58 protein-coding genes and 1 pseudogene (2 of these 59 only partly in view) are annotated in these 56,329 nt (G+C 57.8%); 32 read left to right on the forward strand and 27 right to left on the reverse strand.

Annotated features, from left to right (window positions below; translation table 11 throughout):
• The 8 genes from AC6CWS_RS08365 to bolA all read right to left on the reverse strand — a co-directional run.
• Positions 1-238 carry the 5' portion of a helix-hairpin-helix domain-containing protein gene (locus AC6CWS_RS08365; RefSeq protein ID WP_023288616.1) on the reverse strand. It extends 131 nt beyond the left edge of the window, so only the first 238 of its 369 coding nucleotides appear in the window; the start codon lies at positions 236-238; its stop codon lies beyond the left edge, outside the window.
• 148 nt (positions 239-386) lie between these two features.
• Positions 387-2,261, reverse strand: coding sequence for a peptidylprolyl isomerase (ppiD, locus tag AC6CWS_RS08370; RefSeq protein WP_065882823.1), 1,875 nt, complete (start codon positions 2,259-2,261; stop codon positions 387-389).
• A 214-nt stretch (positions 2,262-2,475) separates the two neighbouring features.
• Positions 2,476-2,748 carry a nucleoid-associated protein HU-beta gene (gene hupB / locus AC6CWS_RS08375; RefSeq protein WP_002444653.1) on the reverse strand — a complete coding sequence of 91 codons (273 nt, stop codon included), beginning with the start codon at positions 2,746-2,748 and terminating at the stop codon, positions 2,476-2,478.
• Positions 2,749-2,957: 209 nt separating this feature from the next.
• A complete protein-coding gene (lon, locus tag AC6CWS_RS08380) occupies positions 2,958-5,312 on the reverse strand; it encodes an endopeptidase La (protein ID WP_023288614.1) in 2,355 nt (784 codons plus the stop codon).
• 183 nt (positions 5,313-5,495) lie between these two features.
• Positions 5,496-6,770 (reverse strand): ATP-dependent protease ATP-binding subunit ClpX, encoded by a 1,275-nt coding sequence (gene clpX, locus AC6CWS_RS08385; RefSeq protein WP_002891807.1) that lies wholly within the window; start codon positions 6,768-6,770, stop codon positions 5,496-5,498.
• Between the two features lie 249 nt (positions 6,771-7,019).
• Entirely contained in the window at positions 7,020-7,643 is a 624-nt protein-coding gene (gene clpP, locus AC6CWS_RS08390) for an ATP-dependent Clp endopeptidase proteolytic subunit ClpP (RefSeq protein WP_002891804.1), read from the reverse strand.
• A gap of 309 nt (positions 7,644-7,952) precedes the next feature.
• Positions 7,953-9,251: a trigger factor gene (gene tig, locus AC6CWS_RS08395; RefSeq protein ID WP_023288613.1), complete on the reverse strand. Its 1,299-nt coding sequence runs from the start codon at positions 9,249-9,251 to the stop codon at positions 7,953-7,955.
• A gap of 345 nt (positions 9,252-9,596) precedes the next feature.
• Entirely contained in the window at positions 9,597-9,914 is a 318-nt protein-coding gene (bolA, locus tag AC6CWS_RS08400; RefSeq protein WP_002891649.1) for a transcriptional regulator BolA, read from the reverse strand.
• Positions 9,915-10,216: 302 nt separating this feature from the next.
• Between bolA and AC6CWS_RS08405 the strand changes: the two genes are divergently transcribed.
• The 8 genes from AC6CWS_RS08405 (at position 10,217) to AC6CWS_RS08440 (ending at position 18,159) form a co-directional block, all read left to right on the forward strand.
• Positions 10,217-10,795, forward strand: coding sequence for a lipoprotein (locus tag AC6CWS_RS08405; RefSeq protein ID WP_004204800.1), 579 nt, complete (start codon positions 10,217-10,219; stop codon positions 10,793-10,795).
• 43 nt (positions 10,796-10,838) lie between these two features.
• Positions 10,839-12,314: a muropeptide MFS transporter AmpG gene (ampG, locus tag AC6CWS_RS08410; protein WP_065882824.1), complete on the forward strand. Its 1,476-nt coding sequence runs from the start codon at positions 10,839-10,841 to the stop codon at positions 12,312-12,314.
• A gap of 479 nt (positions 12,315-12,793) precedes the next feature.
• On the forward strand, positions 12,794-13,738 hold the full coding sequence (gene cyoA, locus AC6CWS_RS08415; protein ID WP_004204802.1) for a cytochrome o ubiquinol oxidase subunit II: 945 nt from the start codon (positions 12,794-12,796) through the stop codon (positions 13,736-13,738).
• 19 nt (positions 13,739-13,757) lie between these two features.
• The gene (gene cyoB, locus AC6CWS_RS08420; RefSeq protein ID WP_004204804.1) at positions 13,758-15,749 is read left to right on the forward strand and encodes a cytochrome o ubiquinol oxidase subunit I; all 1,992 of its coding nucleotides are present in this window, start codon (positions 13,758-13,760) and stop codon (positions 15,747-15,749) included.
• Complete coding sequence (locus tag AC6CWS_RS08425; protein WP_002891635.1) at positions 15,739-16,350, forward strand: cytochrome o ubiquinol oxidase subunit III; 612 nt, start codon at positions 15,739-15,741, stop codon at positions 16,348-16,350. Before cyoB ends, AC6CWS_RS08425 begins: the two co-directional genes overlap by 11 nt.
• Positions 16,350-16,679 (forward strand): cytochrome o ubiquinol oxidase subunit IV, encoded by a 330-nt coding sequence (locus AC6CWS_RS08430; RefSeq protein ID WP_002891634.1) that lies wholly within the window; start codon positions 16,350-16,352, stop codon positions 16,677-16,679. The genes AC6CWS_RS08425 and AC6CWS_RS08430 overlap by 1 nt, the downstream gene beginning before the upstream one ends.
• An 11-nt stretch (positions 16,680-16,690) precedes the next feature.
• Positions 16,691-17,578, forward strand: coding sequence for a heme o synthase (gene cyoE / locus AC6CWS_RS08435; protein WP_002891629.1), 888 nt, complete (start codon positions 16,691-16,693; stop codon positions 17,576-17,578).
• 248 nt (positions 17,579-17,826) lie between these two features.
• Positions 17,827-18,159: a hypothetical protein gene (locus tag AC6CWS_RS08440; protein WP_023288611.1), complete on the forward strand. Its 333-nt coding sequence runs from the start codon at positions 17,827-17,829 to the stop codon at positions 18,157-18,159.
• Between the two features lie 38 nt (positions 18,160-18,197).
• On the opposite strand, the gene AC6CWS_RS08445 is transcribed toward AC6CWS_RS08440, so the two are convergent.
• Positions 18,198-18,956, reverse strand: a complete 759-nt coding sequence (locus AC6CWS_RS08445) for an IclR family transcriptional regulator domain-containing protein (protein ID WP_065882825.1) — start codon at positions 18,954-18,956, stop codon at positions 18,198-18,200.
• Positions 18,957-19,108: 152 nt separating this feature from the next.
• Here AC6CWS_RS08445 and AC6CWS_RS08450 point away from each other — a divergent pair, with 152 nt between their 5' ends.
• The 8 genes from AC6CWS_RS08450 (at position 19,109) to AC6CWS_RS08485 (ending at position 28,910) form a co-directional block, all read left to right on the forward strand.
• Positions 19,109-19,930, forward strand: a complete 822-nt coding sequence (locus AC6CWS_RS08450; protein ID WP_044521259.1) for a shikimate dehydrogenase family protein — start codon at positions 19,109-19,111, stop codon at positions 19,928-19,930.
• Entirely contained in the window at positions 19,927-21,603 is a 1,677-nt protein-coding gene (locus AC6CWS_RS08455) for an FAD-dependent oxidoreductase (protein ID WP_065882826.1), read from the forward strand. The genes AC6CWS_RS08450 and AC6CWS_RS08455 overlap by 4 nt, the downstream gene beginning before the upstream one ends.
• A gap of 13 nt (positions 21,604-21,616) precedes the next feature.
• Positions 21,617-21,937: an NIPSNAP family protein gene (locus tag AC6CWS_RS08460; protein WP_004204812.1), complete on the forward strand. Its 321-nt coding sequence runs from the start codon at positions 21,617-21,619 to the stop codon at positions 21,935-21,937.
• 10 nt (positions 21,938-21,947) lie between these two features.
• Entirely contained in the window at positions 21,948-23,654 is a 1,707-nt protein-coding gene (locus AC6CWS_RS08465; RefSeq protein WP_065882827.1) for an FAD-dependent oxidoreductase, read from the forward strand.
• Between the two features lie 29 nt (positions 23,655-23,683).
• Positions 23,684-24,502, forward strand: a complete 819-nt coding sequence (locus AC6CWS_RS08470) for a sugar phosphate isomerase/epimerase family protein (RefSeq protein ID WP_065882828.1) — start codon at positions 23,684-23,686, stop codon at positions 24,500-24,502.
• A 10-nt stretch (positions 24,503-24,512) separates the two neighbouring features.
• Positions 24,513-25,874 (forward strand): MFS transporter, encoded by a 1,362-nt coding sequence (locus AC6CWS_RS08475; protein ID WP_017898923.1) that lies wholly within the window; start codon positions 24,513-24,515, stop codon positions 25,872-25,874.
• Positions 25,875-26,207: 333 nt separating this feature from the next.
• Positions 26,208-27,386 (forward strand): Gfo/Idh/MocA family protein, encoded by a 1,179-nt coding sequence (locus tag AC6CWS_RS08480; RefSeq protein WP_023288604.1) that lies wholly within the window; start codon positions 26,208-26,210, stop codon positions 27,384-27,386.
• A 159-nt stretch (positions 27,387-27,545) separates the two neighbouring features.
• Positions 27,546-28,910, forward strand: coding sequence for an MFS transporter (locus AC6CWS_RS08485; protein ID WP_023288603.1), 1,365 nt, complete (start codon positions 27,546-27,548; stop codon positions 28,908-28,910).
• Between the two features lie 43 nt (positions 28,911-28,953).
• Here AC6CWS_RS08485 and AC6CWS_RS08490 read toward each other — a convergent pair whose 3' ends face one another.
• Complete coding sequence (locus AC6CWS_RS08490; RefSeq protein WP_002891465.1) at positions 28,954-29,445, reverse strand: YajQ family cyclic di-GMP-binding protein; 492 nt, start codon at positions 29,443-29,445, stop codon at positions 28,954-28,956.
• A 218-nt stretch (positions 29,446-29,663) separates the two neighbouring features.
• Here AC6CWS_RS08490 and panE point away from each other — a divergent pair, with 218 nt between their 5' ends.
• Genes panE through AC6CWS_RS08505 form a run of 3 tightly spaced genes read left to right on the forward strand, consistent with a single transcriptional unit; the run spans position 29,664 to position 31,659 of the window.
• Positions 29,664-30,575 (forward strand): 2-dehydropantoate 2-reductase, encoded by a 912-nt coding sequence (gene panE, locus AC6CWS_RS08495; RefSeq protein WP_065882829.1) that lies wholly within the window; start codon positions 29,664-29,666, stop codon positions 30,573-30,575.
• Complete coding sequence (yajL, locus tag AC6CWS_RS08500) at positions 30,538-31,131, forward strand: protein deglycase YajL (RefSeq protein WP_023288601.1); 594 nt, start codon at positions 30,538-30,540, stop codon at positions 31,129-31,131. Before panE ends, yajL begins: the two co-directional genes overlap by 38 nt.
• A gap of 51 nt (positions 31,132-31,182) precedes the next feature.
• Complete coding sequence (locus AC6CWS_RS08505; protein WP_065882831.1) at positions 31,183-31,659, forward strand: SRPBCC family protein; 477 nt, start codon at positions 31,183-31,185, stop codon at positions 31,657-31,659.
• A gap of 66 nt (positions 31,660-31,725) precedes the next feature.
• On the opposite strand, the gene thiI is transcribed toward AC6CWS_RS08505, so the two are convergent.
• Positions 31,726-33,174 (reverse strand): tRNA uracil 4-sulfurtransferase ThiI, encoded by a 1,449-nt coding sequence (thiI, locus tag AC6CWS_RS08510; RefSeq protein WP_048334161.1) that lies wholly within the window; start codon positions 33,172-33,174, stop codon positions 31,726-31,728.
• A 181-nt stretch (positions 33,175-33,355) separates the two neighbouring features.
• Between thiI and xseB the strand changes: the two genes are divergently transcribed.
• The 4 genes from xseB to AC6CWS_RS08530 are packed head-to-tail and all read left to right on the forward strand — an operon-like array spanning position 33,356 to position 37,414.
• The gene (xseB, locus tag AC6CWS_RS08515; RefSeq protein ID WP_004204824.1) at positions 33,356-33,598 is read left to right on the forward strand and encodes an exodeoxyribonuclease VII small subunit; all 243 of its coding nucleotides are present in this window, start codon (positions 33,356-33,358) and stop codon (positions 33,596-33,598) included.
• Entirely contained in the window at positions 33,599-34,498 is a 900-nt protein-coding gene (ispA, locus tag AC6CWS_RS08520; protein WP_004204826.1) for a (2E,6E)-farnesyl diphosphate synthase, read from the forward strand.
• An 18-nt stretch (positions 34,499-34,516) separates the two neighbouring features.
• Positions 34,517-36,379, forward strand: a complete 1,863-nt coding sequence (gene dxs, locus AC6CWS_RS08525) for a 1-deoxy-D-xylulose-5-phosphate synthase (RefSeq protein WP_023288599.1) — start codon at positions 34,517-34,519, stop codon at positions 36,377-36,379.
• A gap of 60 nt (positions 36,380-36,439) precedes the next feature.
• Positions 36,440-37,414 (forward strand): aldo/keto reductase, encoded by a 975-nt coding sequence (locus AC6CWS_RS08530; RefSeq protein ID WP_023288598.1) that lies wholly within the window; start codon positions 36,440-36,442, stop codon positions 37,412-37,414.
• A 45-nt stretch (positions 37,415-37,459) separates the two neighbouring features.
• On the opposite strand, the gene pgpA is transcribed toward AC6CWS_RS08530, so the two are convergent.
• The 6 genes from pgpA to nrdR all read right to left on the reverse strand — a co-directional run bounded on the left by pgpA (position 37,460) and on the right by nrdR (position 41,552).
• Positions 37,460-37,963: a phosphatidylglycerophosphatase A gene (gene pgpA, locus AC6CWS_RS08535; RefSeq protein ID WP_004177266.1), complete on the reverse strand. Its 504-nt coding sequence runs from the start codon at positions 37,961-37,963 to the stop codon at positions 37,460-37,462.
• The gene (gene thiL, locus AC6CWS_RS08540) at positions 37,956-38,927 is read right to left on the reverse strand and encodes a thiamine-phosphate kinase (RefSeq protein ID WP_023288597.1); all 972 of its coding nucleotides are present in this window, start codon (positions 38,925-38,927) and stop codon (positions 37,956-37,958) included. The genes pgpA and thiL overlap by 8 nt, the downstream gene beginning before the upstream one ends.
• 71 nt (positions 38,928-38,998) lie before the next feature.
• Complete coding sequence (gene nusB / locus AC6CWS_RS08545) at positions 38,999-39,418, reverse strand: transcription antitermination factor NusB (protein ID WP_002891356.1); 420 nt, start codon at positions 39,416-39,418, stop codon at positions 38,999-39,001.
• Between the two features lie 19 nt (positions 39,419-39,437).
• Entirely contained in the window at positions 39,438-39,908 is a 471-nt protein-coding gene (gene ribH / locus AC6CWS_RS08550; RefSeq protein WP_001021161.1) for a 6,7-dimethyl-8-ribityllumazine synthase, read from the reverse strand.
• Positions 39,909-39,995: 87 nt separating this feature from the next.
• The gene (gene ribD, locus AC6CWS_RS08555; protein WP_065882832.1) at positions 39,996-41,099 is read right to left on the reverse strand and encodes a bifunctional diaminohydroxyphosphoribosylaminopyrimidine deaminase/5-amino-6-(5-phosphoribosylamino)uracil reductase RibD; all 1,104 of its coding nucleotides are present in this window, start codon (positions 41,097-41,099) and stop codon (positions 39,996-39,998) included.
• 3 nt (positions 41,100-41,102) lie between these two features.
• Positions 41,103-41,552 (reverse strand): transcriptional regulator NrdR, encoded by a 450-nt coding sequence (gene nrdR / locus AC6CWS_RS08560; protein ID WP_002890417.1) that lies wholly within the window; start codon positions 41,550-41,552, stop codon positions 41,103-41,105.
• Between the two features lie 147 nt (positions 41,553-41,699).
• On the opposite strand from nrdR, the gene AC6CWS_RS08565 reads away from it, so the two are divergent.
• A complete protein-coding gene (locus AC6CWS_RS08565; RefSeq protein ID WP_023288595.1) occupies positions 41,700-42,239 on the forward strand; it encodes a SadB/YajI family lipoprotein in 540 nt (179 codons plus the stop codon).
• Positions 42,240-42,539: 300 nt separating this feature from the next.
• Positions 42,540-43,424 carry a nucleoside-specific channel-forming protein Tsx gene (locus tag AC6CWS_RS08570; protein ID WP_004204836.1) on the forward strand — a complete coding sequence of 295 codons (885 nt, stop codon included), beginning with the start codon at positions 42,540-42,542 and terminating at the stop codon, positions 43,422-43,424.
• A gap of 42 nt (positions 43,425-43,466) precedes the next feature.
• On the opposite strand, the gene AC6CWS_RS08575 is transcribed toward AC6CWS_RS08570, so the two are convergent.
• The 8 genes and pseudogenes from AC6CWS_RS08575 to AC6CWS_RS08610 form a co-directional block, all read right to left on the reverse strand.
• On the reverse strand, positions 43,467-44,162 hold the full coding sequence (locus tag AC6CWS_RS08575; protein ID WP_023288594.1) for a helix-turn-helix transcriptional regulator: 696 nt from the start codon (positions 44,160-44,162) through the stop codon (positions 43,467-43,469).
• 24 nt (positions 44,163-44,186) lie between these two features.
• Positions 44,187-44,552, reverse strand: coding sequence for a VOC family protein (locus AC6CWS_RS08580; protein WP_016160371.1), 366 nt, complete (start codon positions 44,550-44,552; stop codon positions 44,187-44,189).
• A gap of 136 nt (positions 44,553-44,688) precedes the next feature.
• A complete protein-coding gene (gene secF, locus AC6CWS_RS08585) occupies positions 44,689-45,660 on the reverse strand; it encodes a protein translocase subunit SecF (protein ID WP_008805371.1) in 972 nt (323 codons plus the stop codon).
• Between the two features lie 10 nt (positions 45,661-45,670).
• A complete protein-coding gene (gene secD / locus AC6CWS_RS08590) occupies positions 45,671-47,518 on the reverse strand; it encodes a protein translocase subunit SecD (protein ID WP_008805370.1) in 1,848 nt (615 codons plus the stop codon).
• A gap of 26 nt (positions 47,519-47,544) precedes the next feature.
• Positions 47,545-47,877, reverse strand: coding sequence for a preprotein translocase subunit YajC (yajC, locus tag AC6CWS_RS08595; RefSeq protein WP_002890398.1), 333 nt, complete (start codon positions 47,875-47,877; stop codon positions 47,545-47,547).
• A gap of 22 nt (positions 47,878-47,899) precedes the next feature.
• Positions 47,900-49,027, reverse strand: coding sequence for a tRNA guanosine(34) transglycosylase Tgt (tgt, locus tag AC6CWS_RS08600; protein WP_002890395.1), 1,128 nt, complete (start codon positions 49,025-49,027; stop codon positions 47,900-47,902).
• A gap of 108 nt (positions 49,028-49,135) precedes the next feature.
• Positions 49,136-50,200, reverse strand: a complete 1,065-nt coding sequence (gene queA / locus AC6CWS_RS08605; RefSeq protein ID WP_004204841.1) for a tRNA preQ1(34) S-adenosylmethionine ribosyltransferase-isomerase QueA — start codon at positions 50,198-50,200, stop codon at positions 49,136-49,138.
• A gap of 64 nt (positions 50,201-50,264) precedes the next feature.
• A pseudogene (locus AC6CWS_RS08610) lies at positions 50,265-50,380 on the reverse strand (hypothetical protein).
• Positions 50,381-50,468: 88 nt separating this feature from the next.
• On the opposite strand from AC6CWS_RS08610, the gene acpH reads away from it, so the two are divergent.
• Positions 50,469-51,050 (forward strand): ACP phosphodiesterase, encoded by a 582-nt coding sequence (acpH, locus tag AC6CWS_RS08615; protein WP_065882833.1) that lies wholly within the window; start codon positions 50,469-50,471, stop codon positions 51,048-51,050.
• 127 nt (positions 51,051-51,177) lie between these two features.
• Complete coding sequence (locus AC6CWS_RS08620; protein WP_004178733.1) at positions 51,178-51,780, forward strand: peroxiredoxin; 603 nt, start codon at positions 51,178-51,180, stop codon at positions 51,778-51,780.
• Between the two features lie 180 nt (positions 51,781-51,960).
• Here the strand turns inward: AC6CWS_RS08620 and AC6CWS_RS08625 are convergent, their stop codons facing one another.
• Positions 51,961-52,071, reverse strand: a complete 111-nt coding sequence (locus tag AC6CWS_RS08625) for a hypothetical protein (protein WP_065882852.1) — start codon at positions 52,069-52,071, stop codon at positions 51,961-51,963.
• 55 nt (positions 52,072-52,126) lie between these two features.
• Between AC6CWS_RS08625 and AC6CWS_RS08630 the strand changes: the two genes are divergently transcribed.
• From AC6CWS_RS08630 to fba, 5 genes are all read left to right on the forward strand, one after another.
• On the forward strand, positions 52,127-52,570 hold the full coding sequence (locus AC6CWS_RS08630; RefSeq protein ID WP_065882834.1) for a PTS sugar transporter subunit IIA: 444 nt from the start codon (positions 52,127-52,129) through the stop codon (positions 52,568-52,570).
• A gap of 5 nt (positions 52,571-52,575) precedes the next feature.
• A complete protein-coding gene (locus AC6CWS_RS08635; RefSeq protein ID WP_017898931.1) occupies positions 52,576-52,863 on the forward strand; it encodes a PTS sugar transporter subunit IIB in 288 nt (95 codons plus the stop codon).
• Between the two features lie 20 nt (positions 52,864-52,883).
• Positions 52,884-54,275 carry a PTS ascorbate transporter subunit IIC gene (gene ulaA, locus AC6CWS_RS08640; RefSeq protein ID WP_032453580.1) on the forward strand — a complete coding sequence of 464 codons (1,392 nt, stop codon included), beginning with the start codon at positions 52,884-52,886 and terminating at the stop codon, positions 54,273-54,275.
• A gap of 65 nt (positions 54,276-54,340) precedes the next feature.
• Entirely contained in the window at positions 54,341-55,303 is a 963-nt protein-coding gene (locus AC6CWS_RS08645; RefSeq protein WP_032453579.1) for a carbohydrate kinase family protein, read from the forward strand.
• Between the two features lie 35 nt (positions 55,304-55,338).
• Positions 55,339-56,193: a class II fructose-1,6-bisphosphate aldolase gene (fba, locus tag AC6CWS_RS08650; protein ID WP_074442639.1), complete on the forward strand. Its 855-nt coding sequence runs from the start codon at positions 55,339-55,341 to the stop codon at positions 56,191-56,193.
• Positions 56,194-56,251: 58 nt separating this feature from the next.
• Here fba and AC6CWS_RS08655 read toward each other — a convergent pair whose 3' ends face one another.
• Positions 56,252-56,329: the 3' portion of an amidohydrolase gene (locus AC6CWS_RS08655; protein ID WP_023288587.1), read on the reverse strand. The gene runs 1,791 nt beyond the window's last position; 78 of the gene's 1,869 nt are visible here — the last part of the coding sequence; its start codon lies off the right edge, out of view — the gene reads right to left on this strand; it ends in the stop codon at positions 56,252-56,254.

A 56,329-nucleotide genomic window follows, 5' to 3' on the forward strand; every position in this document is an offset into this window, starting at 1 on the left:
ACCCCACGCCATTCAGAGCCTGCGCCAGCTGCTCGGCGCTGGCGTGGTTAATGCTGACTTTGGTCGCCCCGTTGTCGGCCTCGCCGGGTTCCGCTTTCGCTTTCGCCGAAGAGGACGCCGGGACATGCTCTTTGGTTACCACCGCTTTGCCGCTGGCGGGGGCGGCCAGCGCGCCCTGTGCGCCTACCGCGAAAACCAGAACGCCCGCGGCCATCAGTGCTTTTATTCCATATTTCATGCTGATATCTCCTTGTGTGTAGACAGCAAAGCTACGATAGCGTCAGTGCGGATGGCCGACAAAAGGCAAATCACAGAAATGGAAAGGGCCGCGAAAGCGGCCCCTGAGGATTACATGGTGTTGCGTATTTTTGCGAAACGACGCGAAATTACTGCTGCTGGTCGATGCTGTCGCCCAGCTTAATTTTCGCCGCCTTGCGCAGGTTGCTCATCAGCGCTTCGAAAGCGATTTGGGCATTGTTCTGGGTAATCCCCTGAACCATAGCCTTCTTCTGCTCTTCCGGCATGCTGCCTGCTTTCACTTCATCCAGCGCCACCAGCACCACATCGCCTTGCATGTTGCTGCCAACGCCATAGACCGGTTTGCCCTGCTGCGGCAGCGGCAGAGTGAATGCCAGCTGGCTCAGCGGATCCTGGCCGGTACGGGAAAGCGTCTGCGGCGCGCCAAAGCTCAGGCCAGCCGCCTTCATCGCCTCATCGCCTTTGCCGTCTTTCAGCGCCGCCAGCAGCTTATCGGCATCCAGCTTCGCCTGCTGTTCCGCTTTATTGTGCTTAACGATATCGCTGACCTGCGCCTTCACTTCGGCCAGCGGTTTCACCGCCTCGGCTTTGTGCTCGCTGATACGCAGAACAAAAGCGCGATCGCCATCAACGGTAATGATGTCAGAGTTGCTGCCCGGCGCGCCGTTCGCACCGACCAGACCGCCGTTGAAGATAGCGTCAGCGACCGGTTTAAAGTTCAGCTCTTCCGGCAGGTTATCGCGGCCAAACCAGCCGGTTTCCACCACCTGCACTCCGGCGACCTGCGCCGCGCCCGCCAGCGATTCATTATCGTTGCTGGCCGCATCGCTCACCTTCTGCTGCAGCGCATAGTAAGCATCCAGCGCTTTCTCCTGCTTCACTTTCGCCGCAATGTCATTGCGCACGTCAGCCAGCGGCTTGACCTGCGCCGGCTGGACGTCGTCCAGACGGGCCACCAGGAAGCCAACCGAGGATTTGATCACTCCGGAGAGCTGGCCTTTCTCTTTCAGGCCGGCCTCTTTCAGCTCAGGCACGGTAGAGGCATCTTCCATCCACCCCATATCGCCGCCGTTGCGAGCAGAAATAATATCGGTCGATTTTTCTTTTGCCAGCGTGGCGAAATCAGCGCCTTTTTGCAGCTCGGCCAGCACCGCTTTCGCGTCGGCTTCAGTTTTAGTCTGAATCACGCTGTAGCGATTACGCTGCGGCTGAGTGAACTGATCTTTATGCTGGTCATACCATGACTGGATTTCTTCGTCAGAGGCGTTTTCCTGCATGCTGGCGGCATCCATCTTGATGTAGCTCACGCGGAACTGCTCCGGCGCCATAAAACGGGCCTGATTCTGCTGCCAGAAAGCGTTGATTTCCTCATCGCTGGCGGTCTGTTTTGCCGCCAGGGCGTTGACGTTGATGGTCGCTTCGCGGACGACACGCTGCTGAGACACCAGCGCCGCCAGCTGATCGGACTCACCCGGCAGCATGAAGTCGGTACCCGCAATGGCGTTAATCAGCTGCTGCGTGGTCAGCTGGTTACGCAGCGCCTGGGCGTACTGATCGGTGGTCATTCCCATCTGGGCGACAATACCGCTGAAACGCTGGTTGTCGAACTTACCGTTCGTCTGGAACGCCTGGGTCTGGAAGATCGCCTGCTTCACCTGCTCATCGCTGATGCTGAGGCCCAGCTCGCGGGCATACTGATCCAGAAGCGACTCATCGATCAGGCGGTTCAGCACCTGCTGGCGCATGGTTTTCATGTAGTTTTCGTTCGCCGCCAGCTCGGAGAACTGGTCGCCAAGCTGCTGCTGCATACGGTTACGTTCGCTGGCGACGGCGTTTTCAAACTGCCCACGGCCAATCTCCTGGCCATTCACTTTTGCGGCATAGTTTTTGCCACCGCCAATCAGGTAACCACTCACCCCGGTCAAAATGAACGAGACGATAATGATACCGAAAATAATCTTGAGCACGACGCTGTTGGCGGCCGTGCGTAGGTTGTCCATCATGGTGTAACAACGCTCCGCTGTAGATGACTTTAGCTCGCGCAGCATAGCACGTGATGGCCGCCGCGCGTGAGGACGTATTTTGACAAGAAAACAGGGTGATTGTCAGCCCACAAGTGGCGATAAACACACATAAAGTGGTCTGAAAAGGCAATAAAAAAGGCACATCTCACGATGCGCCCTTGTACTTCGTCACATTCCCTGACGGGAAAGCCGATCAGTTCACCGCGTCTTTCAGCGCTTTACCAGCACGGAAGCCCGGCACTTTTGCGGCAGCGATAGTAATTTCTTTACCTGTTTGTGGGTTGCGACCAGTACGGGCGGCACGTTCTTTAACAGCAAAGGTACCGAAACCTACCAGCGCAACGTCATCCCCAGCCTGCAGAGATTCAGTAACAGAAGCGATTAAAGCATCTAACGCACGTCCAGCTGCAGCTTTAGAAATGTCCGCACCCGCAGCAATTTTGTCAATCAGTTGAGATTTATTCACTGTTCTCTTCCTCTCTTTATAATTTATATCGCACCAGAGTCCTTCATAGTGCGACCGCGCAGCAGTTATATCAGGACTGTCATGCCCTTACAACAGCAGTTGTCGATGACCCCCCTGCCAGCGATCTAAGTTAGCTACACAAAAAAAGGCTGGCAAGTCCGAAATGACTTACCAGCCCTATTTTTATTAGCGCAATTTGCGCAGAATCACTATTTCGCAGTCACAACCTGCATGCCGAACGGTTCGTTCTGCAGCGCAAGTGTCAGAACTTCCTCGATTCGTTTCACCGGATGGATATCCAAATCGGCGATAACGTTATCCGGAATTTCTTCAAGGTCGCGTTTGTTCTCATCAGGAATCAGAACAGTCTTAATACCGCCGCGATGCGCCGCCAGCAGTTTTTCCTTCAAACCGCCGATCGGCAGCACCTGACCACGCAGCGTAATCTCCCCGGTCATCGCCACATCGGCGCGTACCGGGTTGCCGGTCAGGCAGGAGACCAGCGCCGTACACATGGCGATACCCGCGCTCGGGCCATCCTTCGGCGTCGCCCCTTCCGGTACGTGGACGTGAATATCACGCTTCTCGTAGAAGTCGGCGTTAATGCCCAGCTTGTCCGCCCGCGAACGTACCACGGTCAGCGCAGCCTGAATCGACTCCTGCATCACCTCGCCCAGCGAGCCGGTGTAGGTCAGTTTGCCTTTACCCGGTACGCAGGCGGTTTCGATGGTCAGCAGATCGCCGCCCACTTCCGTCCACGCCAGACCGGTCACCTGACCGACGCGGTTCTCACTATCGGCGCGGCCATAGTCGAAGCGCTGTACGCCGAGATAATCATGCAGATTCTCACCGTTAATTTCGATGTGTTTCAGCGTTTTATCCAGCAACAGCTGCTTAACGGCCTTACGGCACAGCTTGGAGATTTCACGCTCCAGGCTACGAACGCCCGCTTCACGGGTGTAGTAACGAATAATGCCGATAATGGCGCTATCGTCGACGGTCAGTTCGCCTTTCTTCAGCGCGTTGCGTTCGATCTGCTTCGGCAGCAGGTGACGCTTGGCGATGTTCAGTTTTTCATCTTCGGTGTAACCCGAGAGGCGAATCACTTCCATACGGTCCAGCAGCGGCGCCGGAATGTTCATGGAGTTGGACGTCGCCACGAACATCACGTCGCTGAGATCGTAATCCACTTCCAGATAGTGGTCGTTAAAGGCCACGTTCTGTTCCGGGTCCAGCACCTCAAGCAACGCGGAAGCCGGGTCGCCGCGCATGTCGGAAGACATTTTGTCGATCTCATCCAGCAGGAACAGCGGGTTTTTCACCCCCACTTTCGCCATTTTCTGGATCAGTTTGCCCGGCATCGAGCCAATATAGGTTCGACGATGACCGCGAATTTCCGCTTCATCGCGCACGCCGCCCAGCGCCATGCGGACGTATTTCCGGCCGGTCGCTTTGGCGATAGATTGCCCCAGCGAGGTTTTACCTACCCCCGGCGGTCCCACCAGGCAGAGGATCGGCCCCTTGATTTTGTTCACCCGGCTCTGCACCGCGAGATACTCAAGGATGCGGTCCTTCACGCGCTCCAGACCATAGTGATCGGTATCGAGGATCTCCTGGGCCTGACGCAGGTCTTTCTTGACCTTACTGCGCGCATTCCACGGCACCTGCACCATCCAGTCGATGTAGCCACGCACGACGGTCGCTTCCGCAGACATCGGCGACATCATCTTCAGCTTCTGCAGTTCCGCTTCGGTTTTCTCTTTCGCCTCTTTCGGCATTTTCGCCGCGTCGATCTTGCGCTTCAGCGCTTCGTTTTCGTCCGGGGCGTCGTCCATCTCGCCGAGTTCTTTCTGAATGGCTTTCATTTGCTCATTCAGATAGTACTCGCGCTGGGATTTCTCCATCTGCTTTTTGACGCGGTTGCGAATGCGCTTCTCAACCTGCAGCAGATCGATTTCCGATTCCATCATCGCCATCAGATATTCCAGACGTTCGTTGACGTCGGACATCTCCAGCACGGACTGCTTGTCCGCCAGCTTCAGCGGCATATGCGCCGCGATGGTATCCGCCAGGCGCGCCGGATCGTCGATGCTGTTCAGCGACGTCAGCACTTCCGGTGGGATCTTTTTATTCAGCTTGATATAGCCTTCAAACTGGCTGATAGCGGTACGAACCAGCACTTCCTGCTCACGTTCGTCAATCGCCGGCGAGTCGAGATACTCCGCTTTCGCCGAGAAATGCTCGCCATTATCAGACAGCGCAGAAATGCGTGCACGCTGTAGCCCTTCGACCAGCACCTTCACGGTGCCGTCCGGCAGCTTCAGCATCTGCAAAATAGACGCCACGGTTCCAACGGTGAAAAGATCGTTTACACCCGGCTCATCCGTCGACGCTTCTTTCTGCGCAACCAGCATGATTTTTTTATCATGGTCCATGGCCGCTTCGAGGCAACGGATAGATTTTTCCCGCCCTACGAACAGGGGTATGACCATGTGCGGATAAACCACCACATCGCGCAACGGCAATACGGGGATTTCAATGCGTTCAGAACGCTCAGGATTCATAGAGCTCTCTCTTAGTTTAAAGTCCGCCAGGTAGCCGACGACGCCACACTCCACTGCATCGTCGTTAATATGTAATCCAGTATATGGGGATGTATTCCACACATTCAACGGCGGGAATGCAGGAAAAATAAAAGGGGAGATAAAATCCCCCCTTTTTGTTAACTGCTTGAGTGAAATGGCTAATTATTCGCCAGATGCCTGCTGAGCTTCCGGTTTGCCGTAGATCAGCAGCGGTTTGCTCTGCCCGGCGATAACCGACTCATCAATGACCACTTTTTCGACATCTTCCATCGAAGGCAGGTCATACATGGTGTCCAGCAGCGCCGCTTCCACAATGGAACGCAGGCCACGGGCGCCGGTTTTACGCGCCATCGCTTTCTTGGCGATGGCATCCAGCGCTTCGTCGCGGAATTCAAGCTCTGCGCCTTCCAGGCTAAACAGCGCCTGATACTGCTTGGTCAGGGCGTTTTTCGGCTCTTTCAGGATCTGGATCAGCGCTTCTTCGCTCAGCTCGTTCAGGGTTGCCACTACCGGCAGACGGCCAATGAATTCCGGAATCAAACCAAACTTGATCAGATCTTCCGGCTCGACCTGGGCCAGCAGTTCGCCTTCGCTCGCTTTGTCGGACTTCGCTTTAACCGTCGCGCCAAAACCAATGCCGGAGCCGGTTTCCACACGGTGGGAAATCACTTTATCCAGACCGGCAAACGCGCCGCCGCAGATAAACAGGATCTTGGAGGTATCAACCTGCAGGAACTCCTGCTGCGGGTGTTTGCGCCCGCCCTGCGGTGGAACGGCGGCGACTGTGCCTTCGATAAGCTTCAGCAGCGCCTGCTGCACGCCTTCGCCGGAGACGTCGCGGGTAATCGACGGGTTGTCGGATTTACGCGAAATTTTGTCGATTTCGTCGATATAGACGATGCCGCGCTGCGCTTTCTGCACGTCGTAGTCGCACTTCTGCAGCAGTTTCTGAATGATATTTTCGACGTCCTCACCCACATAACCGGCTTCGGTCAGGGTGGTGGCGTCCGCCATGGTAAACGGCACATCCAGCAGGCGCGCCAGGGTTTCCGCCAGCAGCGTTTTACCGGAGCCGGTCGGCCCGATCAGCAGAATGTTACTTTTACCCAGCTCTACGCCATTGCTGGTATCGCCATTGCGCAGACGTTTGTAGTGGTTGTATACCGCGACCGCCAACACTTTTTTCGCCTGTTCCTGACCGATGACGTAATCATCAAGGTGGTGGCGAATCTCGTGCGGCGTCGGCAACGCGCTGCGCTCGCGGTGCGGCGCAACTTCTTTAATCTCTTCGCGAATGATGTCGTTACATAAATCAACGCATTCGTCGCAGATATACACGGATGGCCCGGCGATCAGCTTACGCACTTCATGCTGGCTTTTGCCGCAAAAAGAGCAATACAACAATTTGCCCGATCCATCTTTGCGTTTATCTGTCATGAGTCCAAACCTCTTTTTAAGTTCTTTGTGCCGCACACGACGACGCAAATGCCATTCTCAGGCGCAAGCCGCCATATAGCGTTGTGCCGCCCTTCATTAGTATATACACAAAATCCTTCGCGCTACATCGAGGCGGTAGCGAAGCTACCGGCCGCCTGCCTGCCCGGCAAGCCTCCGGAAAAATGCCAACCGCTTAGCAGACGTGGCGAGAAGGATGCAGCGTAAAGCGGCACCCTTGCGCCTCGGGCATCAATTACGATGGGTCAAAATAGAGTCGACCAGTCCGTACTCCACGGCTTCCGCAGCAGAGAGGAAGCGGTCACGCTCGGTGTCACGCTCAATCTGCTCAAGAGACTGGCCGGTATGATGCGCCATCAGCTCATTCATGCGTCCTTTCACCTTCAGGATTTCACGGGCGTGGATCTCAATATCCGTCGCCTGCCCCTGATAGCCGCCCAGCGGCTGGTGGATCATCACGCGGGAGTTCGGCAGGCAGAAACGCTTGCCCTTCGCCCCGGCGGTCAACAGGAACGCGCCCATGGACGCGGCCTGTCCCATACAGATGGTGCTGACGTCCGGCTTGATGAACTGCATGGTGTCATAGATCGACATCCCGGCGGTGATCACCCCGCCCGGAGAGTTAATGTACAGGTAAATGTCTTTTTCCGGGTTTTCCGCTTCCAGAAACAGCATCTGCGCCACGATCAGGTTTGCCATGTGGTCTTCGACCTGGCCGGTCAGAAAAATGACGCGTTCCTTAAGCAGACGGGAGTAGATATCAAAAGAACGTTCACCGCGTGAGGTCTGTTCAATGACCATCGGCACCAGGGCCATATGGGGTGCAAAGTTGTCTCGTTCGCCACTGTATGACATTTCCGTCTCCTGGAGTAATTTTAAAATACCTGCTGCACTGATTGTAACCTTACGGACGGATTATCAGCCACAGTTTCTATCCGCTGAACGCGTCACCGCCTCTTCAACACGCGTGCAATTGCGGATGCAGTTGCCTCCCCCGGTAATGGGGATGGCGTTGCCATATTTCAAGCATAACAAGCTTTTGCTGTAACGCTATCATGGTAAATGCGTTTTAGCACCGTGCCTGAGGCTGGCATTATCCTAAAAAAAAACCCGCCGCCTTTCGGCAACGGGTTTTTGCCCGAACCTTAAACCATCGCGGCGAAATTACGCCTGCTGGTTCATCAGTTCGTTGAAGGAAGTGGCTTTTTCAGACACTTTGGCTTTCGCCAGCACGGCTTCAACAGCCTGCTCTTCCAGCGCCACGTTGCGCATGTTGTCCATCAGCTCTTTGTTCTTGCTGTAGAACTCAACCACTTCTGACGGATCTTCGTAAGCAGAAGCCATCTCTTCGATCAGGCCTTTCACGCGCTCTTCGTCAGCTTTCAGCTCGTTGGTGCGAATCACTTCGCCCAGCAGCAGGCCAACCACTACGCGGCGTTTAGCCTGCTCTTCGAACAGCTCACGCGGCAGTTCCAGAGCCTGTTTCTCGTTGCCACCGAAACGCTGAGCAGCCTGGCGACGCAGCACGTCGATTTCGCTGTCGATCAGGGCCGCCGGAACGTCGATTTCGTTAGCTTTAACCAGACCTTCGATAGCCTGAGACTTCACGCGGTTACGCACAGCGCCTTTCAGCTCGCGTTCCATGTTTTTACGCACTTCAGCGCGCAGGCCAGCGACGGAACCATCTTCCACGCCGAAACGTTTGATGAATTCTTCGGTCAGCTCCGGCAGTTCACGTTCTTCAACTTTCTTCAGGTTGATAACGAACTTAGCCGCTTTACCTTTCAGGTTTTCAGCGTGGTACTCTTCCGGGAAGGTCACGTCGATGGTGAACTCGTCACCCGCTTTGTGGCCTTTGATACCGTCTTCGAAGCCCGGGATCATACGACCCTGACCCATCGCCAGTACGAAGTCAGACGCTTTGCCGCCTTCGAACTCTTCGCCGTCTACGGAACCGGTGAAGTCGATGGTTACGCGATCTTCCGCGTCAACTGCGCCTTCTTTGTCTTTCCAGGTGGCCTGCTGCTTGCGCAGGGTTTCCAGCATGGTGTCAACGTCAGCGTCGGTCACTTCAACAACCGGTTTTTCTACTTCGATCGCTTCCAGACCCTGCAGTTCAACTTCCGGGTACACTTCGAACTCTACCGCGTAGGTGAAGTCTTCGCCCAGTTTGTATTCGCCCGGAACGTAGTTCGGCGCGCCGGCCGGATTGATTTTTTCTTTGATGATCGCGTCAACGAAATGACGGCTCATCAGGTCGCCCAGCACGTCCTGGCGAACGGATGCGCCATAACGCTGAGCAACAACATTCATCGGCACTTTGCCTTTACGGAAGCCGTCAATGCGAACTTTTTTCGCTACGTTGACCAGCTCGCTTTTGACAGCATTCTCGATGCTGTCAGCGGCGATAGTAATCGTTACACGGCGCCCAAGGCCCTGAGTGGTTTCAACTGAAACTTGCATCTTGTTACCTCAAAAAAATCACAGTGCTCGGTCAACTCTGGAAGCGCGTGTAGGTGGCTTCGCAGAACCGGGATGCCCTCTTCAAATCAGAAACACATTCCCTGTCGTCAGAATCATCCCGAAGACATTCATATATAAGACGCGGCATTATAGCGGCATCACTTTTGTGAGTCGAGAACGGTTGTCGCCTGGTGCTGCGGCATTTTTCACATTTCCCGCTCAATTTTGTCCGCAAAAGCGCTGACTTTGCGCATTTTCCAGGCAAAACAAAACGGCCCGTAGGCCGTTTTTGCTAAATCTGCAAGCAACATACTGGAAAAGCGCCAGCGGTTGCAAATGGGATTTCTAGGCGATGCTCCCCGCGCCGCGGCACGGCGGCGAGGCGAAAACCGTATCCTGCAGCGCTTCCCATTCTTTAATCGTGTAGGTGTGCAACGCCAGGGCGTGCACCGTATTCGACAGCTCCTCGGTTAGCGTGCCGTAGATCATACGGTGGCGATTAAGGAAACGCTCGCCAGTGAAGCGATCGCTCACTAACACCACTTTAAAATGACTTTCAGAGCCCGCAGGGACGTTGTGACGATAACTTTCATCCACGACTTCGAGATACATCGGGTCGAACGCTGCTCTAAGTTTTGCTTCGATCTGTTCACGTATCATCATGAATTTTCTCCTCCGACAACGCTGAGATGCCGCCACTCCTTTTAAATGTTAGCCGCTTTTACCGCTTCCATTAGGAGAAAACAACAAAAAATTAGCATTGTTCTGATATTTTCATTCAAAAGTATCACGTTTACTGGCTCTGGTCGCCAGATCCGCCGGGGAAAGAGCGATTAACCGTAGCGGGGCGCTCAGAAAACCGCCAGGGCGATGGATTTACACGCGTTGCCACTTCCCCTTGCCGTTGGCAATGCTATGATGGCGGTAATTTTCCTTATAACAACACCATGCGTTGAGACCTGAACATGCTTAAGAAGATCCTTTTCCCGTTGGTCGCCATGTTTATGCTGGCAGGATGCGCCACGCCGCCGACCACCATTGAAGTATCGCCGAAAATCACGCTGCCGCAGCAGGATCCGAGCCTGATGGGCGTGACCGTCAGCATCAACGGCGCCGACCAGCGTCCGGACCAGGCGCTGGCGAAAGTGACGCGCGACAACCAACAGGTCACCCTCACCGCCTCCCGCGACCTGCGCTTCCTGCTGCAGGAAGTGCTGGAGAAACAAATGACCGCGCGCGGCTATATGATTGGCCCGAACGGCGCAGTCGATCTGCAGATCATCGTCAACAAACTTTACGCTGACGTCTCCCAGGGCAACGTGCGCTACAACATCGCCACCAAAGCCGATATCGCCATCATCGCCACCGCGGCAAACGGCACGAAGATGACCAAAAACTACCGCGCCAGCTACTCGGTTGAAGGCGCCTTCCAGGCCTCGAACAAAAACATCGCTGATGCCGTCAACAGCGTCCTGACCGATACCATCGCCGATATGGCGCAGGACACCAGCATTCACGATTTCATCAAGCAAAACGCGCGTTAATGCCACCACGAACCCGGCCTCCGCCGGGTTCGTGCTTTATGCTATGTCCAGTCACTACTTACGCATTTTTCAGCAGCCTAAATCAGCGATTTTGCTGATCCTCGGCTTCGCCTCCGGTCTGCCGCTGGCCCTCACCTCCGGTACCCTGCAGGCCTGGATGACGGTGGAAAATATCGATCTGAAAACGATCGGTTTTTTCTCGCTGGTCGGCCAGGCCTATGTCTTTAAATTTCTCTGGTCCCCGCTGATGGACCGCTACACGCCGCCGTTCCTCGGCCGACGTCGCGGCTGGCTGGTAACCACCCAGATCCTGCTCCTGTTGGCCATCGCGGCGATGGGCTTTCTTGAACCCGTCTCCCAGCTGCGCTGGATGGCGGCGCTGGCGGTGGTGATCGCCTTCTGTTCAGCGTCGCAGGATATTGTCTTTGACGCCTGGAAAACCGACGTTCTGCCGGCGGAAGAGCGCGGCGCCGGCGCCGCGATCAGCGTGCTGGGCTATCGCCTCGGGATGCTGGTCTCCGGTGGTCTGGCCCTGTGGCTCGCCGACCGCTATCTCGGCTGGCAGGGGATGTACTGGCTGATGGCGGCGCTGCTGGTGCCCTGCATCATCGCCACGCTGCTGGCGCCCGAGCCGAGCGACGTCATCCCGGTTCCCCGATCGCTGGAGCAGGCGGTGGTTGCGCCGCTGCGTGATTTTTTCGGCCGTAACAACGCCTGGCTTATTCTGTTGCTCATCGTTCTTTATAAGCTTGGCGATGCGTTTGCCATGAGCCTGACCACCACCTTTCTCATCCGCGGCGTCGGTTTTGACGCCGGTGAAGTGGGGATGGTGAACAAAACCTTAGGCCTGTTCGCCACCATTCTCGGCGCCCTGTACGGCGGCGTCCTGATGCAGCGGTTGACGCTGTTCCGGGCGCTGCTGATCTTCGGTCTGCTGCAGGGGGTCTCCAACGCCGGCTACTGGCTGCTGTCGATTACCGATAAGCACCTCTATTCCATGGCGACCGCGGTATTCTTTGAGAACCTGTGCGGGGGAATGGGCACGGCGGCGTTTGTGGCGCTGCTGATGACGCTGTGCAACAAGTCGTTCTCCGCCACCCAGTTCGCGCTGCTCTCGGCGCTGTCCGCGGTTGGCCGCGTGTACGTCGGGCCGATCGCCGGCTGGTTCGTCGAGGCCCACGGCTGGTCCACCTTCTATCTCTTCTCTGTGGTCGCGGCGGTGCCGGGGATCGCGCTGCTGCTGCTGTGCCGGCAAACGCTCGAGCATACCCAACGCACGGCAAGCTTTATACCGCGTCGCGAATACCCGCAGGCCTATGCGCTGGCGCTGGGGATCCTGACGCTGGGCTGCCTGCTGCTGGCGGTATGGCTGGGTCTGCTGATCCTCAACGCGCTGGATTATACGTCGTTCAGCTTCCTGTCCGGCCTGCTGGAGGTTGCCGCGCTGACGGCCGTTGGCGGTATTTTGCTCGGCGGCCTGCTCGACTACCTGGCGCTGCGTAAAACCCACCTGATTTAAGGACGCTGCATCATTATTAGCCGTTGTAATTACGAAACGTAATTATAACGGCTTATTAACGCTTTTATATTGCCCGCCGCGCTATTTGTTGTTTTGTGCGTTTTTGTTTTCTGGAAATTATTGACAGTTTTTATTCGATTCTTTAAATAATTTAACCGATTCAGCTAAGCCGATTTTATTTTACGTTTCCACAATGTCTTTTATTTGATAATTAAATGTTAAACAATTGTTCTAATTTTTGGGTGGTTATGCCCATTCGCCGCTAAGCACTCCTTTTCTTATCCCTTTCGTTATCGATCCCACGAAAATCAGGCTTTGCAAGCGATTACGTAACACTACGTAACATATGTGACAAAGCAAGCAGAAGCCGCTAACACAGAACTGACAGAGATCCAATCATGTTTACAGTAATGCAACCTTACCGTAAAATGCCCGTACACTTTAAACGCCACCAGATCCCGTGGAATTGAGGTCGTTCAATGAGACTCAGGAAATACAATAAAAGTTTGGGATGGATGTCATTAATCGCAGGTACTGTATTACTCAGTGGTTGTGATTCTGCACTCCTTGACCCAAAAGGACAGATTGGACTGGAGCAACGCTCTTTGATTCTGACGGCCTTCGGCCTGATGATGATTGTCGTTATTCCCGCCGTCTTGATGGCAGTAGGATTTGCCTGGAAGTATCGCGCGAGCAATAAAGATGCGAAGTATAGCCCGAACTGGTCACACTCCAATAAAGTGGAAGCTGTGGTCTGGACGGTACCTATTCTGATCATCCTGTTCCTGGCCGTTCTGACCTGGAAAACCACTCACGCACTGGAGCCAAGCAAACCGCTTGTCCATGACGAGAAACCAATCACCATCGAAGTCGTATCGATGGACTGGAAATGGTTCTTTATCTATCCGGAACAGGGTATTGCTACCGTTAACGAAATCGCCTTCCCGGCGAACGTACCGGTACACTTCAAAGTGACCTCTAACTCGGTGATGAACTCGTTCTTTATTCCGCGCTTAGGCAGCCAGATCTACGCAATGGCCGGGATGCAGACTCAGCTGCACCTCATTGCTGACGAAGCTGGTACTTATGACGGTATCTCCGCTAGCTACAGTGGCCCGGGCTTCTCTGGTATGAAGTTCAAAGCGATTGCTACCCCGGATCGTGCAACTTTCGATCAGTGGGTTGAAAAAGCGAAACAGTCTCCGAACGCTATGGACTCTATGGCCGCGTTCGAGAAAGTGGCTGTGCCTAGCGAATATAACAAAGTGGAATACTTCTCTAACGTGAAGCCGGATCTGTTCAAAGATGTTGTGAACAAATTCATGTCTCACGAGAGCATGAACATGTCCAAACCTGAAGGCGAGCATGCCGCTCACGACGGGATGGAAGGCATGGACATGAGCCACGCGGAAACCGCTCACTAAGGGGCCGAGGAAGAAAACGATGTTCGGAAAACTTACACTGGATGCAGTGCCCTACCACGAACCTATTATCGTGGTAACGGTGGCTGCGATTATCATTGGGGGACTGGCGCTTCTGGCGGCAATCACTTACTTCGGTAAGTGGTCCTACCTATGGAACGAGTGGCTGACCTCTGTCGACCACAAACGTCTCGGTATCATGTACGTTATCGTGGCAATCGTCATGCTGCTGCGTGGCTTTGCTGACGCCATCATGATGCGTAGCCAGCAGGTGCTGGCCTCGGCCGGGGAAGCAGGCTTCCTGCCGCCTCATCACTACGATCAGATCTTTACCGCCCACGGCGTTATCATGATCTTCTTCGTGGCGATGCCGTTCGTTATCGGTCTGATGAACCTGGTGGTTCCGCTTCAGCTCGGCGCACGCGACGTAGCCTTCCCGTTCCTCAACAACCTGAGCTTCTGGTTCACCGTTGTGGGCGTGATTCTGGTTAACCTGTCTCTGGGCGTCGGTGAGTTCGCGCAGACCGGTTGGCTGGCCTATCCGCCGCTGTCGGGAATTGAGTACAGTCCTGGCGTAGGTGTCGACTACTGGATTTGGGCGCTGCAGCTCTCCGGTATCGGTACTACCCTGACCGGTATTAACTTCTTCGTGACCATTATCAAGATGCGCGCCCCGGGCATGACCATGTTCAAGATGCCGGTATTCTCCTGGGCATCTCTGTGCGCTAACATCCTGATTATCGCCTCTTTCCCAATTCTGACCGTCACCATCGCGCTGCTGACCCTGGATCGTTACCTGGGCACCCATTTCTTTACCAACGATATGGGTGGCAACATGATGATGTACATCAACCTGATTTGGGCCTGGGGTCACCCGGAAGTGTACATCCTGGTTCTGCCGGTGTTCGGGGTCTTCTCCGAAATCGCCGCGACCTTCTCGCGTAAGCGTCTGTTCGGTTACACCTCTCTGGTGTGGGCAACCGTCTGTATTACCGTTCTGTCGTTCATCGTTTGGCTGCACCACTTCTTCACCATGGGTGCCGGCGCGAACGTAAACGCCTTCTTCGGTATTACCACCATGATTATCGCGATCCCGACCGGGGTTAAGATCTTCAACTGGCTGTTCACCATGTATCAGGGTCGCATCGTCTTCAACTCGGCGATGATGTGGACTATCGGCTTTATCGTGACCTTCTCCGTAGGTGGGATGACCGGCGTGCTGCTGGCGGTACCGGGCGCGGACTTCGTTCTGCACAACAGCCTGTTCCTGATCGCGCACTTCCATAACGTTATCATCGGCGGCGTGGTATTCGGTTGCTTCGCAGGTCTGACCTACTGGTGGCCGAAAGCCTTTGGCTTCACCCTGAACGAAACCTGGGGCAAACGCGCTTTCTGGTTCTGGATCATCGGCTTCTTCGTAGCATTTATGCCGCTGTACGTGCTGGGCTTCATGGGGATGACCCGTCGTCTGAGCCAGCAGATCGATCCGCAGTTCCACCCGATGCTGGTTGTTGCAGCTTGCGGTGCGGCGCTGATCGCCTGCGGTATCCTGTGCCAGCTGATTCAGTTCTACGTCTCTATTCGCGACCGCGATCAGAACCGTGACCTGACCGGTGACCCGTGGGGTGGCCGTACGCTGGAGTGGGCAACCTCTTCTCCACCGCCGTTCTACAACTTCGCTATCGTTCCTCAGGTTCACGAGCGTGACGCCTTCTGGGAAATGAAAGAGAAAGGTGAAGCGTACAAACAGCCTGCTCACTATGAAGAAATTCATATGCCGAAAAACAGCGGCGCCGGCATCGTCATTGCCGCCTTCGCGACGGTATTTGGTTTCGCCATGATCTGGCATATCTGGTGGATGGCGATCGCCAGCTTCATCGGCATCGTAGCGACCTGGATTATTAAGAGCTTTGACGAGGACGTGGATTACTACGTACCGGTTGCAGAAGTCGAAAAACTGGAAAAACAGCATTTCGATGAGATTAACAAAGCAGGGCTGAAAAATGGCAACTGATACTCTTGCGCATACTGCCCACGCGCATGAACACGGGCACCATGATACAGGACCGATGAAGGTATTCGGTTTCTGGATCTACCTGATGAGCGACTGCATTATCTTCGCTACGCTGTTTGCTACCTATGCCGTTCTGGTGAACGGCACGGCCGGCGGACCGACTGGCAAAGATATTTTCGAACTGCCGTTCGTTCTGGTTGAAACCGCACTGCTGCTGTTCAGCTCCATCACCTACGGCATGGCGGCTATCGCCATGTACAAAAACAACAAGAGCCAGGTGGTTTCCTGGCTGGCGTTGACCTGGCTGTTTGGCGCCGGATTTATCGGGATGGAAATCTATGAATTCCATCACCTGATCATGGAAGGCTTTGGTCCGGATCGTAGTGGCTTCCTGTCCGCGTTCTTCGCGCTGGTCGGCACCCACGGTCTGCACGTGACCTCTGGCCTTATCTGGATGGCGGTGCTGATGTTCCAGGTTTCACGTCGTGGCCTGACCAGCACTAACCGCACGCGTATCCTGTGCCTGAGCCTGTTCTGGCACTTCCTGGACGTCGTGTGGATCTGCGTGTTCTCGGTTGTCTATCTGATGGGGGCGATGTAATGAGTCATTCTACCGATCATAGCGGCGCTTCTCACGGCAGCGTGAAGAGCTACATGACAGGATTTATCCTGTCCATCATCCTGACGGTCATTCCGTTCGCCATGGTGATGAGTGGCTCCGCCTCGCATGCGGTTATCCTTGGCACCATTCTGGTGACCGCTGTGGTGCAGATCGTGGTACACCTCGTGTACTTCCTGCATATGAACAGCAAGTCCGATGAAGGCTGGAACCTGACCGCATTTATCTTCACCGTAATCATCATTGCGATCGTGGTTGTCGGCTCCATCTGGATTATGTGGAACCTGAACTACAACATGATGATGCACTAAGAGCGGCGAGTATGTTTAAGCAATACCTGCAAGTTACGAAACCAGGCATTATTTTTGGCAACCTGATCTCCGTGATCGGCGGTTTCCTGCTGGCCTCCAAAGGCCACATCGACTATCCGCTGTTCGTCTGGACGCTCCTTGGAGTATCCCTGGTGGTCGCCTCGGGTTGTGTATTCAACAACTACATCGACCGGGACATCGATCGTAAGATGGAACGGACGAAAAACCGGGTGCTGGTCAAAGGGCTGATCTCGCCAGAAGCTTCGCTGGTGTACGCCACCTTGCTGGGTATTGCTGGCTTTATGCTGCTGTGGTTCGGCGCAAATCCGCTGGCCTGCTGGCTGGGGGTGATGGGGTTCGTGGTTTATGTCGGCGTCTACAGCCTGTACATGAAACGCCACTCTGTCTACGGCACGCTGATTGGCTCACTCTCCGGCGCAGCGCCGCCGGTGATTGGCTACTGCGCGGTCACCGGTGATTTCGACAGCGGTGCGGCGATCCTGCTGGCTATCTTTAGCCTGTGGCAGATGCCTCACTCCTACGCCATCGCGATTTTCCGCTTTAAGGATTATCAGGCGGCGAATATTCCGGTGCTGCCGGTGGTGAAAGGCATTTCGGTCGCCAAAAACCATATTACGCTGTACATCGTCGCCTTTGCCGTTGCGACCCTGATGCTCTCGCTGGGCGGTTACGCCGGGTATAAATACCTGGTCGTGGCGGCAGCGGTCAGCGTCTGGTGGCTGGGTATGGCGCTGCGTGGCTACAAAGTGGCAGATGACAAAGTCTGGGCGCGCAAGCTGTTCGTCTTTTCCATCGTCGCCATCACTGCGCTGTCCGTGATGATGTCCGTTGACTTTATGGTGCCGGATTCACATAGCCTGCTGGCTTACGTGAGATAATCTTGCTCTCCAGTACGATATAAAGCCCCGTTTTGACGGGGCTTTTTCTTTTCTGTTTTAAATTGGTTCCTTTCTCATTTCATACTTCCCCTCCCCTCCCCCGCATCGGTTTCGCTATCTCACGCCAAAAAATGAGGAAAAAATGAGCTTGTGCTAACCGGGTATCGCTCGCGCCGCACGCGCCCGCGATGCTACTTTTCGCCTCGGTTTTACACCCGTTTGGGAAATATTCACTACAAGGAATCGCAATGAAAGAATTAACACTGAACGAAATGGAGTACATCTCCGGCGGCTTTAACCTGTTCGGTGCGGCCAACGGCTTCGCCAGCTTTGTCGCCAACTCTGCCGTCGGCTTCACCTCGTTTGTCCTCACCTCCGGTACCGCCTTCGCCTCATTCGTTGGCGACAGCGCGATGGCGTTTGGTTCCTTCCTGACCGGTCAGACAAACTGGGAAACCTTTGTGACCACCGGTAAGGAAAACTGGGGTAGCTTCGTCAATACCGCCGGCACCAGCTGGAACACCTTTGTCGATAACGCCGCCAGCGACTGGAGCAGCTTCCTCAACAAAGCTTCAGCCTAAGCGACGTCTCGCCGAGGGCAGCGCATCGGCTGCCCTGTTTAACCCACCAGCATCGCCTGCGCGCTATAGAGCAGATCAAGGTGGTCGCGGCATAACGCGTCCAGCGAAGTCCGCGATTGATGACTGGTCAGACTTAACGCTCCCCACCAGGTCCCTTCCCTGTCGGTTAACGGTACCGCCAGCACCAGCATACCAATCTCAAACTCCTGCTCGATAGTGGCATACCCCTGACGCCGCACCTGGGCAATCTTCTCCATCAACGACGCGACGTCGGTCACCGTATAAGGCGTGCGTTGTTCCCGGGTAATGCGCTGTAGAACCGCTTCACACTCTGCTTCCGGCAGCGAAGCCAGCCATAACCGCCCCCCGGCGGTACAAAAGATGGGCACCCGCTCCCCAAGCCGAACCGACGTGGAGTTAAATGGCGTGTGACGGCTGCGGGCGATATAGACCAGCTCATCTTCATCCACCACCCCCACCGAGGCGTGCTCCTCGGTCCGGCTGGCGATGTATTCGACAATCGGCCGCACCATGCGGGGAAACTGCGCCGAATCGACGTAGGCCTGACCAAGCCGCAGCGTCTTCGGGGTAAGCCAGTAATAGCGCCCATCGGTTTGCAAATAGCGCTCATGCAGCAGCGTCAACAGAAAACGTCGTGCCGCGCTTTGCGTCAGACCGCTCATTTTCGCCGCCTGAGCGACGGTGAGCTTTGGGCAGGTTTTAGAAAAAAGCTGGATGAGCGCCAACCCTTTTTGTAAACCGACGATCAGATCGCGAGGATGAATGGCGTTTTGCATATTCGCTCACATTTTTGCAACATCATTATCGATTTCCTGCGATTATCGCAGCTATCGTGCGATTAACAACCAACATGTCCGAATTCTGCGTTGTCGCTCCCAGCTTCCACTGAAATACTTTCACAACATTCATTTAACAAATGAGGTTTGCAATGGTCAGTGGAACTACCCAGGTTGTCGCCGTGATTGGTCATCCGATCGCCCAGGTGAAATCACCGGATAACTTCAACCGCTACTTTGCCGAACAGCACATGGACAGCGTCATGATCCCGGTGGATATCGCCCCGGACGCGGTGGCCGCCTACCTCAACGCCCTGCGCGGCTGGCAGAACATGAGCGGCGTGCTGGTGACGGTGCCGCATAAACAACGCGCCGCCGCGCTGGTCGACGAGCTTACGCCGCGCGCCCGCCGACTCAACGCCATCAATGTGATCCGCAAGCTGGCGGATGGCCGGTTACAGGGCGATATGCTGGACGGCGTCGGCTTTCTGCTCGCCGCCGAGGCTCAGGGTTTTCAGCCGGCAGGTAAGCAGGCGCTGCTCTCCGGTTGCGGCGGCGTCGGCAGCGCCATCGCCTGGGGATTGTGCGAGGCGGGGCTCCGTCAGCTGGCTCTGCACGATCAAAACCCCGCCACCCGGCAACGCCTGCACGACCTTCTGGCTGAAGCCTTTCCGGCGGTGCGACTGAGCGCGCTGCCGGACACCCTGCACGGCGTCGATCTGCTGGTCAACGGCTCGCCGGCCGGCATGGCCGGATTTGATGCGCTGCCCCTGCCGCAGGCGCTGCTGGAGACCCTCGACAGCGCCACCCACGTGGCTGACGTTGTCACCGCCCCGGTGATGACGCCGTTGCTCACCTTCGCCGCCGCCCGCGGCTGCCGGGTACAGACCGGGCCGGAAATGGCGCTGGCGCAGATGACGCTGATGGGCCAGTTTATCGGCGCCATCCCGCCGGCGCAGGGAGCGGCGGCATGAAGAGCTGGGATGTGATCGTCATCGGCAGCGGCGCCGCTGGCTTTGCCGCCGCGGTCACCGCCTGCTGCAAAGGGCTGTCGGTGCTGATGCTGGAGAAAGCCGGTCAGTTCGGCGGCACCTCGGCCATCTCTGGCGGCGCCGTGTGGCTGCACGATACTGACCAAGCGCGCGCCGCGGGCAAAAGCGGTAGCGCCGAAGCGATCAAAACCTATCTGCGAACCATTATCGGCGAGGCCCACTACCGCGAAGATATCGCCGAGGCGTTTATCAGCGCCGGGCGAGAGGCCCTCACCTTTCTGGAGCGCGAGGGGGCGGTGAAATATAGCCTGCGCCCACTCTCACCTGATTACTATCCGGATGAGCCCGGCGCCGTCGACGTCGGTCGGGCGCTGGAGGTGGTGGAGTATGACGGCCGTGAACTGGGGGACGCGTTTCGCGACCTGCGCTCGCCGCCGCCGGGGATGCTGCTGTTTGGCGGAATGATGGTCAACCGCGTCGACATTCAACATTTTCTCGATATGCGTCGCTCGCTGCGCTCCCTGGCCCATTGCACCCGACTGCTGCTGCGCTACGCCCGCGACCGGGTGACATACCCTCGCGGCACCCGCCTGGCGATGGGCAATGCGCTGATTGCCCGCATGGCGACCACGGCGCTGCGTAAAGGCATGAGCCTGCGGCTGAATGTCAATGTTCTGGCGCTGCGCGAAGCGCAAGGCGCGGTCACCGGGGTAGAGATCGAGTGTCAGGGGCAAAGAGAGACGCTGCACGCCCGGCGAGGAGTGGTGCTGGCCGCTGGCGGTTTTGCCGCTGGCGCGCTGGCGGCGCGCTATCGGCCTGACACCCGAGAGCACTTCACCATGTCGCCGCCGGCCAATGATGGCGCCGCGCTGCGTCTCGCGGCGGCGCTTAACGCTCGCGAGGGAGCCGATCGGGCATCCAACTTTTTCTGGGCGCCGGTATCGGTGCTGACCCGGGCCGACGGCAGCGAGGAGCGCTTCCCCCACCTGGTGACCGACCGGGCCAAGCCGGGCGTGATTGCCGTCAATCAGCGGGCGGTACGCTTCGTTAATGAGTCCAGCTCCTATCACCATTTTGCCAGCGCGATGCAGCGTGCTGCGGAGAATGCCCCCTGCTTTTTACTGTGCGACGCCCAGGCGATGAAGCGTTACGGCCTCGGGCTGGCGCGCCCGGCGCCGGTGAACAATGACGCCCTGATCGCCGCCGGCTATCTGCACAAAGCCGACACCCTGGCCGCGCTGGCGCAGCAGCTTGGGCTGGATGCCCACACCCTGAGCGAGACGGTCGCCCGCTACAATCGTGACGCCGCGCAGGGCGTGGACCGTGAGTTTGCCAAAGGCGGCAACAGCTATAACCGGGCGATGGGCGATCCGGGCCATCACCCTGACGCCTGCAACGCTCCCCTGCTCAGCGCGCCGTTCTATGCCATCAAACTCTATACCGGCGATCTGGGGACTTCCCGGGGTCTGGTCACCACCGCCGATGCCCAGGTCGTCAACGCCGAAGGAAAGCCTATCGCGGGGCTGTACGCGGTGGGAAACGACATGGATTCGCTGATGGCCGGCACCTACCCGGGTCCCGGCATCACCCTTGGCCCGGGGCTGACGTTTGGCTACCTCGCCGCCTGCCATCTGGCGCAACCCGCCACCCACTAATCAGGAAAACATCATGATCTACGAAAAACGCACCTACACCATCAATCCGCTGAAAATGGCCGACTGGCTGGCGCTGTACCAAAGCGATGCCCTGGCGGTGCAAACTGACCATCTCGGCAAACTGATCGGCTTCTTTTTTACCGAGATCGGCGTGGTCAATCAGGTAGTGCACATCTGGGCTTACGAAAGCCTGGACGATCGCCTGGTACGCCGCGCGCGGATGGCCCAGGACGAGCGCTGGCAGACCTTCTCGCGGAAAAATCGCGAACTGGCCGCCGTGGAGCGCCTCGAGTCGGTGCTGATGCGCCCCACTGCTTTTTCACCATTGCAGTAAGGAGTCCATCATGAGCGGGCCTGTGAAGGTAGATGTGCTGGTGGTCGGCTCCGGCGCGGCGGGACTCTCTGCCGCGGTCACCGCGGCAATGCACGGCGCCAGCGTCATGGTGGCGGAGAAGGCGTCAGTGCTCGGCGGAACCAGCGCCTGGTCCGGCGGCTGGCTGTGGATCCCCCGCAACCCGCTGGCGCGGGCGGAGGGCATCGACGAAGCGGCCGATGCTCCGCTGACCTATCTGCAGCATGAGATGGGGGGCGAAGCCGCCGACGAACGGCTGCAGACCTTCCTGCGTCACGGGCCGGAAATGGTGGATTTTTTTCATCAGCGGACGGCGGTGAAGTTTCTGTCGGGCAGCGCTATGCCGGACTTTCACGCGTCGCCGGGCGCGGCGAACGGTGGGCGGTCGGTGACCGCTCAGCCCTACGATGGCCGCCTGCTCGGCGACTGGCTCCACCGACTGCGCCCGCCGCTGGAAACCATCAGCCTGGCCGGGATGGGCATCGCCGGCGGCGCGGACATGGCGCATTTTTTTAACGCCACCCGCTCGCCGCGCTCCGCGCTGTATGCCGCCCGCCGCCTGCTGCGCCACGGCTGGCAGCGGCTGCGCGCCGGACGGGGGCAGCATCTGGTCAATGGCAATGCGCTGGTCGCCCGTCTGCTGCGATCCGCCCTCGACGCCGGAGTGCGCTTTCAACTCAATGCGCCTGCGGTTCGGCTGCTGCAGGGGCCGCAGGGCGTGTCCGGCGCGGTGCTGCGCAGCGATGACGGGGAGATGCACGTCGAAGCGGGCGCCGTGGTGCTGGCCTGCGGCGGTTTTCCTCACGATCGGCAGCGCCTGGCGCAGGTGGTGCCTCACGCCGCGGAGGGCTACGGCCATTTCTCCGCCGCGCCGCCTGACAATCAGGGCGAGGGGATCCGCCTTGGCGAATCCGTCGGCGGCCAGTTCGATACCCGCCTGCGCCACCCGCTGGCCTGGGCGCCGGTGTCCCGCGTCACCCTCGCCAGCGGCCAGCAGCTGATGTTTCCCCATCTGGTGGAGCGAGCCAAGCCCGGGGTGATCGCCGTCCTGCCTAACGGCAAACGTTTTGTTAACGAGGCCGATTCCTATCACGACTTTATCGCCGCCCTGCTGGCGGCGACGCCCGTGGGCGACACGCCGCAGGCCTGGCTGCTGGCCGATCGGCGCGCGCTGCGCCGCTATGGCCTGGGCCACGCCAGGCCCTTCCCGTTCACCCCTACCGCCTGGCTGCGTACCGGCTATCTGCTGCGAGGAAACACCCTGGCCGAGCTGGCGAAACTTTGCGCCATCGATACCGATGCGCTGGCGGAAACCGTTGAACGCTTTAATCACTTCGCCAGCACCGGTGAAGACGTCGATTTTCACCGCGGCGCATCGGCCTATAACCGCGCGCAGGGTGACCATCAGGTGACGCTCGGACCGCTGCGCGAAGGGCCGTTCTACGCGGTGCGCATTCTGCCCGGCTCGCTGGGCACCTTCAGCGGATTGCAAACCGACGAACACGCTCGGGTGCTGGACGGGCAGCAGCAGCCGATACCGGGCCTGTTCGCCATCGGCAACGACATGTCGAGCGTGATGCGCGGCTATTACCCCAGCGGAGGGATCACCCTCGGGCCGGCGATGACCTTCGGCTACCTGGTGGGCAAAAAACTGGCTGAAAACACAATAAAAACCAGGGACGGCAATACCCCTGGCTAACTTCACCTGCAACTGAACCGGAGCCATTTATGAACATGCGTACCCTATCGCTCGCCGCGCTGAGCCTGCTCGATGTCTCTCCCCCCGAACAGGTGCGGATAGCGGCCAGAACCGGTTTTACCCACGTGGGTCTGCGGCTGCTGCCCGCCACTCCCGCCGATCCGGACTACGATATGCTGGGCGATACCCCCGCCGTCCGCGCGACCATGGCCGCGCTGATGGAAACCGGCATCCGCGTCTCGGACGTGGAGATCGTCCGCCTGAGCCCGGGGTTTACCCTCGACGATCGGCTGCAGCGCTTTATGGAGACCGCCGCGCGGCTTGGCGCCGGGCAGGTGTTAGTCGCCGGGAATGACGACAACCTGCAGCGCAGCGCCGACAACCTGGCCACTCTCGCCGCGGCCGGCCGCCCGTTTGGCCTGACCATGAACCTTGAGCCAATGCCCTGGACCCAGCTGCGCACGATCGCCGATGCGCAGGCGCTGATCGCCGCCAGCGGGCGGGAGGATATTGGCATCCTGGTGGACGCCCTTCATTTCTGGCGCGCGGGAGAATCGCTCGCCGCCCTCTCCAGCCTGCCCGCGCATCATCTGAACTATATGCAGCTCTGCGATGGCGCGGCGCAGCGGCCGGAAAGCGAGCAGGAGCTCATCCGCCAGGCCCGCTCAGCGCGCAACGTGCCGGGGGAAGGCGGTTTGGATCTGTACGGTCTGATGTCGGCTCTGCCGGCGACGCTGCCGGTCTCCCTCGAGGTGCCGCTCGACGGCGAGCAGGGCGCCCTGCCGCCCCTCCAGCGGGCGCAATTACTGTTCACAGCCGCGCAGCCCTACCTGCGCTCCTGCGCATAAGGAATCCGCTATGACACAGACTCAACGCCTGGATGTCAGAGAGTTAATTAACCGTAACCCGCTGAGCCGCTTTCAAAAGCAGATTATTTTTCTCGGCTTTTGCGTTATCGCTCTCGATGGGTTTGATATCGCGATCATGGGCTTTATCGCCCCGACGCTGAAGCTGGAGTGGGGGGTAAGCAACCACCAGCTGGGCCTGGTGATCAGCGCCGCGCTGATCGGCCTCGCGCTGGGCGCTATTTTCTCTGGCCCGCTCGCCGACTGGCTGGGACGCAAAAAGATCATCATCAACAGCGTCTTCTTCTTCGGCTTCTGGACCATCGCCACCGCCTTCTCGCACAACATTGAGCAGATGATGTTCTTCCGCTTTATGACCGGCCTTGGACTGGGCGCCGCGATGCCGAACATCGGGACGCTGGTGTCGGAATACGCCCCGGAACGGCAGCGCTCATTTATTATTACCGTTATCTTCTGCGGCTTCACCTTCGGCGCGGCGGCCGGAGGATTTACCGCATCATGGCTGATCCCGCAGTTTGGCTGGCACTCGCTGATGGCGCTCGGCGGCATTCTGCCGCTGCTGTTCGCCCCCCTGCTTATCTGGCGGCTGCCGGAATCGGTTCGTTTTCTGGTGATCAAACAAGCGCCAGCGGCGCGCATTCGCGCCATCCTTAATCGTCTTTATCCCGGACAAATCAGCGACAACGTGACGTTTATCCTGCCGGCGCAGCCGGCGGCCGGCAACGCGATGCGCATTGTGCTCTCCCGCCAGTACGGCTTTGGCTCGTTGATGCTATGGCTGGTCTACTTTATGGGGCTGTTCCTGGTCTATATTCTCGGCAGCTGGCTGCCAACGCTGGTTAAGGAGGTCGGGCTTACCGTCAGCCAGGCGGCCGTGATGACGGCGATCTACCAGGCGGGAGGCACACTCGGCTCGCTGTTTGCCGGCTGGCTGATGGACCGCATCAATCCCCATCGCGCGCTGGGAATGATCTACGCCGTCGGCGGTCTGTTTACCATGGCGATGGGCTACGCCGCGGGCAGCTTTGCCTTGCTCTGTATGCTGGCGTTTATCAGCGGCGCCTGCCTGAACGGCGCCAATACGGGCATGAACGCCCTCTCCGCCCGTTACTACCCCACGCAGGCGCGGGCGACCGGCTCCAGCTGGATGCACGGCGTCGGGCGGATCGGCGCGATCCTCAGCGCCTTTGCCGGCGCTGAGATGATGGCGCTCAACCTGCCCTTCGAAAGCGTCTTTTTGATCCTCGGCATCCCGGCTGCCCTCACCGTCGCAGGCCTGGCGGCGAAGGGCATCTTCGCCGCGGGTAATCCTCCCGCCGCTTCGCCAGCCCCCGCCTCTGTGCGCGGAGCGTAATACGGTATCCTTCCTCCGGTGCAATCTGCGGATTGCACCGCGCATTGCGGCTAAAAAGAAAATTTATTTCATCTTGCCGTGTAACGAAAAGTACTCCGCAACCGTCCGGCCTGCACCCATTGCCGCTGTTTCCCCTCCCCTCTCTTCAAGCCAGCACAAAATAAACTTCTGCTTATTCGATCCCCTTCGCATATATGAAAAATAAATTCCAAGTAACAATTGAAACAGAACAAACATTTCCTTAAGTTTAGGTCAGTTTATCCGGATGCGCGTTGCCGCAGGCGTCGGCATTGAGCGCCTCAGAGTGCGAATGATTTCAAAAAGGAGAGCACCATGTTAAACGGTCTGAAACCCTTATCCCGTTCCCTGCGTTGGGGCATGGTCGGCGGCGGGGGAACCAGCCAGATCGGCTACAGCCACCGCTGTGCGGCGCTGCGTGACAATGTTTACACCCTGCTGGCCGGCGCGCTTGACGTTGATGCCGAGCGCGGGCGCGCGTTTGGTGAGCAGCTGGGCATCGCGCCGGAGCGCTGCTACGCCGACTACCAGACCCTGTTTCGTGAAGAAGCCCGCCGTCCTGACGGGATCGAGGTCGTCTCAGTCACCACCCCGAACAATACCCATTTCGCCATCACCAAAGCGGCGCTGGAAGCGGGCCTCCACGTCATCTGTGAAAAGCCCCTCTGCTTTACCGCCGAAGAGGCGCGCGAGCTGGTGGACCTGAGCAAAAAACAGAACAAAATCGTCGGCGTCACCTACGGCTACGCCGGCTATCAGATGATCCAGCAGGCGCGGCAGATGATTGCCGATGGGCTGCTCGGCGAGATCCGCATCGTCAATATGCAGTTCGCCCACGGCTTTCATAACCAGGCCGTCGAGCTGCAGGCAGAATCCACCCGCTGGCGCGTAACGCCGAAGTTCGCCGGGCCCAGCTATGTGCTGGGGGATCTGGCCACCCATCCGCTGTTTGTCGCCGAAACCATGGCGCCGCAGCTCAATATCAAACGGCTGATGTGCTCCCGCCAGAGCTTTGTCCCCTCCCGCGCGCCGCTGGAAGATAACGCCTTTGTCCTGATGGAGTATGACAACGGCGCGGTTGGCTCGATGTGGACCAGCGCGGTGAACAGCGGCGCCATGCACTCGCAAAAAGTGCGCATCGTCGGCGAAAAGGCGAGTATCGAATGGTGGGATGAGCATCCTAACCAGCTCAGCTATGAGGTGCAGGGCGAGCCAGCGCGCATTCTGGAACGCGGGATGCCCTACCTGAGCGCAAACGCGCTGGCGGACGATCGCATCGGCGGCGGCCACCCGGAAGGGCTGTTTGAAGCCTGGGCCAACCTCTATCGCCGCTATGCGCAGGCGATTGACGCCACGGACCGTGACGATCGCGCCTTCCTGCAAGACTTCTGGTATCCGGACGTCGAAGCCGGGCTGCACGGCGTCTACTGGGTCGAGCAGTGCGTCAAATCGGCTGATGCCGGCAGCCAGTGGGTTGACTTTACTTTACCTTAATTTTCCCCCTCGCCAGTGGAGTCCCCCTCCACTGGTTTATTGATTTTTACCAACTTGTCGCATCGCGCAACAGCCCCGTAATATCTGTTAAACAAACATTTATTTACGCTTCTTACCCCCCGCCGCTACACTAGGCGCAGTTTTTATATTGAGGTGGTAATGAACGATAACAAAATGACGCCAGGGGAACTGCGCGCGACCTGGGGTTTGGGGACGGTATTCTCCCTGCGCATGCTTGGCATGTTTATGGTCCTGCCGGTTCTGACCACGTATGGCATGGCATTGCAGGGCGCCAGTGAAGCGCTGATTGGCCTGGCGATCGGCATCTACGGTCTGGCGCAGGCGGTGTTCCAGATCCCCTTCGGACTGTTATCTGACCGTATTGGCCGTAAGCCGTTGATCGTCGGCGGCCTGCTTATCTTCGTGCTCGGCAGCGTCATCGCCGCGCTCACCGACTCCATTTGGGGCATCATTCTTGGCCGCGCCCTGCAGGGTTCCGGCGCCATCGCCGCCGCGGTCATGGCCCTGCTCTCCGATCTCACCCGCGAACAGAACCGCACCAAAGCGATGGCGTTTATTGGCGTCAGCTTCGGCGTCACTTTCGCTATCGCCATGGTGCTGGGGCCGATTATTACCCATCAGCTGGGCCTGCACGCCCTGTTCTGGATGATCGCCATCCTGGCGACCGTCGGCATCCTGCTCACCCTGTGGGTGGTTCCCAACAGCCAGAATCATGTGCTTAACCGCGAATCCGGGATGGTGAAGGGCTGCTTTAGCAAGGTGCTGGCGGAGCCGCGCCTGCTGAAGCTCAACTTTGGCATCATGTGCCTGCACATCATGCTGATGTCCACGTTTGTCGCGCTTCCCGGACAGCTGGAGGCCGCCGGCTTCCCGGCCGCCGAGCACTGGAAGATTTACCTGGTCACCATGGTTATCTCCTTCATCTCGGTGGTGCCGTTTATTATCTACGCCGAAGTGAAGCGCAAGATGAAGCGCGTCTTTTTGCTCTGCGTGGCCATCCTGCTGATTGCCGAAATTGTCCTCTGGGGCGCCGGAGGCTACTTCTGGGAGCTGGTAGCGGGCGTTCAGCTCTTCTTCCTGGCGTTTAACCTGCTGGAAGCGCTACTGCCGTCATTGATTAGCAAAGAGTCGCCGGCGGGCTATAAAGGCACCGCGATGGGCGTCTACTCCACCAGCCAGTTCCTCGGGGTGGCGATTGGCGGCGCCCTTGGCGGCTGGGTAGATGGTTTCTTTGATTCACAGACCGTGTTTCTGCTGGGCGCGCTGCTGGCGATGCTGTGGCTGCTGGTGGCCAGCACCATGAGCGAGCCGCCCTACGTCAGCAGTCTGCGGGTGGAGGTACCGGACGGCGTGGTGGTCGACAGCGCGCTGCAGGCGCGTCTGCTCAGCGCCAGCGGGGTTCATCAGGCGCTGGTGGTGCCCGAAGAGCGATCGGTGTATATCAAAATCGACAGCAAGGTCACCAACCGCTTCGAGATAGAGCAGCTCATCAAAGGGGTATAAAAAAAGCGGGGAATTCCCCGCTTTTTGCTGTCAGTCTGCCGCCTTAGTCGCGGAAGTTTTTGAACTGGAACGGTTGTCCCAGATCGCCACCGCGCACCAGCGCCATCACCGACTGCAGATCGTCGCGGGACTTACCGGTCACGCGGATCTCTTCGCCCTGAATCTGGGCCTGCACTTTCAGCTTGCTGTCTTTGATCAGTTTAACGATCTTCTTCTGCACCGCGCTTTCAATGCCCTGTTTCAGCTTCGCTTCAACAAACCAGGTTTTACCGCTGTGTACGATATCTTCCGGCACGTCGAGGGAGGTGCCTTCAATGCCGCGCTTGAGCAGCTTGGCGCGCAGGATATCCAGCAGCTGATTCACCTGGAAGTCAGACTCGCTCAGCACTTTAATGGTCTTGTTGGCGTCGTTTAATTCAAACGTAGCTTCAACGCCACGAAAATCAAAACGCGACTCGACTTCGCGGCTCGCGTTGTCCACCGCGTTACGGGCTTCCTGAAGATCAACTTCAGAGACAATATCGAAAGATGGCATCTTTTCCTCTCCTTCCGTTTCTTTTGCGTTGCATAATACCTGCAACGCGGCATAACTCAACTTGTTATCCCGGAAGCTTAGCTGATTACGCAACGCTCGCGCTATTTTCCCCATGCAGCCCGACGACGCCGAAACCCCCTTTCCGTCCGACGATGCGAAAAGCGACGAGATATACTTTAGCCATCAGCGCCTGGGGTAGCGGCAGATGAGGAGGAACAATGAAAGTAACCGTACTGGGATGCGGTGCACTGGGACAACTATGGCTGACCGCGTTGTGCAAACAGGGACATGAAGTCCAGGGCTGGCTACGCGTACCGCAGCCATTCTGTAGCGTCAACGTCATTGAAACCGACGGCTCGGTGTTCAACGAGTCGCTGACGGCCAACGACCCCGATTTTCTTGCCAGCAGCGAGCTGCTGATTGTCACCTTAAAAGCCTGGCAGGTTTCAAACGCGGTGAAGCACCTGGCCGCGATCCTGCCGGTCACCACGCCGATTGTGCTGGTGCATAACGGCATGGGAACCGTCGAGGAGCTGCGCAGCGTGAAACAGCCGTTGCTGCTGGCCTCCACCACCCAGGCGGCTCGCCGGGACGGGAATGTCATCATCCACGTCGCCCAGGGCACCACGCATATCGGGCCGGCGAAAAGCTACGAACAGGACTACAGCTACCTCGCTGAAGTGCTGCAGAGCGTGCTGCCGGATGTCGCCTGGCACAACAATATCTTCTCGGCCACCTGGCGCAAGCTGGCGGTTAACTGCGTGATTAACCCCCTGACCGCGCTAAAAGGGTGTAAAAACGGCGATCTGCGCGACTATCCGCAGGAAGTTGCGGCCATTTGTCGCGAGGTGGCGGCAGTGATGGAGCGCGAAGGTATTCATACCTCGGCGGAAAACCTGCTATTTTATGTCGAACAGGTGATTGAAAGTACGGCAGAAAATATCTCATCCATGCTGCAGGACGTTCGCGCCCAGCGGCACACCGAGATCGACTATATCACCGGTTTTCTGCTCAACCGCGCCCGCGCCCACGGCGTTGCCGTACCGGAAAACGCCCGCTTATTTGAACTGGTCAAGCGTAAGGAGAATGAATATGAGCGCGTCGGCACTGATTTGCCTCGCCCCTGGTAGCGAAGAGACCGAAGCGGTCACCACCATCGACCTGCTGGTCCGCGGCGGAGTCAAAGTGACCACCGCCAGCGTCGCCAGCGACGGCAACCTGACCATCGTCTGCTCGCGCGGCGTCAAACTGCTGGCGGATGCCCCGCTGGTCGAGGTGGCCGATGGCGATTTCGATATCATCGTCCTCCCGGGCGGTATCAAGGGCGCAGAGTGCTTCCGCGACAGCCCGTTGCTGGTGGAAACCGTCCGACAGTTCCATCTCTCCGGGCGCATTGTGGCCGCCATCTGTGCCGCCCCGGCGACCGTGCTGGTGCCCCATCAGCTGTTCCCGATCGGCAACATGACCGGTTTTCCGGCGCTGAAGGATCATATCCCCGCCGATCAGTGGCAGGATAAACGGGTGGTCTGGGATCCACGGGTGAATCTGTTAACCAGCCAGGCGCCGGGAACATCGATTGATTTCGCCCTGAAAATGATCGATCTGCTGGTGGGGCGCGAGAAAGCGTATGAGGTCGCCTCGCAGCTGGTGATGGCCGCCGGCATCTATAATTACTACGAAGCCTGATAGCCGGTCCGCGCCGCGGACTGGCTCCCCCTTTTCCTGAGGAGTCGTAGCATGTCCCGTAGCGCAACCGATTCTCGCGATCTTGTTATCAGCCGCCTGCTCAGCGCGCCCGTCCCTGCCCTGTGGCGCGCGTGGGCCGACCCGGCATTACTCAAAACCTGGTGGTGCCCGAAGCCCTGGCAAACCGAGGTGCTGGCCTTTAATTTTCGCGCCGGCGGGGCCTTTCACACCGTGATGCATGGCCCTGACGGTGAACGCAGCGATAACCCCGGCTGTTTTCTTGAGGTTATCCCGCAACAAAAAATCGTCATGACCTCGATGCTGACGGCGGATTATCGTCCCGCCGTTTCACCCTTCGCGATGACGGCCATCATCACCTTTGCCGATGAACAGGGCGGGTGTCGCTATACGGCCACGGTGCTGCATGCCGACGATGAAACCCGCGAGCAGCATGAGCAGATGGGATTTTTCGAGGGCTGGAATATTGTCATCGATCAGCTGAATGACCTGGCGCTGACCCTGCGCTAATACACGCCCCTGCCAATAGTAAAAAGGCCTTCCATCAGGGAAGGCCTTTTGCATCATAACAACCTGTTACGGGCGATAAACTTTTACGTTGCTGAAACCCTGCTCGCGCAGATAAAGCGCCTGCAGACGGCTCATCACCCCGCGTTCGCACCATAGCAGCCAGGTTTTGCTCTGATCGAGATCGCCAAATTTGGTGCTCAGCTTATAGAACGGCAGGGAAACGACCTCAACCCCCTCGACCTTCAGCGGCTTGTCTTCCTGCTCGTCGACGGAGCGAATGTCGAGGATCGCATCGTTGGCGCCAAAGCCGGTCACGGTTTCCACTTCCACCACCGTCTCTTCCGTCTGCTGGGCGATTTCGCGGATATCGATATTGCTCGCCTCTTCCACCACTTTATCGAGGATGCTGAAATCGAAGTGTTCTTCTTCCGCTTCAATCTTCGCCTTCACCGCCTTCACGGTCGGGCTTTTGGAGATCACGCCGCAGTACTCCGGCATGGTGCGGGCGAAATCTTCCGTGCCGATCTCGCGGGCCAGGTCGATGATGTGCTCTTTATCGTGCGAAATCAGCGGACGCAGGATCAGGGTATCGGAGACGTTGTCGATCAGGCGCAGGTTGGTGAGGGTCTGACTGGAGACCTGGCCCAGCGCTTCGCCGGTGACCAGCGCCTGCACGCCGTAGCGTTCCGCGACCTTTGACGCGGCGCGGACCATCATGCGCTTGAGCACCACGCCCATCTGACCGTCATCCACTTTTTCGAGGATTTCGCCGACCACCGGCTCAAAGTTAATCGCCACAAAGCGAACGCGGTGAGAGCTGCCGAAGCGGTTCCATAGGTAATGCGCGACCTGGCGGACCCCAATCTCATGGGCGGCGCCGCCAAGGTTAAAGAAGCAGTAGTGCACACGGCAGCCGCGGCGCATCAGCATGTAGCTGGAGACGCCGGAGTCAAAGCCGCCGGAAATCAGCGACAGCACATCTTCCTGCGTGCCGATCGGGAAGCCGCCGATACCTTCATAGCGGCCTTTCACCAGCAGCAGGCGATCGTTTTCAATCTCAAGATTGACGGTGACGTCCGGGTCGGTCAGCTTCACGCGCGCCGTTTCAATATGCTGATTCAGGCCGCCGCCGACGTAGCGCTCCACCTCAATTGAGGTGAATTCATGTTTGCCGCGACGCTTCACCCGCACGCAGAAGGTTTTGCCTTCCAGCGCCTCGCGCCACAGCGGCAGCGTCTGCTCAAAAATATCGTGCAGCGAGGTGAACGGTACGTCTTCGACTTCCAGAATATGGTGGATGCCGGGAATACGGGTCAGCGCATCGCGAATAGCCGGGCGCTGATTTTCATCTTTCGCGCGAACTTCGATATGATCCCAATGACGAACGACGGCCAGCGTCTCGTCATAGTTTTTGAGAACGTTACGAATGTTCCCGGTTAAGATTTTAATGAAGCGCAACCGCACAGATTGGCTTTTGATGGTGATTTCCGGGAACAATTTAATGATAAACTTCATGGCGACAATAGTTCGTTGGCAAGCCCGACGGGGCTTTAAGCAAAAGTTGTAAAGCAGCGCACACCGGTGCCTGCATCCTGGGCGCGGAGTATATCACCATTGCGCGTTATTTGCTTACACGCGTGACTTCGTTACCATACCCGGTATTGCCGTCGCGACATAACAAGAGTCTACATTCACTATGCCAAAGAAAAATGAGGCCCCGGCCAGCTTTGAAACTGCGCTGGGCGAACTGGAGCAGATCGTTAACCGTCTGGAAAGCGGCGATTTGCCGTTAGAAGAAGCGCTCAGCGAATTTGAGCGCGGGGTCCAGCTGGCCCGCCAGGGGCAAAGCCAGCTACAGCAGGCCGAACAGCGCGTGCAGATCCTGCTGGCGGATAGTGAAGATTCCCCGACCACGCCTTTTACGCCGGACGCTGAATAAATGGATTTCCCGCAACAATTGCAGGCCTGTGTGGAACAGGCTAACGAGGCGCTGCGCCGTTTTATCGCGCCGCAGCCCTTTCAGAACACTCCGCTGGTGGAAGCGATGCATTATGGCGCACTCTTAGGCGGTAAACGCCTGCGTCCCTTCCTTGTCTACGCTACCGGCGAGATGTTCGGCGTGAGCCGCACCACGCTGGACGCCCCTGCCGCCGCGGTCGAATGCATTCATGCTTATTCCCTGATGCATGATGATTTGCCGGCGATGGATGATGACGATCTGCGTCGCGGACTTCCGACCTGCCATATTAAATTTGGCGAAGCCAACGCAATTCTTGCGGGAGATGCCCTGCAAACGCTGGCGTTTTCTATACTCAGTGATGCGCCGATGACGGACGTCCCTGACCGGGATCGTCTGGCGATGGTTTCCGAACTGGCGCAGGCCAGCGGCGTGGCGGGCATGTGCGGCGGCCAGGCGCTGGATCTGCAGGCGGAAGGACAGCAGGTGAATCTGCAGGCGCTGGAGCGTATCCACCGCCACAAAACGGGCGCGCTGATCCGCGCCGCCGTCCGCATGGGGGCGCTGAGCGCCGGCGAACGTGGGCGCGCCGCCCTTCCCGCGCTGGATCGCTATGCGGAAAATATCGGCCTGGCCTTCCAGGTCCAGGATGACATTCTCGACGTGGTAGGGGATACTGCGACCCTTGGCAAACGTCAGGGTGCCGACCAGCAATTGGGTAAAAGCACCTATCCCGCCCTCCTGGGCCTTGAGCAAGCCCGGAAGAAAGCGCACGACCTGATCGCTGATGCCCGCCGGTCGTTAGATGAACTGGCCGCACAATCTCTGGATACTTCGGCACTGGAAGCGCTCGCGAATTACATTATTCAGCGCGATAAATAAACAATAAATGAGTCTCTGATGAGTTTTGATATTGCCAAATACCCGACCCTGGCGCTGGTAGATTCCACCCAGGAGTTGCGCCTGTTGCCAAAAGAGAGCCTGCCGAAGCTGTGTGATGAGCTGCGGCGCTACCTGCTGGACAGCGTCAGCCGCTCCAGCGGTCACTTTGCCTCTGGCCTCGGCACCGTGGAACTGACCGTGGCGCTGCACTACGTCTATAACACGCCCTTCGATCGCCTGATCTGGGACGTCGGCCACCAGGCCTACCCGCATAAAATTCTGACCGGCCGCCGCGACAAAATCGGCACCATTCGCCAGAAAGGCGGCCTGCACCCCTTCCCGTGGCGCGGTGAGAGCGAGTACGACGTACTGAGCGTCGGTCACTCCTCCACCTCCATTTCCGCTGGCATCGGGGTGGCTATCGCCGCCGCGAAAGAGGATAAGCAGCGGCGCGCGGTGTGCGTGATTGGCGACGGGGCGATCACCGCCGGCATGGCGTTTGAGGCGATGAACCACGCCGGAGATATCAAACCCGATCTGCTGGTGGTGCTGAATGACAATGAAATGTCGATCTCCGAGAACGTCGGCGCGCTGAACAATCATCTGGCGCAGCTGCTCTCCGGTAAGCTCTACTCCACCCTGCGCGAAGGCGGCAAAAAGGTCTTCTCCGGCGTACCGCCGATTAAAGAGCTGCTTAAGCGGACCGAAGAGCATATCAAAGGCATGGTGGTGCCTGGGACGCTGTTTGAAGAGCTGGGCTTTAACTACATCGGCCCGGTGGATGGCCACGATGTGCTCGGTCTGGTCAGCACTCTGAAGAACATGCGCGACCTGAAGGGGCCGCAGTTCCTGCATATTATGACCAAAAAAGGCCGCGGCTATGAGCCCGCCGAGAAAGACCCGATCACTTTCCACGCGGTGCCGAAGTTCGACCATACCAGCGGTGTGCTGCCCAAAAGCAGCGGCGGTCTCCCCTCCTACTCGAAAATCTTCGGCGACTGGCTGTGCGAAACGGCGGCCAAAGACAGCAAGCTGATGGCCATCACCCCGGCGATGCGCGAAGGTTCAGGGATGGTGGAATTTTCGAAGAAATTCCCCGATCAGTACTTTGACGTCGCCATCGCCGAGCAGCATGCGGTCACTTTCGCCGCCGGACTGGCGATTGGCGACTACAAGCCCGTCGTCGCCATCTACTCCACGTTCCTGCAGCGAGCCTACGATCAGGTGATCCACGATGTGGCTATTCAGAAGCTGCCGGTGCTGTTTGCCATCGACCGCGCCGGGATTGTCGGCGCAGACGGCCAGACGCATCAGGGGGCGTTCGATCTCTCCTTCCTGCGCTGTATTCCGGATATGGTGGTGATGACGCCGAGCGATGAAAATGAATGCCGCCAGATGCTGCACACCGGCTACCACTACAGCGACGGACCCTGCGCGGTGCGCTATCCGCGCGGCAGCGGCACCGGCGCGACGCTGGAGCCGCTGGCATCGCTGCCGATCGGCAAAGGGGTCGTGAAGCGCCAGGGCGAGAAGGTAGCGATCCTTAACTTCGGCACCCTGCTGCCGGAAGCCGCGGCGGTGGCGGACAAACTCAACGCCACCCTGGTGGATATGCGCTTTGTGAAGCCGCTGGATACCGCGCTGATCCTGCAGCTGGCAGGCGAGCACGACGTTCTGGTGACGCTGGAAGAGAACGCCATTATGGGCGGCGCCGGCAGCGGCGTGAATGAAGTGCTGATGGCCCATCGCCGGGCGGTACCGGTACTCAATATTGGCCTGCCGGATGTCTTTATTCCGCAGGGCACTCAGGAAGAGATCCGCGCCGACCTCGGCCTTGATGCCGCCGGCATTGAAGCCAAAATCCTCGACTGGCTGGCATAATCGCCCCTCCCGCTCCTGCTATGCTTAAGGGATACCCTTGATGAATAGCAGGAGCGCACTATGCACTATATCCCCCTCGGCGATACTGCCTTACGTGTTTCCCGACTCTGCCTCGGCTGCATGACCTTCGGCGAGCCGGACCGCGGCAGGCACGCCTGGACGCTTCCGGAAGAGAGCAGTCGCCCGCTCATTCAGCACGCCATTGAAGGCGGCATCAACTTCTTCGATACCGCCAACAGCTACTCCGACGGCAGCAGCGAAGAGATCGTCGGCCGCGCCCTGCGCGACTTTGCCCGCCGCGATGAGGTGATTGTCGCCACCAAGGTCTATCACCAGGTCGGCGATCTGGCGGAAGGGCTTTCCCGGGCGCAGATCCTGCGCTCCATCGACGACAGCCTGCGCCGTCTCGGGATGGACTATGTCGACCTGCTGCAGATCCACCGCTGGGACTACAGCACCCCGATTGAAGAGACGCTCGAAGCGCTGGACGAGGTGGTGAAAGCCGGCAAAGCGCGCTATATCGGCGCCTCGTCCATGCATGCCCGGCAGTTTGCCCAGGCGCTGGCGCTTCAGCAGCAGAACGGCTGGGCGCGCTTCGTCACCATGCAGGATCACTACAACCTGATTTACCGGGAAGAAGAGAATGAGATGCTGCCCCTGTGCCAGCGTAACGGCGTGGCGGTGATCCCGTGGAGCCCGCTGGCGCGCGGCAGGCTGACCCGCCCATGGGGTGAGACCACCGCCCGGCTGGTCTCGGATGAGTTCGGCAAATCGCTTTACAGCACCAGCGAAGAGAACGACGCGCAGATCGCCGGGAATCTCGCGGACGTGGCGGAAGAGCTCGACGCCAGTCGCGCGCAGGTCGCCCTCGCCTGGCTGTTAAGCAAGCCCGGCGTCGCAGCGCCGATTATCGGTCCGTCGCGTCAGGAGCAGCTCGATGACCTGCTGCAGGCGGTGGATTTGACGCTATCTTCGGAACAAATTGACAAACTGGAGGCGCCCTATCAGCCGCATCCGGTGGTGGGATTTAAGTGACGGGCGTGATTTCCCCGACAGCATGGCGCTGCCGGGGAGAAGCGGTCAAAGCAGACCGATCGGCCAGTGATGGCCAATAACATACAGCACGCCGGCGGAGATCACGCCGGCGACGATATCGTCCACCATGATCCCCATTCCGCCGTGAATATTGCGGTCAAACCAGCGAATCGGCCACGGTTTCCACATATCGAAGATACGGAAAATGACGAAGCCGGCGGCCACCCACTGCCAGTCGAGGGTCGGCAGCGCCATCAGGGTGATCCACATCCCGACGAACTCGTCCCAGACGATGCTGCCGTGGTCATGGGTGCCCATATCTTTGGCCGTACGATGGCACAGATAGACTCCGATACAGATGCTCATCATCACCACCAGCGAGTAGAGCTGCCAGGGGAGAAAAGTCATCAGATACCAGAACGGGATCGCCGCCAGCGAGCCCATCGTCCCCGGCACCACCGGGCTTAAGCCGCTGCCAAAGCCGGTCGCCAGCAGATGCCACGGATTACGCATACTCAGGCGGCTAAGCGCCTCGTCTCGACTACGCAAAGTGATCGTATCCCTTTAAATCAAGCGTGACCGGCTTACCGTCGCGGATAAACTGCAGACCTTCGCTCTCCGGCGCAATCTGTCCGATACAGGTAAAACGCGCGCCTAGATGGCCAAGGGCCACGTCCAGCGCCCCACGGTTCAGTTCCGGTACGGTAAAGCACAGTTCGTAATCTTCTCCACCGGCGAGCGCCCAGCGCAGCGCCTGCTCGGGCTCAACCTGGCGCAGCATGGCGTCGGAGTACGGCATGGCATCAAGATCGATGCGCGCGCCGCAGTCGCTGGCTTTGAGAATATGACCCAGATCGGAGATCAGGCCGTCGGAGAGATCGATGGCCGACGTCGCCAGGTCGCGCAGCGCCTGGCCCTGCAGCACGCGGGGCATCGGACGCAGGTGACGGGCCAGCAGGTAATCGGCATCCGTCGGCGCATCCACCGTCAGACGGTTCTGCAACAGCGCCAGGCCGGCGGCGCTGTCCCCCGGGGTGCCGGTGACATAGATCCAGTCTCCCGGCTTCGCGCCTGAACGTTTCATGGCGCGCCCTGGCGGCACAAAGCCGTGGATACCCAGGGTCATGGCGAGCGGGCCGCGGGTGGTATCGCCGCCAATCAGCTGCATATCGTAGTAGTCAAGCTGGACAAACAGGCTGTCGCTGAAGGCTTCCAGCCAGGCTTCATCCACCTCCGGCAAGGTCAGCGCCAGGGTGAGCCACGCCGGCTCCGCGCCCATCGCCGCGAGGTCGCTCAGGTTTACCGCCAGCGCTTTATAGGCGAGGTCGGCCGGGTCGATATCGGGTAAGAAGTGATTGCCCGCCACCAGAGTGTCGGTGCTGATTGCCAGCGTTTTTTTCTCGGGAATATTCAGGAGAGCGCAGTCGTCGCCGATACCGGTTTCGACATCAAGACGAGCGCTTTTAACGCGATCAAAATAACGGGCAATCAGGGAGAATTCGCCACATGCCATACGTTATGCCTCAGCAAAATAATAAATAAGGCCGGGTTGCGAGGCGACCCTCGCAAAACCCGGCCTGCAGTTTACTTCTTGTGGGGACGAATTACCGGAGCCGCTTTGTCCAGCACGCCGTTGACGAACTTGTGGCTATCTTCAGCGCCGAAGGTTTTCGCCAGTTCGATAGCTTCATTGATGGCCACTTTATACGGTACGTCATCACGTTTGGATAGCTCAAACAGCGCGATACGCAGCACCGCTTTTTCCACCTGACCCAGCTCTTCCAGCTGACGGGACAGGTAGGGCTTCATCAGGCCGTCGAGGTACGCGCTGTTAGTCGCCACTCCGGACAGCAGTTCGCGGAAATACAGAACATCAACATCTTTTACGTCCTGTTCCGCCAGGAACTGGTATTCGACATCAGCGATGTCGTTGTGGGACAACTGCCAGGAGTAGAGCGCCTGAACGGCACACTCACGGGCGCGGCGACGAGCAGCAGGTTTCACGGAATTCCCCTTACAAAAATCAGGCCTTGATGGCTTTCAATACGTTAATCATTTCCAGCGCGGTCAGCGCAGCTTCAGCGCCTTTGTTACCGGCTTTGGTGCCAGCGCGCTCGATGGCTTGTTCAATACTTTCAGTGGTCAGAACACCAAAGGCTACCGGGATTTCGCTGTCCTGAGCGACGTGCGCCAGGCCATTGCTGGCACCGCCAGCCACATATTCAAAGTGGGCGGTACCGCCGCGAATCACCGTACCCAGCGCAATCACCGCGTCATATTTACCGGTTTTCGCCAGTGCGCCAGCCGCCAGCGGCAGCTCGTACGCGCCTGGAACCCAAACAACGGTGATGTTTTCATCTTTTACCTGACCAATGCGTTTCAGGGCGTCAATCGCACCTTCCAGCAGGCTGTCATTGATAAAGTTGTTGAAACGCGCAATGGTGATGGCGACGCGAGCGTCCGGGGTAGCAACGTTAGCTTCAATAATGTTCATACTCTTCCTTCGGGTTCATGTGCCCCGCAAGGGGGGCGGATTTTATCATATTATTCTGAGCGCTGCTTCCTAATAATCAGGAAAGCCTCACGCAGTGGTTAAATGCAGGCAGACATCCGGGCCAACCTGACGTATCTCATTGAATTTGAAATGGGGCGCCTGGCTCAGTTCTTCAAGCCCCGGCAGCGCGCATAATCCACGCGCCGCATTGCCTAACAGTTTAGGCGCAATATAGACGATAAGCTCGTCGACCAGGCCCGCCTGCAGCAGCGCCCCGGCAAGCGTGGCCCCCGCCTCCACCCAGATGCTGTTGATCTGCTGTTTGCCAAGCAGCATCATCAGCAGCACCAGGTCGAGATGGCCGTTATGTTCCGGAACCAGCAGCGTGCGCACGCTGTCCGGCCACTGGCGCTCATCGGCGCCCAGGCGGGCAAACAGCGTTTCCCCCGCCTGCTGCACAATACGATGCTCAGGCGTGACGCGGTTCTGGCTGTCGATAACGACGCGCAGCGGCTGGCGCAAATTCTCTTCGGGATACAGCGCCTGGGTATCGGCGCTCAGCTCCTGCCAGCGCACGGTCAGCGCCGGATCGTCCGCCAGCACGGTAGCGCTGCTGGTCAGGATAGCATGGCTCTGGGCGCGCAAACGCTGCACGTCGCGTCGCGCCTGCGGGGAGGTGATCCACTGGCTTTCGCCGCTGGCCATCGCCGTGCGGCCGTCCAGCGAGGCGCCCAGCTTGAGCTGGACCCAGGGAAAACCGGTGCGCATCCGCTTCAGGAAGCCCTTATTCAGCGCTTCCGCCTCGTTCATCATCAGCCCGTGGCTGACGTCAATACCGGCCTGCTGCAGACGGTACAGGCCGCGCCCCGCCACCTGCGGGTTCGGATCCTGCATCGCGGCGACCACGCGGCTGACGCCGGCGGCAATCAGGGCGTCGCAGCACGGCGGCGTACGACCGTGGTGGCTGCAGGGCTCGAGGGTGACGTAGGCGGTGGCGCCGCGCGCCTTTTCCCCGGCCATCCGCAAGGCGTGCACTTCGGCATGCGGCTCGCCGGCGCGATAGTGGAACCCTTCGCCGACGATCTCGCCGTCTTTAACAATGACGCAGCCAACGTTAGGATTAGGATGGGTGGTAAAGCGACCGCGGGCGGCGAGCTTGAGCGCACGCGCCATGTACATTTCGTCCTGCATGGCTTAGTCCTGTAAGCGGGCGATCTCTTCGCCGAATTCTTTGATATCTTCGAAGCTGCGATAGACCGACGCGAAGCGAATATAGGCGACTTTATCCAGTTTTTTCAGCTGTTCCATCACCAGGTTGCCGATCATTTTGCTGGCCACTTCGCGCTCGCCGGTGCCGCGCAGATGGGTTTTGATATGGTTGACCGCCATTTCGACGTCATCGGCGCTGACCGGACGTTTCTCCAGCGCTTTCAGCATCCCACTGCGCAGCTTGTCTTCGTTGAAGGGTTCACGCACATCGTTACTCTTCACCACCCGCGGCATGACCAGCTCCGCCACTTCAAAGGTGGTAAAGCGCTCATTACAGACCAGACACTGCCGACGGCGACGCACGGAAGAGCCTTCCCCTACCAGACGAGAGTCGATCACTTTGGTATCCACGGCGAAACAGAAAGGGCAATGCATAGCGCGTCCTGACAGGTAGTTAAACTGAAGGGTAGTTTACCGCGAAGTGACCTGACTACAAAGAAAGAGCTTTTGAGACAAAGGATCTATGGGAGAGTCAGGCGGTTTGGCTACCATTAAGCATCCTCTGCAAACGGAATCCTGACCATGACAAGACGTTACCTGAAACTCGCCATCGCGGGCAGCCTGTTTACCCTGACCGCCTGCGCCCAGCAAAGCGAAATCCGCCAGATGCACCAGAGCGTGAGCACGCTGAGCCAGGAGATGACCCAGCTCAATCAGCAAACGATCAAAATTACCCAGCAAAACGCGCTGAACGCGAAATCTACCCGCGGCGTCTATCTGCTGCCGGAGGCGAAAACCCCGGCGCGGCTGGAGAGCCAGATCGGCACCCTGCGCATGTCGGTGGCGAGCATTACGCCGGATGGCGACGGGTCACGCCTGACCTTACGTATTCAGGGCGAATCCAACGATCCGCTGCCGGCCTTTACCGCCACCGTCGCCTCCGGACAGATCACCGGTACTACCCACAGCTACCAGGAAGTGAATGTTCAGGATCAATTGATCAGCGCCCCGGCCAGCATTCTCGCCCCCAGCGATGTCGATATCCCGCTGCGCCTGAACGTGACGCCGGACAAAGTCGGTTTTATTCGCGTCCACGATATCCAGCCCGCCGCCGCGCAGTAAGCCTTGCCGCCGGGCTTCCCCCTGCCCGGCGACGCCCTGTCCCGTTATTCTTATCCACTTACAACTTTTCGCAAGAGTTCATTAGAAATCGTTCTGCATCGCGATTTTCAGTAGCATTTTGTCAAGAAATGCATAGAATCGTGAACGCAATCGATTACGCATGTTCTGGTTATGTGAAACAACACGTATTTTTGTGAGCAATGATTCCTATAATAGACCCCCACAGAAACACGAAATATTTAGAAACGCTTCGGCACTTCTTTTAACGCCTTCAGGCTCAATTTAAACAGTGGCATTCCTATGAAAAAAACATTACTGGCAGCGGGTGCGGTTGTGGCGCTCTCCACTTCTTTTACCGCGGGCGCGGCAGAAAACGATAAACCGCAGTATCTGTCTGACTGGTGGCACCAGAGTGTTAACGTGGTGGGTAGCTACCACACCCGTTTTGGACCGCAGATCCGTAACGATACCTACCTGGAATACGAAGCGTTCGCCAAAAAAGACTGGTTTGATTTCTACGGCTATATCGATGCCCCGGTATTCTTCGGCGGCAACAGCACGGCAAAAGGTATCTGGAACAACGGCTCCCCGCTGTTTATGGAGATCGAACCGCGCTTCTCTATCGATAAGCTGACCAACACCGACCTGAGCTTCGGGCCGTTCAAAGAGTGGTATTTCGCGAACAACTATATCTACGATATGGGCCGCAATGACTCCCAGGAGCAGAGCACCTGGTATATGGGTCTGGGTACCGATATCGACACCGGCCTGCCGATGAGCCTGTCGCTGAACGTCTACGCCAAATACCAGTGGCAGAACTACGGCGCGTCCAACGAAAACGAGTGGGACGGCTACCGCTTCAAAGTGAAATACTTTGTGCCGCTGACCGACCTGTGGGGCGGTTCGCTGAGCTACATCGGCTTCACCAACTTCGACTGGGGCTCTGACCTCGGCGATGACAACTTCTACGATCTGAACGGGAAGCACGCGCGCACCAGCAACTCCATCGCCTCCAGCCATATCCTGGCGCTGAACTATGCGCACTGGCACTACTCGGTGGTGGCCCGTTACTTCCATAACGGCGGCCAGTGGGCTGACGATGCCAAGCTGAACTTCGGCGATGGCGATTTCAGCGTCCGCTCAACCGGTTGGGGTGGTTACTTCGTGGTTGGTTACAACTTCTGATTGCTGAAACGGCAGGACAGCGCCCGGGCCACCCGGGCGTTTTTATTTCTCCCACACGTCGCAGCGGACCTTGCGCAGAAAATCGCTTAACGAGCGGTCGGCGCACTCGCTGAATCGACGCTCGGTCGCCCTGACCGCCAGACAGCGGTCGAGGCGAAAGTTGCGATAATCATTGCGCAGCTCGCACCAGGCCACCAGCAGCCAGCGCTCCCCCCAGAAAAACAGCCCCAGCGGCAGCACGTCGCGCTCGGTCACCCGACCGGACTCATCCTGATAGCGCAGCGCCAGCACCTGCTGGCCGGAGACCGCCTGATGAATGACGTCAAAGAAGGTTTTGGCATAGCGATGGGCGCCGAGATCGGGGGCAAACAGGCGGGTCTGCTCCGCCTGGCGCCGGCGCGCCTCCGGCAGGATCGCCAGCATCTTCTCCTGGGCAGACTCCAGCGATTGCGACAGCGCCTCGCCGCCCCAGGTTTTCAGCAGCCGGATCGCGGCGATCAGCGCTTCGGATTCTTTGGTGGTCAGCATTAGCGGCGGCAGATCATAACCCGCCAGCAGGCGATAACCACTCCCCGCCTCGCCCTCCACCGGCACGCCGGAGAGGGAGAGATCGCGAATATCGCGATACACGGTGCGCTCCGACACGCCCAGCCGCTCCGCCAGCAGCGCGGCGGTGGTGAGCCGCCTGCCGCGCAGGATCTGCACAATCTGAAATAAACGGTCGGCGCGTCGGGTCATGTCTCACTTCACAAAAAGTTCAGGTTAAGCCGGTTGGTGTAGGCCGACGCGGTTGCCCTCGCTGTCAGTAAACAGCGCGATGGTGCCAATATCATTCGGCAGCGTCAGCGGCCCGAAAACACATGCCCCACCCGCCGAGGCAACGCGGTCGAGGGTGGCGGCAAGATGGTCTGTATGCAGGTAAATAATAGCGCCCTGCGCAGAGGGCGCGATACCCTCAAATTTGGCCAGCGCGCCGCCGGGGGCCGGATCCTGATGCGGGAACACCGCCAGCTCGGCGCAGTCCATGGTTTCGCGACGCAGCGTCACCTGCATCACCGGCTCATAAAACGCGACGGCGCGATCCATATCGGCGACCGGAATTTCAAACCAGTTAATCACGTTATTCATACATCCTCCTGCTCGTTAGTGAGTTCAGAAGGAGTGTATGGGAGGGCTCCTGACAGCATACTGTCAGCAGGTTTTGTCGCGGGCAAAAAAAATCCCGGCCGCCTGGCCGGGATTGCGTTATTTCAACTGAACCGTATTACGGCAGAATAGACGGCTGGTCCGCCCCTTCTTTTTCGACCTTCTGCTGCAGCAGATGCTCGCGCTTCATGCCCAGCTTCAACGCCAGCGCGGAGGCGACGTAGATAGAAGAAGCCGTACCGATGGAGACACCGATCAGCATGGTCAGCGAGAAGCCTTCCAGAATCGGGCCGCCGAACAGGAACAGCATCAGGATCACCATCAGGGTGGTCCCGGAGGTGATCAAGGTACGGTGCAGCGTCTGGGTCAACGACACGTTGAAGATCTCGTACGGCGTACCGCGGCGGATCTTACGGAAGTTTTCACGGATACGGTCCGATACCACGATACTGTCGTTCAGCGAGTAGCCGATAACCGACATCAACGAGGCCACAATGGTCAGGTCGATCTCGATATGGAACAGCGACAGCACCCCCATGGTGATCACCACGTCGTGCGCCAGGGCGATAACCACCCCCGCCGCCAGACGCCATTCGAAGCGGAAGCCGACGTAGATCAGGATACAGACCAGCGCGGCAATCAGCGCCAGGGCGCCGGTTTGCGCAAGGTCCGCGCCGACGCTCGGGCCGACAAACTCAATACGCTTCACCGCCGCGTTCTGGCTGGTCGATTCGTTAATCACCGTCACGACCTTGCTGCCCAGCTCCTGGCTGACGTTGGCGTCATGCACCGGCGGCATACGTACCATGATGTCGCGGCTGCTGCCAAAGTTCTGCACCTGCGGCTCTTCAAAGCCCGCTTTCTGCAGGGAATCGCGCATCTGGTCCAGATCGACCGGCTTCTCAAGGGTAATTTCGATCACCGTACCGCCGGTGAAATCGAGACCCCAGTTAAAGCCGCGGACGCCGATGATGGCGATCGACACAATCAGCAGAAAGCCTGAAATGCCGAAGGCCCAGTAATCCCAGCGCATAAAGTCCCAGACTTTACGGCCGTGGTTCAATTGTTCAACAGTATATTCCTGTGCCACAACGCACTCCTCAGATAGACAGCTTTTTAACGCGCTTGCCGCCGTACAGCAGGTTCACGATGGCACGGGTGCCGACGATAGCGGTAAACATTGAGGTCGCGATACCGATACCGGTGGTAATCGCAAACCCTTTAATGGCACCGGTACCGACCGCGTACAGGATGATCACTTTGATAAGCGTCGTCACGTTGGCGTCGAAGATCGAGCTGAACGCGCCGCGATAACCTTCGTCAATCGCCTGCTGAACGGTACGCCCGTTGCTCAGCTCTTCTTTGATACGCTCGTTGATCAGAACGTTAGCATCGACCGCCACCGCAAGGGTTAACACGATACCCGCGATGCCCGGCATGGTCAGCGTCGCCCCCGGGATCAGGGACATAATGCCGACAATCAGCACCAGGTTGGCAATCAGCGCCGAGGTCGCAATCAGACCGAACTTCTTATAGAAGAGGATCATGAACAGGATAGAGACCACCAGACCGGCCAGACAGGCTTCCAGACCCTGCTTGATGTTCTGCATGCCAAGGGTTGGGCCGATAGTCCGCTCTTCGACGATCTGAATCGGCGCAATCAACGCGCCGGCACGCAGCAGCAGCGACAGCTGGCGCGCTTCGTTCGGGTTGCTGATACCGGTAATACGGAAGCTGTTACCCAGACGCGACTGGATGTTGGCGATGTTAATCACCTCTTCCTCTTTCGCCAGGATAGCGCGACCGTTGGCGTCTTTCTTACCGCTGTCTTTATACTCCACGAACAGGGTCGCCATCGGCTTGCCGATGTTGTCCTTGGTGAAGTTGGACATGATGTTGCCGCCCGCGCTGTCCAGCGAGATGTTGACCTGCGGCTGGTTGTACTCATCCATGCTGGAGGTCGAGTCGGTGATATGGTCACCGGTCAGGATCACCCGCTTGTACAGCACCACCGGCTGGCCTTCACGCGTCTCTTTCACTTCCGAGTCGCCCGGCACGCGGCCTGAGGCGGCGGCGGACTGGTCCACGTTGGTATTGACCAGACGGAACTCGAGGGTCGCGGTCGCGCCAAGGATCTCCTTCGCCCGCGCGGTATCCTGGATACCCGGCAGCTCAACCACGATGCGGTCAGCGCCCTGACGCTGAACCAGCGGTTCGGCGACGCCCAGCTGGTTCACACGGTTACGCAGAATGTTAATGTTCTGCTGAACAGCATACTCACGAGCTTCTTTCAGGCGCTCATCGGTCATCACCGCTTTCAGGCTGTTGTCACCCTGAGAGGAGATCACCAGATCGCGATGGCGAGGGCTGAGATAAGAGATAGCCTGGTCGCGCGCCGCGCTGTCGCGGAAGACGATGCTCAGACCATAGTTGTCTTCCTTACGCACGGTCGCGTAAGGAATGCCTTTGTCGCGCAGCTCGCTGCGCAGGCTATCGATGTTCTGTTCCTGCAGTTTGCCTAACGCGGTGTCCATGTCGACTTCCATCAGGAAGTGCACGCCGCCGCGCAGATCAAGACCCAGCTTCATCGGCTCGGCATAGAGTGCCGCCAGCCAGCGTGGGGTTGCCGGAGCAAGGTTTAGCGCCACGACGTATTTGTCACCCAACACGGTAAGCAGCGCTTCACGCGCACGCAGCTGGGTATCAGTGGTGTCGAAGCGCGCAAGAATAGCGCCCTCTTCCAGTGCCACAGACTTCGCGGTAATTTTTTCTTCTTGTAAAGTTTTCTGGACCTGGATCAGCGTTTGCTCACTGGCGGCGACGCCGCGCGCGCCAGTGATTTGAACAGCCGGATCCTCACCATACAGGTTGGGAAGCGCATAGATCAGGCCGACGACAATGACGACGACCAGCATGACATACTTCCACAAAGGATAACGGTTTAACACGGCAGTTCCCTTTGGGAAAAGTTAGATTACAGCGCCTTCATGGTGCCTTTCGGCAGAACGGCAGCAACGAAGTCACGTTTGATAACCACTTCAGTGGTATCGTTCAGCGCGATAGCAATGTAGCCAGTTTCCGCTACTTTGGTCACGCGACCGACCAGACCGCCGTTGGTCAGCACTTCATCACCTTTGGCGATGGAGTTCATCAGGTTCTTATGTTCCTTGGTGCGCTTCTGCTGTGGACGCAGGATCATGAAGTAAAAAATCAGACCGAACACCACCAGCATCAGAATCAGAGACATCGGGCTGCCCTGCGCCGGTGCACCCGTTGCCGCTACCGCATCAGAAATAAAAAAGCTCATTGAAATTCCCTCATTATTAAAATTAATCAACGTTCAAAGGAGGCACGGTGCGCCCCTGACGTTGGTAAAAATCGGTCACGAAGCTCTCTAATTTACCCTCTTCGATAGCCTTGCGTAAACCAGCCATTAAACGCTGATAGTAGCGCAGGTTATGAATGGTATTGAGACGCGCGCCCAATATTTCGTTGCAACGGTCAAGGTGATGCAAGTAAGCGCGTGAATAATTGCGACATGTATAGCAATCACACTCGGCGTCCAGCGGCGCGGTATCGCTTTTGTGCTTCGCGTTGCGGATTTTCACCACGCCGTCGGTGACGAACAGGTGGCCGTTACGCGCGTTGCGCGTCGGCATGACGCAGTCGAACATATCGATACCGCGACGTACCCCTTCCACCAGATCTTCCGGCTTCCCGACGCCCATCAGGTATCGTGGTTTATCGGCCGGGATCTGCGGGCAGACGTGCTCCAGAATACGGTGCATGTCTTCCTTCGGCTCGCCGACCGCCAAACCGCCGACAGCGTAGCCATCAAAGCCAATCTCTACCAGACCTTTCACCGAGATATCACGTAAATCTTCGTAAACGCTGCCCTGAATGATGCCGAACAGCGCATTTTTATTGCCAAGGCTATCGAAACGGTCGCGGCTGCGCTTCGCCCAGCGCAGAGACATTTCCATCGAGCGCTTGGCGTAATCCCAGTCCGCCGGGTACGGCGTACATTCGTCGAAGATCATCACGATATCGGAACCGAGATCGTACTGAATCTCCATGGATTTTTCCGGATCGAGGAAAATCGGATCGCCGTTGATCGGGTTACGGAAGTGGACGCCCTGCTCGGTGATCTTACGGATATCGCCAAGGCTGAACACCTGGAAGCCGCCGGAGTCGGTCAGGATCGGTCCTTTCCACTGCATAAAATCGTGCAGATCGCCGTGCAGCTTCATGATCTCCTGACCCGGGCGCAGCCACAGGTGGAAGGTGTTGCCGAGAATAATCTGCGCGCCGGTGGCTTCCACCTCTTCCGGCGTCATCCCTTTGACGGTGCCGTAGGTGCCAACGGGCATAAAGGCCGGTGTTTCCACCACGCCGCGCTCAAACACCAGGCGACCGCGGCGGGCGCGACCGTCGGTGGTATCCAGTTCAAATTTCATGCTTGCTCCTGCGTCAGAAAAACAGTCCGACGTTTTGATACTCGCCACGGAATGATTCCGTGGCTAAAAATGCGTCATGGCGTGCTAAAAGCCGGCGGGCCGGCCTTTTCAGGGACGCTCAGAAATAGCCTGCGGATTGTACGTGATAAACATCGCATCCCCGTAGCTAAAAAAGCGATATTTCTGCTCCACCGCTACCTTATAGGCGTTCATGGTGTGCTGATAACCCGCAAACGCCGACACCAGCATAATCAGTGTGGATTCAGGGAGATGGAAGTTGGTCACCAGCGCATCGATCACCTGGTACTGATAACCCGGATAGATGAAAATCTGCGTATCGTCGAAGAACGGCGCGATCAGGGCGTCTTTCGCCGCCTGCGCCGCGCTCTCCAGCGAGCGTACCGAGGTGGTGCCCACCGCGATCACGCGATTGCCGCGCGCTTTCGCCGCCAGCACCGCATCAACCACCTCCTGCGGCACTTCCGCATATTCTGAGTGCATCGTGTGCTCTTCAATGCTGTCGACGCGCACCGGCTGGAAGGTACCCGCGCCCACGTGCAGGGTGACAAACGCCATCTCAACGCCTTTAGCGCGCAGTTTATCCAGCAGCGGTTCGTCGAAGTGCAGACCCGCGGTCGGGGCGGCTACCGCGCCCGGCCGGGTACCGTAGACGGTTTGATAGAGCTCGCGGTCAGCGTCTTCGTCCGGGCGATCAATGTAGGGCGGCAGCGGCATATGGCCGATCCCGTTAAGGATCTCCAGCACCGGTCGCTCGTCGTTAAATTCCACTTCAAACAGCGCGCCGTGACGCGCCAGCATGGTGGCCTGAATGCTCTCGTCGTCGCCCAGCAGCAGCTCGGCGCCCGGCTTCGGCGCTTTCGAGGCGCGAATATGGGCGAGGATGCGCTTATCATCCAGCATCCGCTCCACCAGCACTTCAATCTTGCCGCCGCTGGCCTTGCGGCCGAACAGACGCGCCGGGATCACCCGGGTGTTGTTAAACACCAGCAGATCGCCGGGATTGAGCTTATCGAGGATGTCGGTGAAGGTGCCATGCGTCAGCGCGCCCGTCGGCCCGTCCAGGGAGAGTAAGCGGCAGCTACTGCGCTCAGGCATCGGATAGTGGGCGATCAGGGATTCGGGTAGTTCAAAAGCAAAATCGGTAACGCGCATGACGATAACTCAGACTGAATAAAGAGGCGGGTAGTCTAGTGCCGGGGCGGTCTGCCTGCAACCTTTACCCCTCCGGATGAATGACATAATCTATATTCCAAATCATTCCGAATGCCGCCATGCGGCAGCCGAATGCATCACCGGTGGCAGAGGGCCGCGCGCGGCCAGACAGCACGCCATCCGGGCACCGGGGCTGCCGTTCAGGGCGACGCGCAGCGCTACACCGCTCACTCTGCCCGCCAGAAAGTATTTGAAGGATGTCGTCACTATGAATTTTCTCGCCCACCTGCACCTGGCCCATCTCGCCGGCAGTTCGCTGCCCGGCAATCTGATGGCCGACTTTGTGCGCGGCAACCCGCAGGGCGACTATCCGGCGGAGATTGTTGACGGCATCTATATGCATCGGCGGATTGACGTGCTGACTGACAACCTTGCGGAAGTCAAAGAGGCGCGGGAGTGGTTTCGCCCGCAGACCCGCCGCGTCGCCCCGATCACCCTCGACGTCATGTGGGATCATTTCCTGTCGCAGCACTGGGCGCAGCTCTCCCCTGACCTACCGCTGGAGGAGTTCGTGCGCTACGCCGAGCGGCAGATCGTGCCGATCCTTCCCGACTCGCCGCCCCGCTTCGTCAATCTCAACCAATATCTGTGGTCGGAGCGCTGGCTGGAGCGCTATCAGGAGATGGATTTTATTCAGCGCGTGCTTAACGGCATGGCCAGCCGCCGCCCGCGTCTCGAGGCGCTGCGCGACTCCTGGCAGGATCTGGATACCCACTACGACCGGCTGGAGGGGCAGTTCTGGCGCTTTTATCCGCAGATGATGCGTCAGGCGAAAAACAAACAGCTGTAATCACTGCGACATTGATAGGTAAAAGCTGGCTGAACGATTGTCGGTGCCTCTTTGTGTTATTGGCGGACAGGCTCTATACTTGCCGGCGTTGCGTTTTAAATAACCTTAGTAATTACAGGAGAATCAAATGGTTCTGGTCACTCGTCAAGCGCCGGATTTTACTGCAGCCGCTGTGCTGGGTAATGGTGAGATCGTTGAGAAATTCAATTTCAAACAGCACACCAACGGTAAACCTACCGTTCTGTTCTTCTGGCCGATGGACTTCACCTTCGTTTGCCCGTCTGAGCTGATCGCGTTCGACAAACGTTACGAAGAATTCCAGAAACGCGGTGTGGAAGTGGTTGGCGTTTCCTTCGACTCCGAGTTCGTGCACAACGCATGGCGTAACACCCCGGTAGACCAGGGCGGCATCGGCCCGGTTAAATACGCGATGGTTGCTGACATCAAACGTGAAATCCAGAAAGCTTACGGTATCGAGCATCCGGACGAAGGCGTTGCCCTGCGCGGTTCCTTCCTGATCGACGCTAACGGCGTGGTTCGCCACCAGGTGGTTAACGACCTGCCGCTGGGCCGTAACATCGACGAAATGCTGCGCATGGTTGACGCGCTGCAGTTCCACGAAGAGCACGGCGAAGTTTGCCCGGCGCAGTGGGAAAAAGGAAAAGAAGGTATGGCTGCCTCTCCGGAAGGCGTTGCAAAATACCTGACCGAAAACGTCTCCAGCCTGTAATCGGCACACGTTTTTATAAAAGGCTCGCTCAGGCGGGCCTTTTTTGTTAGCGATGTCAAAATTTAGGAAAATGACCCGGCGATATTTGTGACCAGGAATACACTTCTGCCGAAAAATTTCGCTCTGCCTCTCATTTTTTCTCTGTCAAATTTCAGCGCCAAATCTCAACCACTCCATAACTCACTGAAAATCATATAAATTATTTATATGGTTTTCTGCCGGCACTTTGCCGTCGATGTGATCGCCATCAATATTTAAAACCGCGGATGTGATCTCATCCATCATTTTTATCAATGTATTTAGTCATGATTTTACTCAGGAACAGGAATACGTTCAGGAGAAGAGAATGGATATTATTTTTGACCCGACGTTAATTGCCCTGAAGCAGAATATTTCCCATGCGGAAGAGGCCATCGAACTGGCGGGTTCTTTACTCGCCAGGCGTCAGATTTGCAGCGCCGAATATGTCAGCGAGATGCTGACGGTATACGAAGATTTTGGCGCCGCCATCGTGATAGATGACGGGATTGCCATGCCGCACGCCCGCCCGGAAAAAGGGGCATTGCAGACCGGATTTTCGCTTGTCACCACCGCCAAGCCAGTGACCTTCGGCCACGATGAGTTCGATCCGGTTACCGTCGTCATCGCCATCGCCGGCGCCGATGCTGACAGTCATATCAAAATGATCCAACTGATAGCCTCGCTGATCGAGTCAGATATCGTGACCTTTCTTCAGCAGGAAACTGACGTGAATTCAGTCTTACATTTCATCCAAAAACAAATGGAGTAGTCATTATGTTAGTTATCAGAACGGTTTGTGGTAACGGTATTGGCAGTTCATTGATGGCTGCGAATAATGTGAAGAAGATCTGTGAAGAATTAGGTATCAAAGCGGACGTCGCCTCGGTCGATTTTGCTAACGCCGTCGGGGAAAAAGCCGACCTTTATGTCACGATCAAAGAACTGGCAAATCAATTTCCGGCCCACTGTCATGTCGCCATTATTCGCAGCTATGTCCATAAAGCAAAAATCGCCGAGGATATTACCGACGCGCTGATGAAAATTGCTGCGACTCACTCTTAATCAGCATAGAGGGAACGACCATGCAGGCTATTCTTAGTTTCTTAACGGAAATATTCAGTCAACCCGCTTTTTTAATGGGGCTTATCGCCTTCGTTGGCTTAGTGGCGCTGCGCTCCCCCGGCAACAAACTCCTTACCGGCACATTAAAGCCGATTTTAGGCTATTTGATGTTGAGCGCTGGCGCAGGCGTTATCGTTGCCAATCTCAACCCGTTGGGCGGCATTATCGAAGCGGGATTTAATATCCGCGGCGTTATTCCGAACAATGAAGCCATTGTCTCCGTCGCCCAGAAGATGCTGGGCGTGGAAACCATGAGTATTTTGCTGTTGGGCTTTATTTTCAATCTGATCATTGCCCGCTGCACAAAATATAAATATATCTTTCTCACCGGTCATCACTCATTCTTTCTCGCCTGCCTGTTCTCCGCCGTCCTGCAGGCGGCGGAGTTCCAGGGCTGGATGTTGATCCTGATCGGCGGATTCCTGCTGGGCTCATGGTCGGCCATCTCCCCCGCCATTGGCCAGCGTTACACCAGGCAGGTGACCGAGGACGGCGGGATCGCCATGGGCCATTTCGGCTCACTGGGCTACTACCTCTCGGCGTGGATCGCCAGCCGGACCGGTAATCCGGCAAACTCCTTCGCCGATACCGAAATCTCAGAGAAATGGGGTTTTCTGCGCGATACCACCGTCACCACCGGTATCGTGATGTTTGTCATCTACTTTGTCTGCAGCGCTGTCGCCGGGTCGGCGTACCTGAGCACCATCACCGACCAGAACATGCTGATCTTCTCCGTGCTGACCGGTCTGCAGTTCGCCGTTGGCGTAGCCATTGTCTACAACGGCGTGCGCTTGATCCTGGGCGATCTGGTGCCGGCATTCCAGGGCATCAGCCAGAAACTGATCCCGGACTCCATCCCGGCCGTTGACTGCGCGGTGTTCTTCACCTTTAGCCCCACCGCAGTGGTGGTGGGATTCATCAGCTCCTTTGTGGGCGGGCTGGTCGGGATGCTCATGCTCGGCGGACTGGGCATGGCGCTGATTATTCCCGGCATGGTGCCGCACTTCTTCTGCGGCGGTACCTCCGGGGTCTTTGCCGACAAGCTGGGCGGTAAGCGCGGTTGTATCATCGCCGCCTTTATCGGCGGGATCTTCCTGGCCTTCCTGCCGGCGATGCTGCTGCCGGCGCTCGGCAACCTCGGGTTTGAAAACAGCACCTTCGCCGATTTCGACTTCGCGGTGTGGGGCATCATTATCGGTAACGCGTTTACCCAGTTTGGCCAGGTCACTATCTACCTGATTTGTCTGGCGCTGCTCGTCGCGCTGCTGGCGCCTTTCTGCTTCCGTCAGGTACGGGTGGTGGGCAACACGCTCAGCTATGAGGAGCTTATCGCCAAGCAGAAAAATGAATAAGCGAGGTCATTTTTCCCGGCGGGACGGTCAAGCTTCCCGCCGCTGACAAATAATCAGGAGTGGTTATGGCTATTTTGTCCATTGGATTTGCTTGTTTCGATCAGTTTTTCTTTCTCAATGAATGGCCCCAGGAGAATACTAAAAATTTTTGTCATGATTTTATCGAAAGCGGCGGCGGCCCGGCGGCCAATGCGGCCTGGCTGCTGGGATTATGGGGGGAGGAGGTCTATTACATCGGCCATCTGCATCAGGATCTTTACGGTCAGCGCATTATCGATGAGTTTGCCGAAGCGGGCGTGGATACCAGCCAGGTGGTTTTCTCCGATGACATGATCACCCCGCTGGCCTCGGTGCTCGTTAATCGCTTAACGGGTTCGCGGACGATTATTACCCGCAAGATGCAAACACCGCCTTCCCTGACCTACGATCAAAAGCTCAAACTGGACGACCTCGCCGAGCGACTGATTGCCGCCGAGGAGCCAGTCACTATTTTAATTGACGGCCATGAGGCGGAAATCAGTGAATATTTAATTAAGAAACTGCCCAACGCCAGAGTCGTGATGGACGGTGGGTCACTGCGTGCCAGCAATATTAAACTGGCGGCCTGGACCGACTATTTTGTGGTGAGCGAACATTTTGCCCGCGACTATATGAGCTATCGCTCGCTGAGCACCGAAGCAGAAATTAAAGCGGCGCTGATTGAGCTGAATAAAATTTGCCGCGGCGAGGCATTTATTACCCTTGGCGAAAAAGGCTGCGCTTTTTTAAAAAGCGGTATGCTGCAGATCGTTCCTTCCTGGCTGTGCAATGCCGTGGATACCACCGGAGCCGGGGATGTATTTCACGGCGCCTTCACATATGGCGTCCACTACTCATGGCACATAGATAATATTATTTTATTTGCCAGCCTCACCGCCGCCATTTCTATTGAGAAAAAAGGGGTACGGGAATCTATGCCGGACCTGGCGGTCGTCCACCACTCGTTAAATAGCTACGAGAGAAACTTAAAGCAATATTTTGAAGAATAACTGTATTTAATAAATATCAAGAGGTGAATATGTTAGTGTCGATGAAGGACATGCTTCAGCATGCCCTGAGGGACGGCTACGCCGTCGGTCAGTTCAACATTAATAATCTGGAATGGGTTGGCGCCGTATTAAGCACCGCCCAGCAGTGCCGCTCACCGGTTATTTTGGGCGTGTCCGGCGGCACGGTTAAGCATATGCTCGGGTTAAAATGTATTCATGACATCGTGGTTAACGCCATGGAGTATTTACATATTGATGTTCCGGTGGCGCTGCATCTGGATCATGGCACCACCCGGGAGGCCTGCGAAGCGGCGATCGCCGCCGGCTTCAGTTCCATTATGTTTGATGGCTCGCATCTGCCGTTCAGGGAAAACCTGGCCATTACCCGCCACCTGGTGACGCTGGCGCACAGCAAAGGTATCTCCGTGGAGGCCGAACTGGGGACTATCGCTGGTAGCGAAGACGGCATTGTCAATTCCGAAGTCATCTATGCCGATCCGCAGGAGTGCTACACCCTGGTGACAGAAACCCAGGTGGACTGCCTCGCCGCCGCGCTGGGCTCCACCCATGGCCTGTATAAAGGCAAAGCCAGGCTGGGATTTAGCGAGATGAAAGCCATTGCCGAGCGAGTGAAGGTTCCGCTGGTACTGCATGGCGGCACCGGTATTGCCGATGAGGATATGCGCCGGGCGATTGCCTGCGGCACCGCCAAGATTAACGTTAATACCGAAAATATGTACGCCTGGTGCCAGCAGGTGCAGGCGATCTTCGCTGCCGATACCGGGCACGATGTGAACGATCCGCGGAAAGTGATCGCCCAAGGGCTGCAGCCGGTACGCGAGATGATTGCCCGCCGCATGGCGCTATTTGGCTCACAGCAGCGCTATTGATGCGGGAAAGGTGGCTGAGACCTCCGCCCCTGAGCTACCGGGGCGGAGGCGTCAGGCATCAGAAGGCAAAGCAGGAGCAGCCCAGCACGCCCCAGAAGGCCTGCTCGTCGGAGACCGGGATCGACGATTTCCGCGC

Source organism: Klebsiella sp. M041 (assembly GCF_059759695.1).

Excerpts from the sequence above, each read along its gene's own strand:
- panE (WP_065882829.1), top strand. The coding sequence starts at position 29,664 with ATGAAAGTAACCGTACTGGGATGCGGTGCACTGGGACAACTATGGCTG.
- clpP (WP_002891804.1), bottom strand. The coding sequence starts at position 7,643 with ATGTCATACAGTGGCGAACGAGACAACTTTGCACCCCATATGGCCCTG.
- AC6CWS_RS08405 (WP_004204800.1), top strand. The coding sequence starts at position 10,217 with ATGCTTAAGAAGATCCTTTTCCCGTTGGTCGCCATGTTTATGCTGGCA.
- queA (WP_004204841.1), bottom strand. The coding sequence starts at position 50,200 with ATGCGCGTTACCGATTTTGCTTTTGAACTACCCGAATCCCTGATCGCC.
- AC6CWS_RS08630 (WP_065882834.1), top strand. The coding sequence starts at position 52,127 with ATGGATATTATTTTTGACCCGACGTTAATTGCCCTGAAGCAGAATATT.
- ispA (WP_004204826.1), top strand. The coding sequence starts at position 33,599 with ATGGATTTCCCGCAACAATTGCAGGCCTGTGTGGAACAGGCTAACGAG.
- tig (WP_023288613.1), bottom strand. The coding sequence starts at position 9,251 with ATGCAAGTTTCAGTTGAAACCACTCAGGGCCTTGGGCGCCGTGTAACG.
- AC6CWS_RS08485 (WP_023288603.1), top strand. The coding sequence starts at position 27,546 with ATGAACGATAACAAAATGACGCCAGGGGAACTGCGCGCGACCTGGGGT.
- lon (WP_023288614.1), bottom strand. The coding sequence starts at position 5,312 with ATGAATCCTGAGCGTTCTGAACGCATTGAAATCCCCGTATTGCCGTTG.
- AC6CWS_RS08470 (WP_065882828.1), top strand. The coding sequence starts at position 23,684 with ATGAACATGCGTACCCTATCGCTCGCCGCGCTGAGCCTGCTCGATGTC.
- ulaA (WP_032453580.1), top strand. The coding sequence starts at position 52,884 with ATGCAGGCTATTCTTAGTTTCTTAACGGAAATATTCAGTCAACCCGCT.
- AC6CWS_RS08490 (WP_002891465.1), bottom strand. The coding sequence starts at position 29,445 with ATGCCATCTTTCGATATTGTCTCTGAAGTTGATCTTCAGGAAGCCCGT.
- nrdR (WP_002890417.1), bottom strand. The coding sequence starts at position 41,552 with ATGCATTGCCCTTTCTGTTTCGCCGTGGATACCAAAGTGATCGACTCT.
- AC6CWS_RS08475 (WP_017898923.1), top strand. The coding sequence starts at position 24,513 with ATGACACAGACTCAACGCCTGGATGTCAGAGAGTTAATTAACCGTAAC.
- dxs (WP_023288599.1), top strand. The coding sequence starts at position 34,517 with ATGAGTTTTGATATTGCCAAATACCCGACCCTGGCGCTGGTAGATTCC.
- ribD (WP_065882832.1), bottom strand. The coding sequence starts at position 41,099 with ATGCAGGACGAAATGTACATGGCGCGTGCGCTCAAGCTCGCCGCCCGC.
- AC6CWS_RS08570 (WP_004204836.1), top strand. The coding sequence starts at position 42,540 with ATGAAAAAAACATTACTGGCAGCGGGTGCGGTTGTGGCGCTCTCCACT.
- bolA (WP_002891649.1), bottom strand. The coding sequence starts at position 9,914 with ATGATGATACGTGAACAGATCGAAGCAAAACTTAGAGCAGCGTTCGAC.
- tgt (WP_002890395.1), bottom strand. The coding sequence starts at position 49,027 with ATGAAATTTGAACTGGATACCACCGACGGTCGCGCCCGCCGCGGTCGC.
- AC6CWS_RS08505 (WP_065882831.1), top strand. The coding sequence starts at position 31,183 with ATGTCCCGTAGCGCAACCGATTCTCGCGATCTTGTTATCAGCCGCCTG.
- AC6CWS_RS08450 (WP_044521259.1), top strand. The coding sequence starts at position 19,109 with ATGGTCAGTGGAACTACCCAGGTTGTCGCCGTGATTGGTCATCCGATC.
- cyoB (WP_004204804.1), top strand. The coding sequence starts at position 13,758 with ATGTTCGGAAAACTTACACTGGATGCAGTGCCCTACCACGAACCTATT.
- AC6CWS_RS08430 (WP_002891634.1), top strand. The coding sequence starts at position 16,350 with ATGAGTCATTCTACCGATCATAGCGGCGCTTCTCACGGCAGCGTGAAG.
- AC6CWS_RS08445 (WP_065882825.1), bottom strand. The coding sequence starts at position 18,956 with ATGCAAAACGCCATTCATCCTCGCGATCTGATCGTCGGTTTACAAAAA.
- cyoA (WP_004204802.1), top strand. The coding sequence starts at position 12,794 with ATGAGACTCAGGAAATACAATAAAAGTTTGGGATGGATGTCATTAATC.
- AC6CWS_RS08580 (WP_016160371.1), bottom strand. The coding sequence starts at position 44,552 with ATGAATAACGTGATTAACTGGTTTGAAATTCCGGTCGCCGATATGGAT.
- AC6CWS_RS08620 (WP_004178733.1), top strand. The coding sequence starts at position 51,178 with ATGGTTCTGGTCACTCGTCAAGCGCCGGATTTTACTGCAGCCGCTGTG.
- AC6CWS_RS08465 (WP_065882827.1), top strand. The coding sequence starts at position 21,948 with ATGAGCGGGCCTGTGAAGGTAGATGTGCTGGTGGTCGGCTCCGGCGCG.
- cyoE (WP_002891629.1), top strand. The coding sequence starts at position 16,691 with ATGTTTAAGCAATACCTGCAAGTTACGAAACCAGGCATTATTTTTGGC.
- AC6CWS_RS08635 (WP_017898931.1), top strand. The coding sequence starts at position 52,576 with ATGTTAGTTATCAGAACGGTTTGTGGTAACGGTATTGGCAGTTCATTG.
- thiL (WP_023288597.1), bottom strand. The coding sequence starts at position 38,927 with ATGGCATGTGGCGAATTCTCCCTGATTGCCCGTTATTTTGATCGCGTT.
- AC6CWS_RS08645 (WP_032453579.1), top strand. The coding sequence starts at position 54,341 with ATGGCTATTTTGTCCATTGGATTTGCTTGTTTCGATCAGTTTTTCTTT.
- AC6CWS_RS08460 (WP_004204812.1), top strand. The coding sequence starts at position 21,617 with ATGATCTACGAAAAACGCACCTACACCATCAATCCGCTGAAAATGGCC.
- AC6CWS_RS08480 (WP_023288604.1), top strand. The coding sequence starts at position 26,208 with ATGTTAAACGGTCTGAAACCCTTATCCCGTTCCCTGCGTTGGGGCATG.
- AC6CWS_RS08565 (WP_023288595.1), top strand. The coding sequence starts at position 41,700 with ATGACAAGACGTTACCTGAAACTCGCCATCGCGGGCAGCCTGTTTACC.
- AC6CWS_RS08425 (WP_002891635.1), top strand. The coding sequence starts at position 15,739 with ATGGCAACTGATACTCTTGCGCATACTGCCCACGCGCATGAACACGGG.
- yajC (WP_002890398.1), bottom strand. The coding sequence starts at position 47,877 with ATGAGCTTTTTTATTTCTGATGCGGTAGCGGCAACGGGTGCACCGGCG.
- AC6CWS_RS08530 (WP_023288598.1), top strand. The coding sequence starts at position 36,440 with ATGCACTATATCCCCCTCGGCGATACTGCCTTACGTGTTTCCCGACTC.
- AC6CWS_RS08440 (WP_023288611.1), top strand. The coding sequence starts at position 17,827 with ATGAAAGAATTAACACTGAACGAAATGGAGTACATCTCCGGCGGCTTT.
- clpX (WP_002891807.1), bottom strand. The coding sequence starts at position 6,770 with ATGACAGATAAACGCAAAGATGGATCGGGCAAATTGTTGTATTGCTCT.
- ampG (WP_065882824.1), top strand. The coding sequence starts at position 10,839 with ATGTCCAGTCACTACTTACGCATTTTTCAGCAGCCTAAATCAGCGATT.
- AC6CWS_RS08455 (WP_065882826.1), top strand. The coding sequence starts at position 19,927 with ATGAAGAGCTGGGATGTGATCGTCATCGGCAGCGGCGCCGCTGGCTTT.
- ribH (WP_001021161.1), bottom strand. The coding sequence starts at position 39,908 with ATGAACATTATTGAAGCTAACGTTGCTACCCCGGACGCTCGCGTCGCC.
- AC6CWS_RS08575 (WP_023288594.1), bottom strand. The coding sequence starts at position 44,162 with ATGACCCGACGCGCCGACCGTTTATTTCAGATTGTGCAGATCCTGCGC.
- acpH (WP_065882833.1), top strand. The coding sequence starts at position 50,469 with ATGAATTTTCTCGCCCACCTGCACCTGGCCCATCTCGCCGGCAGTTCG.
- ppiD (WP_065882823.1), bottom strand. The coding sequence starts at position 2,261 with ATGATGGACAACCTACGCACGGCCGCCAACAGCGTCGTGCTCAAGATT.
- thiI (WP_048334161.1), bottom strand. The coding sequence starts at position 33,174 with ATGAAGTTTATCATTAAATTGTTCCCGGAAATCACCATCAAAAGCCAA.
- yajL (WP_023288601.1), top strand. The coding sequence starts at position 30,538 with ATGAGCGCGTCGGCACTGATTTGCCTCGCCCCTGGTAGCGAAGAGACC.
- xseB (WP_004204824.1), top strand. The coding sequence starts at position 33,356 with ATGCCAAAGAAAAATGAGGCCCCGGCCAGCTTTGAAACTGCGCTGGGC.